Source organism: Pontibacter lucknowensis (assembly GCF_900156415.1).
Lineage (GTDB): Bacteria > Bacteroidota > Bacteroidia > Cytophagales > Hymenobacteraceae > Pontibacter > Pontibacter lucknowensis.
Genome location: NZ_FTNM01000003.1, coordinates 344,461 through 400,512 on the forward strand (window position 1 = coordinate 344,461; position 56,052 = coordinate 400,512).

The window sequence follows — 56,052 nt, forward strand, 5'->3', positions numbered from 1 at the left end:
AAAGCTATACCTTGTATTGGGATGTGCTGAAGCGCGATACCACCTTCACGCACAATTTTCTGATCGACTAAAGCACCTGCTCAGGCGGCAATACCTCTCTAAAATGCCAAGCTATATGCCTTATCCGCTATACCGTATTTTTTTCTTTCTTGCCTTTCTGTTGGGGCTTTCAACTGTGACACAGGCGCAGCTGGTGCAACGTGTAGGCTTGCATGTGGGAGCCGCTACCCCAATTGGCGATTTTAAGCACGACCGTTTCGAAGACGAGTACCCGCCCATGGCCAGGAGAGGGCTGAACGTGCAGGCAGCTTATCGGGTGGAGGTGAAGCCTTATCTGGCAGTAGGCGCAACAGCGGGCTTCCGTTTCAACAGCTTTGACTTGAACGCCTTTGCATCTCCAGACGATGTGCTGGTATTACGCCGGGAGGCAAGCGACTGGAAGAGTACCTATGCGCTGGCTGATCTATACCTGCAAAGCCCTTCCTCTTCTTTGTTTGGCTTCCTGAAAGGCTCTTTGGGTGCAGCCTATAATAAATCTCCCGAGGTACATGTTGATACCTCCTTTGGCCCGATCCGCCGTACCTCTGATTCGGCTGCAGCACTGGCTTATGGCCTGGCAAGCGGATTCGCTATACAGCAGGGCCGGTTCCTCCTCACTGTGGAGGTTGGCTTGCTCGGCACCCGGCCTACTTTCGAAGTTATGGATGCGCAAGGAGGAAAAAGCACTTTGAAGCAGCCGATGCACACGGTTACCTCTATGCTGGGCCTGAGCTATACCTTATAGTTAGCTACAAAAACAAAAGGCCTGGTTGTAAGACCAGGCCGTTGCTCAAAAAAATAGCTTCTTAAATTACCATCACCAGTTTCCCGAAAGCGTCTATCAGTTGCAGCAACCTGTTTGTGATCGCCACTCTTTGTTCTTCTACTTGCTCCGGCATCGTAGTTTCTGGAAGTGCCGCTTGCACAGGTAGGTTAGGCTGACGCAAGGCTTCTGAGGCTAGACACACGCCATCATCAACATGACTGGCTTCAGTGCATGTAGCCTGCAAGGTGGCCTTGCTGTTGCTGCCATGCGACAGGCCTATCAGCAGAAGCCCGACTATCAAGATCAATCCTGTTTTCTTCATAGCGGTCGGAAATTATTTGCGCAATACTGCCAGTGCATTACCAGAAAGCTCTACCTGTGCCTGCTCCGATAGATTATACTGTAGCTCAGGGATAGCAATGCCCTGAAGCGCCAAGTGGCTACGGTTGCGGATATCCAGGTTCGCCTGCTGTATGTTGTTGCCTTCTAAGATACGGAGCTTTGATTCACTTTCAGGGCTGGTGCCAGCCACTGCGGATAAGCGCTTTAGCGTGTTGTTATTCAGTTGCACGATCACACCGTTGTCCAGTTCTAGTCTGAGACTGTCCTGTTTAAAACCTTTGATTGTTGTATTTAAGTGATTAAATGGGGTCAGGCGCTTGGGGTTGGTTACCGATTTACCATTCAGAGCATGTGTGGCATTTGCACGCACTGTCTTTAGGCTCGGAGTTTTAATGATCAGGTGTGGGGAGCCCCAGCCTCGTACGCCTTTCTGCTTCTCATCAATTGATACATTAACCTGCAGTATCTTGTTTTCCTGACCGATTTGCACCACATCATCATTGCCTTTATAGAGGTATACCGCATGCTCGTCACCTGGCTCAATCAGCACGTTGAGCATATCCCCCGCATTCACCTCGATCTCCTCAAAACCACTAAAGTCCATAGCAATGTAGTTTCGGTAAGGGTCGCGGTACTTCTCCGTTTTGTACTCAGCCTTCAAAGCGATGTTGTAGGTAGCCAGTGCGCTCAAAAGCACCACCAGTGCAGTTAGTAAAAGTATGTTGCTGGTTTTCATGGTTTCTGCTCGATTTCTGATTCGTAATTTTCTGTTTTAAAAGCTTCGTAGCGCTGCTGGATCTCTTCCAGGTCTATTTCCAGCAAAAAGAGGTTGTGGAAAAACTCAGGCAGGTCCTGCTGCAGAAAGCGCTCCTTACGTTGTGCCTTCACTTTCCTGACAGCATCGGGCGTCACAAAAAAACCGATGCCACGCTTGTTGTAGATCACCTCCTGGTTCTGCAGTTGCTCGTAAGTGCGCATCACCGTGTTGGGGTTTACCTGAAAGCTCACCGCCAGGTCGCGCACCGAAGGTATTTTGTCTTCTGCTGCCCACTTGCCCAGCAGGATCTGGTCGCACACGTGCGCCGCGATCTGCAGGTAGATGGGTTCGTTTTCTTTAAATTCCATACATTATCCTCCCGCTATACTTGCTTCTCTTTGATTTTAAAATAAGCTACTACCCAGCCTATGCAGGCCAGCATAACAACCAGCGCTAAAATAAGCGGTTCGTTCCCTTCATAAGCCCCCACCTCGAAGCGCTGGTCATTTTCCACAAACATGGCTGCTGAAAATGGTCCTGCTGATACCAGGTCACGCCCGAGCATGAACTGGACCCATAGCTTGTTCAGATTATAAAAGAGAAGGATACCCAGCAAACCTGCAAAAGCTGTTTTGATAAAGTGATTTTTATTGAAGTAGACAGAGCCTGTCAGCATCACTGCATTAAACAAGGCATAGAAGATAAGGAGTAGCTGAAGTGAGGGTTCAGATGTCAAAACGTTGAGCATCTCCGGTTCGCCACTTACCCGCGGATCGATGCTGAGCAGGGTGTACAGAACCAGGTAAAACGACGGCACGAACAGTAGCAGGTAGATAGGAAAGGAGAACAGCCAGCCGACCAGGTACTTCTCTAACTGCGATGCCGGCAGTGTCAGAAAAGCGATTGCCTTTTTCTTGTCGCCTAGTTGCGCGAACACAGTGCTCGTAAATACCATGCCTGCCCCAATCAGGAAGAAAAAGAAGAAAATAGACTGTTCAGGCAGGCCTATGGTTCTGGCTGAAAGGTAGTTGATGGTACCCATGGTCACAAACATACCCCCGAGCAATACACCCAGCGCCATCAGGTAAGTTTTATAATGCTCCACCGTGTGTTTGCGGAACAGCAGACCGAAGCGACTCAGATTAAAGTGATTTTTCATATTGAGGTCTTTGAAGAATTTCGGTTACAGATGTGTTGCCACTGGTGATGGCGTTGAAAAGCAGCTCCATGTCTACTTTGCTGTAGTTGCCCAGCAGGTTAGGCAATATGGCTTGTTTACCACGTAGCGCATCTTCGGTATAAAGGGCATTGCTTGATTCCGATTCAGGTATGGTTGTAAAAGTGAGACGCTCACTGATCGCATCAAGCGATTCGTTCAGCACAATCTCCCGGTCATGTACGACCACCAGTGTGTCGATAAGGCTGTCGAGGTCACGTACCTGGTGCGTGGAAATGATGATACAGCGATTCTCGGTCAGCGCAGAAGCGATGATGCGGCGAAACTGCACCTTGGAGGGAATATCCAGGCCATTGGTTGGCTCGTCCATGATCAGTACACTGGCGTTGGTCGCCAGACCGAAAGCGATGATGGCTTTCTTTTGTTGCCCGAATGACAGCTTGTTAAACACAGCATGCTGTGGCACATCAAACTCGGAGAGATAGCTGTAAAAAACATCTTCATCGAAAAACGGATAGAAAGGTGCCGTGTTCGCTACAAACTGCCTGGCTGTTAGCGCCGGCATGTAAATCTCCTCCGGAATAAAATACAGATCCTGCAGCATGGCGGGGTAGCGCTTGCTGGCATCAAAGCCATTCACCTGGCAGCTACCCTCCAGCGGAAAAACGAGTCCCGCCATGTTTTTGAGTAGCGTAGACTTGCCTGCCCCATTCTTGCCCAGCAGTCCATAAATGTGGCCCTCCTGTAGCCTGAGGTTCAGGTTCCGGAACAGCAGCGACTTGCGGCTATACCCAAAGCTGAGGTTATTGATCTGTATCATATCCGTTTGTTTTAGTGTATTAGTTACATAGTACACTACAAATGTAAATATTGTTTTATCAATACCAAATTATTTTAAAAAAATATTTAGTGAAGTATATATAAGCTTAAAACCAGATGTTTGAGTAATTCGCATACCTTAGTGAGGAGGAGCTTAAGTGGGTATAAGCGAAATAGGAAGAGATGAAATTGCTTACTCTGCAGCAAAGCTGTAGGTATACCTATACCCATACCTTGAAAGAGGGATGATGGGAAAGTGCCAGGTATACCTGCTCTGCGTCCTGTTTTTCGAATATTTTCTGGGAGGCTCCAAAGTCAAGCACAAGTTTAGCGGTCTGCTGCTCAGTCTCTGGTTTGAAGTAGGCAAAGCAAATTTTGCTGACATCCACTAGAAAGACAGCACGCGTTTTGTCGCTGCCAAGCTGTATGGTCAAAAAGTCGCTGTTCACGTGCTGCATGGCTATACCTTTATCTGCTCAGGTATACGTTAGTTTCTAAACTTCTGTGTGATCATCAGGCCATGCCTCCTGCTTTGCAGTACGCCTATACCTACCCGCCCGAAGCGCACATGCAGGATGTTAGCCCGGTGACCCGGGGACTCCATCAATCCTTTGTGGGCAATGTTCAGGGTAGGAGCCAGGGCCAGGTTTTCGCCAGCAGCCCGGAATGGGATGTTGGCAGCCCGGATCCTGTCAGCAGCACTGGCTCCCTCGGGTGTTATGTGTGAAAAATAGCCACGCGTGAACATATCAGCTGCATGGCGACGGGCGACGGTTGTAAGCGCTGTGTCTGCCTGCAGGGGTTGCAAGCCCATGGCAATACGCTCCTGGTTCAAAAGCTCTAGCATGCGGGCCTCCAGGGCTGGCTTCGGCTGGTAGTCATCAGCCGTGAAAGGCAGCTCAATGTACTGCCCCGACTCCGGCGCAATGGTCAGTTTGTTGAGGGTGCGCTTCACCACCCGGTCAAACACAGGGGCCAGTTCATCTTCTGCCAGGTGGGTGTAGGTTCCGAATCTGCCTGCAATACTGCTTTCCTGCACATAGGTCTGAAAACGCTCCGGAAAGGGAAAAGACAGCAGCAGAATCGAAATGATGGCGATGGTAATGATGCCGCTCATCAGTCCTGGCATGGTGCCAAGCGCTTTGTTCACATGGTGCTCATGCAATTCGTCCGAGAACTGATCCAGTATAAGCGACCCGACAAACTGGATCAGCATACTTGATAACACGGCGATGATAAAGAAGGAGATGGGCGGGATCCAGTAGACGCTCCAATCAGTGGCGCGGCTAAGCCAGTCGGCGAGTGAGGGGTATAGCCGGAAGCTCAGAATCAGGGTGCCCACCCAGCGCACCAGGTCGAGCAGGCTGAAAGCAAAGCCACGGCGCCAGCCCATGTAGGCGCTGAACAGCACGATAAGGGTGAGAAGAAGATCAAGGGCGTTCATCCAGGTCTTTTTAGAGGTAGTACGGACAGGTGCCATGCAAAGATGACGGGGTCACCGACCCGGCCTGACCAGCGGTTGACAATAAATAAGGTATGGCGTGACTCTTTGTAAGCTTTCTGCGTAGATGAAGAAGTCCTTAAAAGGACATATCAGATACCTAAGTTACAAAATCCTTATGAATATTACCGTATACCCTGGCAATCCCTACCCGTTGGGCGCCACATGGGATGGTGAAGGCGTAAATTTCGCCCTGTACGCCGACAATGCGACTGGCGTAGAGCTATGCCTTTTTAACACGACCGAAGATGAGAGCGAATCGGTCAAGATAAAGATGACTGAGCGTACCCACCAGGTATGGCACGCCTACCTGCCCGAGATCAGGCCGGGGCAGCTGTACGGCTATCGGGTGTACGGGCCGTATGAACCATCCAACGGCCATCGTTTCAATCCGAATAAGCTCCTGATTGATCCCTATGCCAAAGCTATTTCAGGCACGATAAACTGGCACGACTCTCTGTTCGGCTACGAAATAGGCAGCCCTGAAGAAGATCTGAAGATGAGCACACTCGACAGTGCTCCTTTTATACCTTGCAGCGTGGTGGTGGATCCGAACTATGATTGGGAAGGGGTGAAGCAACCCAAGATCCCATACCACAAGTCGGTCATTTACGAAGCGCACGTCAAAGGTCTAACCAAACTGCACCCGGACATACCAGAGGAAATACGCGGAACCTATGCAGCCATCGGCCATCCGGTTACCATCAAGTACCTGCAGGAACTGGGCATTACCGCTATTGAGCTCATGCCGGTACATCACTTCATTACCGACCGGCACCTGGCCGACCAGGGCCTGACAAACTACTGGGGCTACAACTCCATCGGCTTCTTTGCGCCTGATGTGCGCTACTCGAGCAGTGGCACGCTGGGAGAGCAGGTGGTGGAGTTTAAAAACATGGTGAAGGCGCTGCATCGCGCAGGTATAGAAGTGATTCTGGATGTGGTGTATAACCATACCGGCGAAGGCAACCACATGGGCCCGACACTGTCATTCCGCGGTGTGGACAATTCGTCTTACTACCGCATGGTGGAGGAAGACAAGCGCTTTTACATGGACTATACCGGCACAGGTAACACCCTCAATGCCATGATGCCACCTGTGCTGCGCCTGATCATGGACAGCCTGCGCTACTGGATTTTGGAGATGCACGTCGACGGTTTCCGCTTCGACTTGGCGGCCACCCTTGCCCGTGAGTTGCACGAGGTGGACCGGCTTGGCTCTTTCTTCGACATCATTCACCAGGACCCCGTTATCTCGCAAGTGAAGCTAATTGCCGAACCATGGGACATTGGGGAAGGTGGTTACCTGGTAGGCAAGTTTCCGCCGGGTTGGGCAGAGTGGAACGGCAAGTACCGGGATTGCATACGCGATTACTGGCGCGGTGCCGAAAGTATGCTGGGTGAGTTTGCGGAACGCTTTACAGGTAGCTCCGATCTCTATCGCGACGATTGGCGTCGCCCTACTGCCAGTATCAATTTCATCACAGCGCACGATGGCTTCACGCTGAACGACCTGGTGTCTTATAACGAAAAGCACAACGAAGCCAATGGCGAAGACAACAACGACGGCGAAAGTCACAACCGCTCCTGGAACTGCGGGGCAGAAGGTCTCACGGAAGACAAAAAGGTAATTGAGCTGCGCGAAAGGCAGAAGCGCAACTTTCTTACCACGCTTTTTCTGTCGCAGGGAGTGCCCATGCTGGTAGCCGGCGACGAAATAAGCAGAACGCAGCAGGGCAATAACAACGCCTACTGCCAGGATAACGAAATTTCCTGGATCAACTGGATCAACGCTGACAAATCACTGCTGGCTTTTACCCAAAAACTGATTGAACTGCGTCGCAACCACCCGGTGTTCTGTCGCCGCCGCTGGTTCCAGGGGCAGCCGATCAAAGGAGTAGGCGTAGAGGATATTGCCTGGTTTCAGCCGGATGGCTCGGAGATGACGGAAGAGCATTGGAACCACGACTTTGCCAAGTCACTGGGGGTATTCCTGAACGGACGCGGCCTTCACTCCGTCGGCCCGAAAGGGGAGCAGATCATTGACGATAGTTTCTACCTGATCTTCAACGCTCACCACGAAGACATGGACTATACCTTGCCGGAGGCTAAGTACGGCACCCAGTGGACCAAAATACTGGATACTCACAATACAAAGATCAAGGATGAAGGACCTACCGTGGAGGCTGGCGAAACTATACGCATCGGAAGTCGCTCAGTTGTGCTGTTGCATCACCCGGCAGGACAAGTAGTGAGTGGATAATGTCAACTTAAACCAAAAAACAATGGAACTGAACATAAAGCACGATAAAAAATACCAGCAATTTACCGCCAACATGGGTAATGAAGATGCTGAACTGGCCTATGCCACACCTTCTGAGGAAGTAATCGATTTTACGCATACGTTTGTACCTGAGTCGGCACGGGGCAAAGGAGTGGCCAACAAACTGATAGAAGAAGGCCTTTGCTACGCAGAGGAAAACGGGAAGAAAGTGATCGCTACCTGTCCGGTCGTGAAAAAGTTTATTCACAAAAATCCGGACTATCAAAAGCTGTTGAAGTAATAGACTTCCTGCATAAAAGAAGAGAAGGTATGGCCTGCCAACACAACGGTAAGCTATACCTTTTTTTGTGTCAGGACTTGTAGCGTGCGATGTAGGTAATGGCGGAGAGGACCAGTGGGTGCTTGGCTTGCATCTGTTCTATGAGTTGCTCCATGACCAGATAGTCACTTACAGCCGTACTGATCTCATCGCACAGCAGCAGGTACTTATACCTGATGACGCTGATGTAGCACTTGTCATCGTTGTGAAGCAGAAAGTTGCAGATGTTCAGGTATAACTCCTGAGCCGCCTTGTCGCTCAGCTCAATATTTAAGGTGTCTTTTATTGCTTTTCTGGCGCTTTTCTTTTGCATAATAATAGGAGGTTCATGCAAACAGGCATGCCTGATGTCTGGAACGGCCGTACAGCCGGTTGAAGCAGAAGCAAGGTTACCGGAAAGGAAATACCGGTAGAGGCGCTTGCCCGTGGTGAGGGGGGCTAAGCGAACGGGAGTATTCTGTTAAGGAGTTAAGGGAAGTAAAATAGCTGCGCTGGCCAGGTGTCGCAGGCCAGCACAGCTACTTTATTATTGTTTCACGAGTTGTATCTCACAGTGCAGGCGTATCTCATCGCTCACAACTACACTGCCGGCCTCCGTTACTGCGTCCCACATCAATCCGAATTCTTTACGGTTGATCTTGCCTTCGACACTGAAACCTGCCTTTGTCTGTCCATAAGGGTCCACCACGGTGCCGTGATATTCCACATTGAGTGTAATGGGCCGTGTGGTGCCACGAATAGTGAGTTCTCCATTCAGCTTTTCAAAACCGGGTTTCAGCTCTTCGTAGTCTTTGCCTTCAAATCTGATTTGCTCATGGTTATCGGCATCAAAAAAGTCAGCTGACTTCAGGTGCGTGTCGCGCTGCTCGTTGTTGGTGCTGATGGAGTTAACATCGGCCGTGAACACAATGCTTTTGGTGTTGTGAAAATCTTCACCTTCTGTTTCCACTTCTACATTGAATTTTTCGAAATAGCCGGTCACGGTTGTAATCATCAGGTGGCGTACTTTGAACTGCACCTCACTGTGTGCCGGGTCTACGATCCATTTAGTTGTTGCCATAGGTATAAGTGGTTTTTAACTTGTTTAATTATATATGGTTGCCAGTGCCTTTAGCATACTGCATCACAGGTAATAGGGTTATAATCTGGTAGTTATTTGCTCAGGGATTGGGAGGCATATTGGGTTCTGCGCCTGCTCTGAATGTAGCGATGGCCCTGTTCTGGTAAAAAAGGGTGAGGATTTCGCCGGCAATGCGGTAAGAGTCTGCTTTTTCGAGTACGGCCATCAGGAGGTTCTCCTGCTCAATGATGGGGCACATGGCCCGTGTGGTGCCAAGGTTAGTCAGCTTAAGAGAGCCATTATCAACGCTATACCTGCCCATCAACCGGTTGCAGCCTGTGTACCCTTTTAGCTCATTTTCACCAGCTTCGAAGCGGATATAAGCGGTGCGGTTTTCAGGATTATCCTGGAACTGCTGATCCTGCAAAGAGAGCAGAATCCAGTAAGAGCTTTTCAGCTCTGTGTCTCCTTCAACGCCGTACTGTCTGTTCTTCTCGCTAAGGTTACAGGCGTTCAGGCACAGGAGGAGTAGTAAGAGCCAACTGGTGCGTACCATATTTTTCATAGTGTCTTTCGTTAAGGGCATAAGTTTATCGGAAGCTTTGTCCAGGTATGGAATTGCATACGCATAAGACCGGAATTAGGTAGCATGGCACCCTAAAGCAGGAAGTCCACCCGGGAGGTGGACTTCACTTTTGGCTTTATTTCTGATAACCCCGTACGCTTCGGCCGTAACTCGAAATAGGAGAGTCGGCCGAATAATCCGGACCCGATCGGTAACCATAGCCACGTGGGCTGCGACTTGGAGAGTCATCATAGTCACGGTCACGGAAGCGACGTGTTTCATAGTTGTCATTACGGCCTTCACGATCCTGATTGCGGTGATCGTAGTTGCTGCCATACTGGCGACCATAGTCATTGTCGCTGCTGCTGCGGCTGTGCTCACCACGGTCGTAGTAGCGGTCGTCCAGGCTTTCAGAATCTTCTATGCTTCGGCGTCCGTCCTGCCGGCCATGCGCATAATTATAGCGCTCGTCCTGGCCGTACTGGTCAAAGCGGCGTCCATGGCCGGTATGGCGGTAGCTGTTCTCCTGACGGTCATAGCGGCGGTTGGCATGGTCCACATCACTTTCTCTTCGCCAGCCGGTTCCACGTGTTTTCTCGTAGCCGCCCTGCCGCTCGTAGTTCATGTATGGGTTCGGGTCGCCGTAGCGGTAGTGGTCGCCCTGTGAACTGCCGCTGCCAGAGCCATAGTTATAATTGTCTCTGTCGCGATTGCTGTACTGGTTGCTGCCACTGCCACCCCATTCGTTCTGGTGCATCTGCCCCTGGGTATGGCGGTCATCCTGATCGCGGTTGCTGCGCCAGCTGCTGGCTCCATAGCCACCCACCGGGCCACTACTGCCATAGCTTGTGCTGCCCTGGCTGCTTACGTTTCGGTACTCGTGGTGCTGGTCCGGCATACCGTAGTAGTTGCCGCGGTTTTCGTAACGCGACTGGTAATTAGATAGATTGCTTGATTGGTTATACCTGTCTCCGGATCGTCTCCCTTGCTCACGGTAGCTTCTACCAAAATCTTCGTTATGTCTCATAGGTTTATGTTTTATAGATTCATGTTCAATTATGCTTTTTAAACGAGCATCAAGCCGCAGTGTTTGGTTAAGGCATCATTTGCATACGCTCCAGCAGTGATTCAACTCGGTTACAGTATGGAAAGCACGAAGTTAAAAAGTCAGGCTATACCTGAGGAGTCGCTGCTGCTGGGCTGATTTCGAAAAGAGAGTGCTCAATGCGGCCTTTGCCTGGTGCCTGTACGGACAGGCGCAGCGGCAGTGCCTGGGCGGGGTTTTGGGTAGGGAACCAAGGCCTTTGCTCCTGCACCACAATCAACATACCTTCCGGGCCTCCCGCAGCTTCAAACAGCGCATTGGCCGATTTCCAGCGAGGCAGTTGCAGCTTCTCACGCAGCTCCTGCGCAAAGGATGCCACATCACGCACAGGCAAGCCTACTTCTGCCACACCTATAAGCTGCTCGGGCCCAAAAGGTGCCAGGCTGGCTGAGGCTGTGCGGTGTGAAATAAACTCCAGCAGGTTGAGCTCCGGATCATAAAAATAAAGTGCCTGGGCTTGCCATGCTTCGTGGTATACGACAGGCGAAGTGGAACCGGGCGCATACAGAAACGCTACACGATCCTGCAACCATTCGCCTGCTTCCCCAATCCGGTTGCCTGGTAAATTAAAAGCAAGATGGTAGCCACCTACTGGCCGCTCCAGGTTTGTGCGGAAAGTCAGGGTGCTGTGTCCCACCTGCACACTGAAGGCCTGCTGCTCTTCTGACAGCAGTGGTAGCCCCAGTGTTTCGGTATAAAATGCCTTCAGCTCCTCAGGCTGGCGTGTATGCAGTTCAACAGAAATTATTTTCATCAGATTGTCACTAGGAATGGTGCTTACTTAAGAGATATACGAGAATAAATAACAGAGGACATTTAGAGGGGAGATACCTATTTAAAGGAATTTAAACCAACTCTTCATTATTGGTTTCGTTAAATACTATCTGTAAATCTATCAAAATCAGCAGGTCATGAAAGAAAAAGAAAGTATGAAAGGCAATGGACAGGATAAGTCAAAGTACTCCAAAGCCGAAAAATCCCGTAACGCCAGCAAAGGCACAACCCTCACCACCCGCCAGGGGCACCCTGTCACTGACAATCAGAACATTAGAACAGTAGGCAACCGTGGCCCGGCTACCATGGAGAACTACCACTTCATAGAAAAGATATCGCATTTTGATCGTGAGCGCGTACCGGAGCGCGTAGTGCATGCCCGTGGCGCCGGAGCACACGGTGTGTTCCAATCGTATGGTACAGTGGGCAATGATCCTATTGAAAAATTTACCCGCGCCAAGGTATTTAAGAAAGGAAAAGAAACACCAGTGTTTGTGCGCTTCTCTACCGTAGGCCATGGTACGCACTCGCCTGAGACGCTGCGTGACCCACGCGGCTTTGCCGTGAAGTTTTATACCGAAGACGGTAACTGGGACCTGGTAGGCAACAACCTCAAGATATTCTTCATTCGCGACGCCATGAAGTTTCCGGACCTGATCCACTCCCAGAAGCCAGATCCGGTAACCAATATACAAAGTGCCGAGCGCATCTTCGATTTCTTCTCCGGTACACCGGAGGCAACTCATATGGTTACCTTCCTGTATTCGCCCTGGGGTATACCTGCCAATTACCGTCAGATGCAGGGCTCGGGCGTGAACACCTACAAGTGGGTAAACGAAGATGGTGAAGCGGTGCTGGTAAAATACCACTGGGAGCCAATGAAACAGGGTATCCGCAACCTGACTCAGAAAGAAGCGCAGGAGATACAGGGCAAGAACTTCAACCACGCCACGCAGGACCTGTACGAGGCCATCGAGCGCGGGGACTTTCCGGAGTGGGAACTGAACGTGCAGATCATGAGCGACGACGATCATCCGGAGCTGGATTTCGATCCGCTGGACGATACCAAACTGTGGCCGAAGGAGCAGTTTCCATGGCACCCAGTGGGTAAGATGACCCTGAACCGCAACCCGGTGGACTACTTCAACGAAGTGGAGCTTTCGGCTTTCGGTACAGGTGTGCTGGTCGACGGGTTGGACTTCTCGGACGATAAAATGCTGCAGGGGCGTACCTTCTCTTACTCCGATACGCAGCGTTACCGGGTAGGCGCCAACTATCTGCAGCTACCGATCAATGCACCGAAGACCCATGTGGCCACGAACCAGCGCGGCGGACAAATGGCCTTTGACACGGACTTTGCAGAAGGGCAGAACATCCACGTAAACTATGAGCCGTCTATACTGGGCGGCCTGCAGCAGGCTGAAAAGCCGAAGGAGTATTCGCCGCGTTACGAAGCGAACCTGGTGCGTCAGCCAATCGACCGACCGAACCCGTTCGGTCAGGCTGGGGAGACTTACCGCAATTTCGAGGACTGGGAACGTGACGAACTGATCAACAACCTGGGCAATGACCTGGCCAAATGCGATAGCCGCATACAGGGCAAGATGCTGGAGTACTTCACCCAGGCCGACGAAGACTATGGCCGCAGAGTGCGAGAAAGCATTGACCGTGCTACGAAGGAGATGAAGAAGATGATGATGGAGCACAAGAAGATCGAAGGCATGGATGGCCCGTCAGGTAATGTAACCGGCGAAGAAGGTGTGCAGGATGCGCAAGGCAAGTCACACGAGGCCAAGCCGTATTAACAGAAGAATTGTTTAGGTATAGAGAGGCCGCTCCCAGGAAGGAGCGGCCTTTTTTTGTTCATTCCCACATCTCCCGAATTTTAGCTAATTTTGCAGTATTGTGAGAAAGCATAAGAAGAAGACTAATTTCGAAATACTCGAGAACATTCGAATCGAGGAGATGGTAGCGGAGGGCAAGTGCCTGGCGCGCCACGAGAATATGGTAGTGTTTGTGGGCGGTGTGGCTCCCGGCGACGTGGTAGACCTGCGCGTGACACGCAAGAAGAAGAGCTTCATGGAGGCGGAGGCCATTAACTTCCACAGCTACTCCGAGGTACGTGTGCAGCCATTCTGTGAGCACTTCGGTACCTGCGGCGGTTGCAAGTGGCAGCACATCGGCTACGACACGCAGCTGTTCTACAAGCAGAAGCAGGTGCAGGATAACCTGGAGCGCATCGGCAAGGTGGCGCTACCGCCTTTCGACCCGATCCTGGGTTCTGCCAAAGACAAGTTCTACCGCAACAAACTGGAGTTCACCTTTTCCAACTACGGCTGGCTGACAAACGAGCAGATCAAGTCAGGGGAGGAGCATGAGCGCCGGGCACTGGGTTTCCACATGCCGGGCCGTTTTGATAAGATACTTGACATTCAGAACTGCTATCTGCAGCCGGAGCCTTCCAACAGCATCCGACTGGCCGTGCGCGACTATGCCCGGGCTAACAATCTGGTGTTTTTTGATAAGCTGCGTATGAACGGCTGGTTGCGCAACCTGATCATCCGCACGGCTAATACCGGCGAACTGATGGTGATCGTGCAGGTATACCATGAGGACGAGGAGGCTTTGACAGGCTTACTGGATCATTTGGCTACAACTTTCCCTGAGATCACTTCGCTGCAGTATGTGGTGAATGGAAAAGGCAACGAGACTTTCCACGACCTGGAAGTAGTTTGCTACAAAGGCCTGCCTTACATTCATGAGGAGATGGAAGGTATACGCTTCCGGGTAGGACCGAAATCCTTTTACCAGACCAATGGCGATCAGGCTTACGAGCTCTATAAACTTACCCGCGAGTTTGCCGGTCTGACCGGGAATGAACTGGTGTATGACCTCTATACCGGAGCCGGTACCATTGCCAACTTTGTAGCGCGTCAGTCACGTGAGGTCATCGGTATAGAATATGTGCCAAGCGCCATTGAAGACGCCAAGATCAACTCGCAGATCAATGACATTACCAACACGACCTTCTATGCCGGCGACATGAAAGACATCCTTTCGGATGAGCTGATCGAGCGCCATGGCAGACCGGATGTGGTGATCACCGATCCACCGCGTGCAGGTATGGACGAGAAGGTGGTGGCGAAGCTTCTGCAGGTACACGCAGACCGCATCGTGTATGTGAGCTGCAACCCGGCCACGCAGGCACGTGATTTGGAGCTGCTCTCTGAGAAGTATGATGTAGCACGGGTGCAGCCGGTGGATATGTTCCCACAGACGCACCACGTAGAAAATATTGTTCTGTTAACAGCTAAATAAAAGCGAATGCAAAACGATCCTGAATTAAACGGTAAATACCTCGGTACCATCTCCAAAGACTTTGTGGTGGTGGCTGAGACCCTGCGTGAGGCATCGTACCAGGTGCGCAAACGCCATATTTCAAAGTACCCGATCTTTGTTTTTGCCCGGACGGAGGTGCCCATTGGCTCACTCTTTCTGGCCAAAGAGGAACTGGCGCTGGAGTGGAATATTAACGCTTCTTATTTAGAAGACTTCATCAAACACCGCCTGGTAGATGCAGAGAGAATAGAGGATTTCGTGGCGGCCTACAAAGACCCGGATGAGTTCTGCTGCCTCTTTGTGGTGGATGGAGAGAACTTCACCAACTTCGTGTTTATACCTTATCCAGAGGATTAATTTTTGGCAAAGGAATTTGTGACAATTGACAAAGTTCTTTTCAACTTGAGTTAAACAAAAAAGAGAAGCCTCAACAGCTTCTCTTTTTTTGTTTGTCTTAAAAATGCTGCCATCCCTGCGCCTGTAGCGGGAACGACTGACCGTGCTTGTTGGCCAGGTTAATGCCCTCGCTCTTGTCAGTGATCTTACCGATGATACTGATGTCGGGGTGGTTCTTCACTTTGTCGTAGTCCGAAATTGGCACCGTGAACAGCAGTTCATAGTCTTCGCCGCCGTTGAGGATGCAGGTGATCGGGTCGAGTTTGAATTCCATGGCTGCCTCCAGCGTCTGCTCATCTACGGGCAGGTTGTCTTTGTAGATAGTGGCACCCACACCGGACTGCGCACAGATATGGAACAACTCCGAAGCCAGTCCGTCTGACACGTCGATCATGGAAGTCGGTTTGATGTCGCGCTCCTTCATGTCGTGAATCACGTCCATGCGTGCCTCGGGACGAAGCTGGCGACCCACGATGTATTGTCTGTCTTCGAGTTGCGGCTGCATCTCCGGGTCAGCCATAAAGGCCTGCTTCTCGCGCTCCAGTATCTGGAGGCCAAGATAGGCTGCGCCCAGGTCGCCGGTCACGCAGATCAGGTCATTTTCTTTAGCACCGCTGCGTAGCACCGCATTGCCTTTGGCCACCTCACCAATAGCCGTGATGCTGATCACCAGACCGGTGCGGGAAGAGGTCGTGTCGCCACCCACAAGGTCCACACCGTAGTTCTCGCAGGCTAGGCGCATCCCTTCATAGAGTTCCTCTACGGCCTCCACTGTATACTTGGCTCCCAAAGCAATGTTTACCGTGATCTGTGTCGGCTTGGCATACATGGCCGCAATATCCGACACATTCACAGCCACTGCTTTGTAGCCCAGGTGCTTCAGCGGACAAAAGGTGAGGTCAAAATGCACACCCTCCAGCAGCATGTCGCTTGTTACCACAATCTGTTTTTCACCTGGTTCCAGAATGGCTGCATCATCACCAATTCCTTTGATGGTGGAAGGTTGTGTGAGCTCAATTTTTTCATTCAGGCGCTTGATCAGGCCAAACTCGCCTAATTCACTAAGTGGGGTATAGTTACTCATCTTGTTTCTGCTTTATACCTGCAAAGGTACGCAATTTATAAGGTATAGGAGTAATCCACCCATCACGGAATTCCTGCGCGATAATTAACCTAGAAATAGTAGTTTTGTGCCTGATCCCTGCAATGAGTGGGAAGGAATGTAATAGGTTGTCTGCTAAGCAAAGCGGACAAGGTATAAGCTGATTTGACAAAATGAAAAATAAAGTGGTACTCGTAACGGGCGGCACATCAGGTATAGGCAAGGCGCTGGTGTTTGCGTTTGGTAAGGCGGGAGCAAAGGTGGCCTACTCTGGTCGTAACCAACAGAACCTCGACCATACCGCACAAGAACTGTCGGCGGCAGGTATAGATAACCTGGCTATAAATGCCGATGTGAGTGTGGAAGCCGATTGCGAGCGCATGGTGGCTGAAACAGTAGCGAGGTATGGTAAGCTGGATGTGTTGATTAATAATGCCGGTATCTCGATGCGTGCACTTTTTGAAGACCTGGACCTGGATGTGCTGCGCAAGGTTATGGACATCAACTTCTGGGGAACGGTGTATAGCACCAAGTTTGCGCTGCCTTACATAAAAGCGGCAAAGGGTTCTATCATCGGTATTTCGTCTATTGCCGGCTACCGCGGGCTGCCAGCCCGTACCGGTTATTCGGCTTCTAAGTTTGCGATGCATGGTTTCCTGGAGACGCTCCGCACCGAGCTGCTGCATTCCGGTGTGCATGTGCTGATCGCCTGCCCGGGCTTTACGGCCTCCAACATCCGCAACACAGCGCTTGCAGCTGACGGACAACAGCAAGGCGAGACACCGCGAGACGAACAGAAAATGATGAGTGCCGAAGAAGTGGCCGATCGTATCCTGCAGGCGACCATCAAACGCAAACGCGACCTCGTGATGACCACCCAGGGCAAGATGGCGGTATGGGTAAACAAGCTCTTTCCAAGCCTGGCCGATAAGCTGGTGTACAATGTGATGGCGAAGGAAAAAGACTCACCGTTGAAGAAGTAAACTACTGTGTCATAAAATTACGGCAGCTCCAGCAGATTGTGCTTGCGCACGTAAGCCTTTTCGCCTTTCCAGCGGATCTCGTACCAAATGTCCTGCTCTCCTGTAATAGGTACTTTGTGCCCCTGCGAAACAGTAGCCAGCCAGGTAGCCCCAGCTGAGGGTGCTGACATGATTGCCACCTGATCGTTGCGGATAATGCCTTCGTCACCCAGGTCGAGGAAGTTGATGTAGTAGAGGATGAAGAGTAGGTATAGCACAAAGCCTACTTTGAAAGTCTGGCTGAAGCGGTGCCCTTTGCGCCAGCTCACAAACATCACCGTCACGGTTACCACAGCCACGAGCAGCAGCAGCTCCAGAATGCGCATGTAGTGCTTGCTGAACTGGGTTTTGAAGAACTGCAGGTCATTGTACTCATAACCGCTCAGCCGGTGCGTCTGTCCGAGCTCCTCCATCTTTTTGAGGACCGATCGGCTGGGCTGTTTCTTGTAGAAGAGATGCAGGTAATACATGGCTCCGGTATAGTCACGCACACTTTCCTTGATGTAGGCCATCTTGAGGAGCATTTGCGGGGTGTATACCTGCTGGTGCTGCAGCAACGAATCATAAAGCGTGAAAGCCTCAGTGTACTGCAGGCTGTTAAAGAGAGAATCAGCTTGGGATAGGGCTTTATTATCTGTCTGACTATAAACTGGTTCGGTGTTTAGCGCCAAAAAAAGGAGCAAAAAACCAGAGATTTTGAACCAAAGATTTTGCATTTAAACAGATAGATATTACTTTTGCAACGCAATTAAGGGAATCGCCCTTGAGAATGCAAGTTAGTAAAAAGATTCTGTAGCTCAGCTGGTAGAGCAATACACTTTTAATGTATGGGTCCTGGGTTCGAATCCCAGCGGGATCACAAATAGCGCCTCCTTTATCTAAGTAAGGAGGTGCTTCATTTCACTAACTTATTACTGATTCTGTAGCTCAGCTGGTAGAGCAATACACTTTTAATGTATGGGTCCTGGGTTCGAATCCCAGCGGGATCACTTCAAAAGCCTCAAACCTGTGTTTGGGGCTTTTTTTATTTCCCTTGTTGCCTAATCCAAACCCTTTCGGCAGTTTCGAGTTTAAAAGCCATAGTTTATCTAAAGTCTATCAATGGAAAACTTTGTCAAGATTCAGGTACCGGTAACAATCTCTTACCCCGCTTTGGAAAGCGTACTCCAAAAGCAGCTGGTGGGCGAATACATACCGAAGCCCTCCGAGGATGCGGATGCAAACCCCTACGCTCAGATTCTGGATGTTGGCCTGGCAGGCAGCAGCGCCGGTGCCGGTGACATCATCTTAAAAGTCAGGATCCGGGTTTTAAGGACCATACTCAAGCGCGATAATGTGGACCTGTACGTGCAGGCAACGCCAGGCTACGACAACGACCGGCAGCAGGTATACATCCGCCGGTTTAACATGCAAGCGCAGACCTCCAGCCGCTTTTATAATTCCTCGCTCGAAGTACTGGTCAACAAGGTGGCCTATAACCAGATCATTCAGAAGGCAAGAGTAAACCTGTCCGAAATCATCGCGGGCGAACTGACTAAGGCTAACGGGATGCTGGAAGCAGGTATGGATTTGAAGGGGCTGAAACTCACGGGTGCCGTAGAAGAGGTGCGTGTGCAAGACATCACGCCAAAGTCAAACCGTTTGTTCCTGAACCTGGAGTTGCAGGCAAAAGTGGAAGTAGATGTGTTTGACCTGAGCGAACTGCTGCCCGCCTAACCTGAGCCGAACTACCCAGAAAGAGATGAATATAGGTATAGCAGCTATATTTTTTCATTGCAAAAGATTTTTTTTTTTGATCTGTTAAAGCTTTGATGCTTAGGATGATTAAACCAAAATTGTGTTGGGTCGTTTTATACGGATACCTTTGAGATCGCGAATAGTAGTACCAGGTTTTGGCAATTAAGGAAAAAGCCCTACTTTTGCACTCCCAACACGGGAAACACATAGTACTGATTCTGTAGCTCAGCTGGTAGAGCAATACACTTTTAATGTATGGGTCCTGGGTTCGAATCCCAGCGGGATCACCGAAAAGAAAGAGGCTGTTTACGCAAGTAAGCAGCCTCTTTTGTTTTGGCCCTCTCTTTGTCCTGATCTCATGTTTTTCGCCTGCAGCATACCTTTACCGCAAAGGTATAGCATGCCACAAAAGCAGCAAGTCAACAAACAAAAATCCCTTGGCTACTGCGGTAGTCAGGGGATTTCAGGTATAGGGTATAAGCATTTTACTCAGTTTTGTAGAGCGTCTCAAACAGCTTGTATTTAAACTGCTTGTACTCCTGCAGCACCGCTACCATGGCAAACAAGGTCAGGGCAATCACGATCGGGTACACCATGTAAAGCATCGGGTGCAGGAGCGGCAAAAACAGCAGACCTAACAGCAACATGGACAAGAAACTGTACAGGTATGAAGTCTTGGCACTAAAGCTCAGGATGCCACCCTTTACCATTTTAGGACTGGTGAACGAAGCTATGATCCCGATTGGTGTCAGGACCATAACGGCTGCAGCATACATCAGCAGAATGAAAGTTGCCTGCTCGTGGTTAAAGAAGGCCACATACAGCACCACAAGGGCTGCGTCTATCAGGATAGGCATGCGCAGCGGCAACAGGCTGGCCTTCAGAAATTCCTTGTAGCTTCCTGTAGCACGCTCTGTCGTCAGCCACAGGTTTTTGTAAAAGCCCCACACGTTGTTGAACACATAGGTATAGATCACGAGCGGACCCACAAAAAACCAGAGTGTTGCGTTCTTGTCCAGCATATGGATGCCCTTGGCCGTGTACACCGTTGCGTCGATGCCCAGCATCAGCACCTTGAAACCCAGACCGAACAGAAGCAGTTGCTTGGCCATTTTGTGATTCTTGAATAGGCGCCAGCCCAGGCTACGTCGGGCATTATGACTGTAATTCACGGTACGGCGTTTTGGTTCGAAGGCTGCCTGCTCCAGCAGGAAATTCGCAAGCAGAAAAGAGGCCAGCGAAGCCAGATGCACCACCAGCATCATCACCGAATTCACAGGCTCAAACATAGGCGCGCGGGCTTCCAGGGCTATAAATGCGCCTGCCATGATCACGGCGCCCCAGAATGCGCTGCTGCGCCAGTTGATGCGGCGCTCAATAAACACCTGCAGTGATCGCCTTGTGATATGGGCTGTCAGGAATACCAGGAAACTCTGTACCAGGTGCAGCACAGTATAGTCAGACGACATCATAAAGAGCAACAGCAGGAAGTTGAGCAGCACGAAGTAGAACGGCGATACCAATTCCACTACAAGCTCAGTCCAGAAGCGCTTGAGCGGCTTAACAGGGTATATGCGGTTAATGAAATCAGCTTTCGGAATGTAGGCCGGGAAAAAACCCCGCAGGATCGTGAAGGCCAGCAACAGCAGGTTGGTATAGCCCAGCATCTGGCTGACATCCATATTCAGTCCGCCTTCACGGGCCTGCTGAAGCAGGTACGTAAACAGCCAGGCATAAAAAGCCGACAGCACAATGCCAAGCGCAAGCAGGAGCACCCGCTGCATCTTCTTGTGCCGGAAATAGCTATTCAGTCTTGCCTTGCAGGAATATAAAATCAGATCCATGTAATTGAGTTTAGGAGTTGGAGAGTCGGGGAATTTAGGAGTGCTCTACAATCTCAAACTCCTAAACTTTAAAACGCTCAAACTAATTCAACATCCAGTCGATGTCGGCGTCGGTAGTGGTGTGGTGTGGCTGGAGGAGTTGGAACAGGGCCTGGTCGATCAGGGCTTCGCCGTTCATGGTAAACTCCTGTACCGAGCCGTTGTACATCAGCTGTCCGTCATTAAGCACTCCGATGTGCGTGGCTACACGCTCCACATAATTCAGGTCATGTGACGAGATTAGTACTACCCGGTTTGGCGTGCTGTAGTTGCGGATCAGCTTTACAAGTAGCTGCGCTGCGATCGGATCAAGACCTGTGAAAGGCTCGTCCAGGATAAGCACGCGCGGCTTGTGAAGAATGGCCGCCACAATGCCGACCTTCTTTTTCATACCCGTAGAGTAGCCCGCAATATTTTTGTGAAGCGACTCCCGCTCTGAGAAAAAGTAATTGGTCAGGCTGTTGATACGCTGCTGCGCCTCATCTTCAGGTAATTTATAAAGCTTTGCCACAAAGTTGAGGTATTCCAGTCCGGTAAATTCTTCAATCAGGGGATTGTCTTCGCAGAGGGCACCTAAATCCTGCTTCACTTCAAGTGCATTGCTCAGGTAGTCCTTGCCAAAAAGCGCTATTGTGCCGCTGTCAGGCTTTATGAGATCGAGAATACTGTTGAGGAAGGTGCTTTTGCCAACGCCGTTTTTTCCAAGCAGGCAGTAGCACTGGCCCTGTTCTATTGTAATGTCAAGCGATTGCAGTACATGTTTGTTGCCATACGCTTTGGATAGTCCTTTTATCTCGATGCTCATATTCTTCCCCTGGCTAAATATAGTAATATAACTATTCTTAATACAGGTATAAATTTAGTTATACCCCCGAAATAGTCCAAACATTATGCGCGAAACTTAAGCTGAGTGCTGCCAGCATCCCTGAAATCTTATGCGCATTTGTGCTAAAGCAACATTGGTAGCTATGCATAAGGTTTCGGCGCTTCTCAAATGTTTTGCAATTTTTTGATATCAGTCACGCAAGCCTTTAAGAGCCAAAACTTTGCCACATTGCCATTGCTTTAACAAACAAATTGATTTTATGTTTTTAGGTTAGTCTAAAAATAAAAATAAGTAAATCTAAACTTTTATTTAAGTTTGTCTCGTATTAGTCTTGATAAGCTTAAACTATTGAAATGAAGTACCTATACCTGATTTATGTATTGCTCATGCTCCCTGTCGTAGTTAGTGCGCAAACCGGCAAAATAGAAGGGCAGGCACTAGCCGGGGGCGCACCAGCAGCTTTTGCCAGCATCGGCCTGGTAGGAAGCAGTGTCGGTGCTACTGCTGATGAAGAGGGGTATTTTGAATTAACGCCAGTACTGGCAGGAGAGCACAAGATCAGCGTTTCAGCCATTGGCTTCAGGACGCAGGAAGTGGCAGTGACGGTAAAAGCCGGAGAAACAAGTAATGTGAAAGTTACTTTGCAGCCCCAGGATGCCCGACTGCGTGAAGTGGTGGTGTCGGGTACCATGCGCGAAACGTATCTGCTGGAGTCACCGGTGCCGGTGGAGATCTACACCCCCAAATATTTTCAAAAGAACCCTACCCCGGCCATATTTGAGGCGCTTGAAATTGTGAACGGAGTGCAGCCACAGATCAACTGCAGTGTGTGTGGCACCGGCGACATCCACATCAACGGCATGGAAGGCGCCTATACCATGGTGCTGATCGATGGCATGCCGATCGTAAGCGCCCTGTCTACAGTCTACGGACTGAGTGGCATACCCAACAGTTTGATCGAGCGGGTGGAGGTGGTGAAAGGACCAGCCTCTACCTTGTATGGCTCCGAAGCTGTGGCAGGCCTCCTTAACATCATCACCAAAAGTCCTGCAACGGCTCCACGCCTCTCAGCTGACCTGTTCTATACCTCTCACCGCGAGCTGAATGCCGACATAGGGTATAGCAAGCGCTGGAACCGCGCTTCGACCATGCTGAGTACTAATTACTTCCGGTTTGCCGACCGGCGCGATGTGAACCAGGATAATTTTACGGACATCCCGCTGCAGCATCGCTTTTCCATCTTTAACAAATGGAGCCTGAATCGTCTGGAAAACCGGGTGGCTAACCTGGCGGCCCGCTACTACTACGAAGATCGCTTTGGTGGGGAGATGCAGTGGCAACCGGTACACAGGGGAGGCGATCATGTATACGGCGAGTCAGTGTATACGAGTCGCTACGAAGTGCTGGGAAGCTACCAGCTGCCTATACCTGAAAATCTGCTGTTCAGCTTCTCTTACAACGATCATCAGCAGAATGCTGCTTACGGGGAGACTAACTACAAAGGGCATCAGCGGGTGGGCTTCGGGCAGTTGGTATGGGATCGTGACCTGGGCGCAAAACAGAAGCTGCTGCTTGGCACCACCTACCGCTATACCTGGTACGATGACAACACGCCTGCCACCCAAGAGGGAGATGATGAGGCTACTGAAAACAGTCCGGATCAGACTTCTTTGCCAGGGGCCTTTGCACAGCACGAGTACAAAGCTTCTGATAAGTTCACGCTGCTCTCCGGTTTGCGCTACGATCACCACTCGGCACACGGAGGCATTTTTTCGCCGCGTCTGAGCATACGCTGGGCTCCGGATGAAGACAATATCTTTCGTCTGAGTATGGGCAATGGCTACCGTGTAGTCAACCTGTTCACCGAAGATCACGCCGCCCTCACCGGTGCCCGTGAAGTAGTCATCCGAAACGAACTGAAGCCAGAGCAGTCCTACAACGTCAACCTGAACTACCAGCGCTACATTCCGCTTGGTAGTGGCTTTCTGAATTTGGAGGGGTCGGCCTTCTATACCTATTTCACGAACAAGATCGTTGCTGATTTCCTGACGAACAATACGCAGATCATCTACGACAACCTGAGCGGGCATGCCATTTCCAAAGGTATAGCCTTAAATACGGAGCTGGCCTTTACCTTTCCGCTGCGCCTGCACACCGGCGTTACGCTGATGGATGTGTACCAGGTGCAGGACACAGGTGAGGGACAGCATGAGCGTGTTCCGCAATTGCACGCACCCCGGTTCTCGGGCACCTTCACCGCATCGTACCAGTTCAGGCAGCTCGGCCTCACACTGGACTACACAGGCAGTGTGAAAGGCCCGATGTACCTGCCGGTGCAGGAGAATGATTTCAGACCGGAAATGTCGCCTTGGTTCAGTCTGCAAAACCTGCAGGTCACCAAGACGATGGGAGAAGGGCTGGAGCTATACGGCGGCGTTAAGAACTTGCTGAACTTCATGCCCAAGCACCCGCTGATGCGCCCCTTCGACCCTTTTGACCGGCAGGTGGAAGTGAACAACCCGTATGGCTACAGCTTCGACACGGAGTATAATTATGCGCCTATGCAAGGCCGACGTTTTTTCCTAGGTGTTCGCTATACCTTGCCGCAGTAAGTTAAGTGTTTGACTGCGTGAACAGTTTGAGTGTACTTCGTGTTAAGTGACAGGATTTGCAGGAAAATAGCCGCAAAAAAACAGTTCTGAGCACAGATGACTGTTGCAATTCTCAATTATGCAGTATACTTTTGCAAACCTAATCAGCTGCGCACGTGGTGAAACTGGTAGACACGCCATCTTGAGGGGGTGGTGCCTTCGGGTGTGGGAGTTCGAATCTCCCCGCGCGCACTCTAAAAGCTCTGTTCTTAACTGGACGGGGCTTTTTTTATGGCTATACCTTCCGCTCGAACGGATTCTCGGGCTTCACCAGCATCACCTGTTCGCGCTCGACTACTACGGCACCGGCCGGGGCGCCTTTGGGTTTGCGCACCCATTTTTTGGGAGTATAGAGTACAGGACAAAGTGAATCGCTTTTACGCTTGCTATAGTAGGCGGCCAGTTGGGCGGCTTTTTCGAGAACGGTGGCAGGGACGGTTTTTCCTGCCTGATGCTTAATCACCACATGCGAGCCTGAGACGTCTTTGGCGTGCAGCCAGATGTCTTCCTTGTAGGTATGGCGCTGCGTGAGTAGGTCGTTGTTCTGGGCGCTTTTGCCAACCAGTATCTTATAGCCTTCGGTTTCAAATAATCGGAAAGGTGCTTCCTGCTGGGCCTGCTGTTTGGTGGTGAGCAGGTGGGCATGCTCTTTCAGGTATAGCTTGAGCGCCTTATAGGTCTTTGCTTCCTCCAGCGCATGCAAAGCATCATCCAGCACAATGGCTTCTTCTAGTTTGCGCTCCTGCCGCTCCTCCAGTTGGCTGATCTCAACATGCTGCTTCTTCGCTTTTCGGTACAGACGTTCGGCTTGCTTCTGGGGCGTTTCATTTGCCTTGAGCTTAAACTTGCGCTGGCGGTCGGTATAGAAGTCGTAAAGCTCTACTTCAGTGGCACGGGGCGGAATATTGGTCAGGTTCGCCATGATGATGTCAGCAATCTGGGAATAGGAGCGACCGTGGCGCAGTTCATGCAGCCGGGCTTCTGTCTGCTCCAGTATGGCCTGAGTGGCGCGTTGCTTCTTGCGGAGCTGTTGCTGTGTCTGTTCAAAGATGCGCTCAAAGCCGGTTTCGCTCAGGTAACTGCGGGTAAAGCCGTTCAGCGCCTCTATCGGGTTATCATATACCTGCAGCACTTCCCCCAGCTGGAGCAATGATAGCCGCAGCTTTCCGTCCAATCTGATCAGGTAATACGCCGCAGGTGCTTCGAGTAGCTCAAGCATAGTCTGCACCAGCTCCCACTTGTCTTCGGGCGTGAGCTGGCTATACCCTTGTTGTTCCAGGTACAGGGCAGGCAAATCGCCAAAGGTCGGGTATACCTTCTTGATATTACCCTCTGCTGCAGCAAAGGCCTCGAAGTTCTGGCGGATAGGCCTGTCCATCTGTAGCGGGTTCAGCTCCAAGTCGGCTCCAAATTTCTTATGAAACAGCTTAAGCGGCTCGTCGCCTTGAAACAGCACGATGTTGGAGCGGTTGCCAAAAAGCTTGAAGAGCAAGGTATAGCCATCGCTCAGCCTCAGGTAAAAGCTGCGCTCGTTCAGGTGCTGCACCACATCCTGCACGGTTTGCCCCAGCAGCTCCCCAAAAAGGTTGATCGTATTGGCCTTAGCCCGTTTAAACTCAGACGGGAAAGAAAGCGATGAAAAGTGCGCAGTGAGTGAGGCGCGGACATACAGCTCCCGCTCCCCCTCAGTAAAGCCTATCACCAGTTCGTCCTTGTTCTGACTGAAGCAAGTGACAACCTCCATCCCTACCAGCCGACTGCGCAGCTGCTCGGATAGTTGCCTTAAAAAGTAGTAATTCTGGTGCATTTATACCTCAATCTGCAGGCCGTCGTAGCCTAGTCGGATAAAGTCGGGGAGGGTCAGTTCCACCTCGCGGTGGAGGCCCAGCAGGTGACTGATGTGGGTCAGGTAGGCACGCTCGGGCTGGAGGTCCTCGAGCAGTTCGATGGCTTCCTGCAGCGAGAAGTGTGATATGTGCGGCTCCTGGCGCAGGGCGTTCAGCACGATCACTTTAGAACCGCGCACTTTTTCCTTTTCAGATTCCGAGATGTAATTGGCGTCGGTGATATAGGTGAAATCTCCCACACGGTAGCCCAGCACGGGCAGTTTGTAGTGCTTCACCCGGATAGGTATAAACGGAATACCTTCAATCTCAAAAGGCTCTTCGGTAATAGGGTGTAGCTCAACCCGCGGAATGCCGGGGTACTGTATACCTGAAAAGATATAGGCGAACTCCCTTTTGAGCTGTTCCAGCACACGTTCCTCACCGTAGAGCGGCATGTCCTTGTGCTGCGAGAAATTGTAGGCGCGGATATCGTCGAGGCCGGCAGTATGGTCTTTGTGCTCGTGGGTAAACACCAGGGCATCGAGCGTGCGGATGCGCTCGCGCAGCACTTGCTGGCGGAAATCAGGGCCGGAGTCGATGATGATGCTCTTGCCGCCTACCTGCAAATGTACCGATACACGCAGGCGTTTGTCCCTGTAATCAACAGAACGACACACTTCGCAGGAGCAACCGATAACCGGTACGCCCTGCGAAGTGCCCGTGCCTAAAAGCGTTACTTTCAATTGGTTCTTTCCTGATTGCGGATGTCCTGGTAGAGCTGTCGGTTCTTCTCGCTCAGCAGATTCTCATCCACAGTAATGGTTCTCAGAATGTCGTACAGGCAATTGATCTTTCCTTCAAGGCTGAAGTACTTATTCACGACAGCTACTTTCATGTCTTTGAGCACACAGTAGCCTGCTTTAAAATTCCCCTTCTCGTAGCGCAGTACAAAATCCGACTCCGCAAAAATATCCTCCAGCTTATTTAAAAATGGCCGCGTGTACTTCAGTTCCATTTACAACTCTCCGGTGTGCTTCTTTACGGTCTGTACCAGCATGTCGAAATCAAGCGGTTTTGGCAGGTACTCGTTGATGCCCACTTCCTTGAAGTCTTCCATGGTGTAGTTGTTGGCGTTGCCTGTTACTGCTATGATCGGAATGTTGGAGATCTGCTCGTCTTTGTGCGCACGGATTTCCTTAGAGCACTCCATCCCGTTTTTGATCGGAATGTTGAGGTCCATCAGGATGGCGTCGATCTTATTGTTCTCTACCTGCTTGATTACCTCACTACCGTTCTTGGCGGTCAGGATCTTGTAGTTCTGAAGCTCGAGAATTTTCTTCGTCAGGTTCAGGATCACAGAGCTGTCTTCTGCAATCAGGATGGTTTTGTTGTCTGCCATGGGTTTAATAAACTATAAAATGATCTCTTTATAAGTTTTGCGGTAGTTTTCGTATTGGGCCAGCAGCTTTGCGAAGTTACTTCTTACGTTATCGTACTGGTCATGTTTTATGTCATGCTCCAGGATTTTGGCTAGCTCGGCCACCTGGTTGATGCCAAGTGTAAAGCCGGTCCCCTTAAGTTGGTGCAATGTACTTAAAATACTTTTGTATTGTTGTGCCTCCAGCTCTTTTTTGGCCTCTTCGAGCAATTCACCAGCTTCCTGTTCAAATTCCACATACAACTGGCGCGCAAATTCCGCCCCTCCAATCTCTTTGAGTTGCTCTGTAATGGCCAGGTCGATCACAGGTATGGTATCGTCCTCCGAATCATCGTCAATGGCTGCAGTAAGTCCACCGGCTTTGTCGCGCTTCCAGTTCAGCTCATGCCATCTCATGATCACTTTGTACAAGTCTGAACTTTTCACCGGTTTGGAGATATAATCATCCATGCCCTGGCTCATAAACTTCTCGGCATCTTCGCGCATCGAGTAGGCAGTCATGGCTACTACCGGCGGACTGTCATTGCCCAGCTTCTCCTGGATAATTGAAGTAGCCGTTACGCCGTCCATTTCAGGCATCTGAATGTCCATGAACACCATGTCGTAGCCGTTGTTAAGCGCCCTGTCTATGGCTTCGTAGCCGTTGGAAGCAACGTCGGTGCGACATCCCAGTCGCTCCAGCAACTTGAAGGCCACTTTCTGATTGATCTGGTTGTCATCTACCAGCAGTACATAAGGTGAGAAGTCCAGCACCTCGGCTTCGGCGTTTTGCAATTGCATGCGCTGAAGCTGTGCTTCCACTTCTTCGCTGTTGGCTTTCTTCACCTTGATCGTGAACCAGAAGGTGCTACCGTCATTCGGTATCGATTCCACCCCGATGTCACCACCAAGCAGGTGGGTGAGCTGCTTCGAGATGGCCAGACCGAGGCCTGTGCCGCCAAAGGTCTTGGTGGACGAGTTATCAAGCTGGGTGAAGTCAGTGAAGAGCAGTTTCTGGTCTTCGTCGGTTATACCTATACCTGAGTCCTTCACCCGCACTTTCAGCATATACTCCTGACCTTTCTTCAGTGGTTCGGCATCTACATGTATGCTCACTTCGCCTTCGTTCGTGAACTTAATGGCATTAGAAGTCAGGTTGGAAAGCACCTGCAGGAAGCGCGTTTCGTCGGTGAGCACATAGCGTGGTGTCTCCGGCGTTATCGTGTAGGTAAAATGCAGGTCCTTTTGCTGGGCCCGGTTTGCAAAGAGCGAGTGTATCTTGTTGAGCGTGTCATGCAGGTCCATGCCGCTCTCGTGCAGCACCAGCTTACCAGCCTGCATCTTCGACAGGTCGAGGATATCGTTCAGGATCGCCAGCAGGGCATCCGAAGACTTGCGCAGCGTATCGATGTACTCTTTCTGCTCCTCGTCGTTGACGATCTGACTCAGCAGATCGATCATACCAATGATACCGTTCATAGGTGTGCGCAGTTCGTGACTCATGTTGGCCAGGAACTGTGTTTTCACCTTGAGCAGGTTCTCCGCTTCTTCTTTGGCCTTGAGCAGCGCTACCTGTGTGCGTTTTAGTTCTGATACATCGCGCAGCACACCTTCCATACCGGCAGGCTGTCCTTGCTGGTCGTAGGTGAGGCGTGCATCGAGCAGTACGGTTTTAATAGAGCCGTCTTTGCAGACCATTTCTATCTCGAAGTCACGAATGCTCTCCTGTTCCAGTACCCGCTCTTTTACCAGCACCCGATCAGCTGCATTGGCATACAGTTGCTCTGACGAAATAAGCTGGACTTCCTGTTCATTATACCCCAGCAAGTTGTAAACTGAAGGGCTGACCAGCTCAAAGGCACCACCCATGGTGGTGCGGTAATACACGTCCTGGAAGGACTCGAATATACTACGGAACTTCACCTCACTCTGTGCCAGCGCCAGCTGCGAGCGTTTCTTATCTGTGATGTCAAGGGCTATACCTGATATCTCCTCAAAGCTTCCGTCTTCCAGGTAGATCGGGTTCAGGTATACCTCTCGCCAGCTTTCCGGATTGTGTAGGTGCACTTCAAAATGCTGCGGTTGCCCATTGAAGGCGAGCACATACTTCTCTTTCCAGAACTCAAAAGAGTTCTCGTGGAAGTTCACCACATTGCTATCGTTGAGCCTGGTGTAAAGCTCCAGTTCCTGCCCGCTTCTGTTGAAGAAGGCTGTCGCAAAGTTTTGATTGAATGAGGTGAGCTCAAACTCTCGATTGAGGGACCACATGTGATGCGAGCCCGATTCAAAGATGGCGTTGAGACGGGCATTCTGATTGTTGATCTGCTCTTCGTTACGCTTACGCTCAATGGCAAGTGCCACCTGATTCGAGATAAAGTGCAGGATCTCGATGTCGGTATGCACATAGGCATTCGGGTCCTGGTAGTCCTGCAGTGTGATCACCCCGATAATGCGATCGCCGATGGCCAGCGGGGAACAAAGGATGACCTCAGGTATAGCGCCATGTATGGTGATGTCCTGCTCCCGGGCCAGGTCCAGGAGTTCCGACTTCTGCATGTAAAGCGGCTTGCCTGTCTCGATGATATACTCTGACAGACCGTGTGAGAACTGCCGGCGCATTTGCGTCTTGGACGATTTGTCCACAAACTGATCGACCAGGTAGGCAAAATGCAGGTGGCGGTGATCGTTATCGCAGAGCGCAATGTAAATGTTGCGCGTCTCAATGATCTTGCTCAGTTCGCGGTGAATAGCCGAGTAAAGTGAGTTAAGGTCCTTGCTGCTGATGGCCAGGTTAGCAATACTGTAGTATACCTTCTGCAGGCGCTCGGCCTTGATGCGGTCGGTGATATCGTGCAGGATGGCGCGCGTTGCCACCGGACGACCATCTTGCCAGCTGCAGGTAATGGAACCGATCAGGTGTACGGGCTTACCGGCCTTGGTCAGGAACACGGTTTCCATCTTGTTCACATTCTCACCCTTGTACAGATTGCGCAGTTGGTAGATCAGCTTGGCCTTGTAATAAGGGTGCACGATGTCGTTGAGCGTGAGCGACTCAATATCATGATCGGTGTAGCCCAGACGGTCTTTCCAGGCTTTGTTCACGAAGATGAACTTATTGTCTACCGAGATATTCTGGATCAGGTCGTGCGCATTGTCGAAGAGGTCCTGCAGACGGATCTTATTGTCTTTCAGAGCCTCCATGGCAATACGCTTATCGGTCATGTCCTTGCCCACGCTGGTCAGGCCAATCAGGTCACCTTCGGGGCCGTACTCAAACATGCAGTTCCAGCGCACGGTCTTCACCTGGCCTGACTTGGTGATCAGGTCACGCTCGTAATAGGAGTTGAGCTGGCGCGTTTCGATAGAGCGTCTGAAGTCGGCAAAGCGTGTCTCGCGATCAGGCTCAGGCACTAGCAGTTCGTAGAAATTCTGCCCGATCAGCTCCTCGCGTGAGTACTCCACATAGGTCAGGAAGTAATCATTGGCGTAGGCGATGTTGCCGTTTTTGTCGAGGCTATAGTAGATTAGATTTACTTTCTCCAGGAAGCTGCGGAAATGGGCCATCGACTCGCGGGCGATTTCCTCGCGGCGCTTGGAGTTCTGCACCTGCTTGCGTTGGGTAATGTCGCGCTTGAACACCAGAATGTGGTATGCGCCGTCGATCATCACGCGGTTGAGGTTGAGCTCCGTGTCCATGGTTGTGCCATCTTTGCGGATGTTCTTCCAGTCAACAGTGATCGGTTTCCCGTTCGCCATCAGCTGCTCGATCAACATGGCCGTTTTCTCTGTCGAGCGCATGCCGTCCGGCTGATACTCCGGAGAGTAGTCGGTTGGCGACTTCCCAACCAACTCGTCGCGGGTACAGCGGAAATACTCCAGTGCCTTTTCGTTGCAGTCTACCACAATGCCATCCCGGAAAAGCAGGATCGCGTCGTAAGTGGACTCAAACATGATTTTATACTTGTCCTCGGTATGGGAGAGCTTGAGCTGCAGATCGTGTTTGGCGATGTAGTTGCCAATGGCGCCCCCGATAAAGTCGAGCAGCGACATAAACGACTGGGTAATTTTGGCATCATGCCCTGGCCATACCAGCAGGAGTGCCGTTAGGCCGGCCTCTGAACTGACAGGCAGTACGGTCAGGTGCTGACCCAGCAAATCTTCCATTTGCTGAATGGTGTCGTGCAGGGCTTTGCGGCGGTCAGGTTTGGCAAGTTGCTCAGCCTGCGTCACCGGCAACGGAATAGAGGCCGGGAGGTAGCCGGATGGCGTCTCGCCTGTGTTATAGGAAAGAAGCGCTTTGCCAGAAGTAGCATCGTAGGTATAGACGGCACCACCGATAACATCGGTCTTGTCCAGCAATTCGTTCAAGGTATAGCGCAGCACATCTTCGCGGCTCTCGGAGCCCGACAGATTCGTAATCAGGTGGTTGACGAATTCGAGCTGGTGATTGCGGAAGCGCACATTGCGTTCCGCACCAACTGCCTCGTACAGGTTCTTGGCAGAACCGAAGATGACGGTCTGGCCATTGAAACTGCCCTTTTTCAGGGAGATCTCAACTGGCATCAGTTCCTGCTCTGTTTCACGAAGCCACCACTCAAAGCGCTGTGGCTCTCCTTTCAGGGTAGTCTGCAACTGGTTGCGCAGGGCTACCCGCTCAAACAGGTTGAGTTCAAACTGCTTGAACAGAGATTTTCCGATGATCTCCTCTTTTTTCAACTGCACCAGGTCCGAAGCGCTTTGGTTAATGTCGATGAAAATACCATCGTGATCGAGGACAAACAAAGGCTCTGCGCTGTCGTCGAACAGGTTATGATAACTCGCGTCATCAGCTTCTGCGGCTGCATTCTCCGGGATGTCAAAGCACAGGAAAGCCTGCCCCTGAAACTGCAGTTGCTGACAGTGGAAGGTGCTTAGGTTGCCCTGACGGTCTTTTATCTTTCCTATCGCTTTATCGTTTTGAACCAGCGAAACCTTTAAGGCCGCAAAATCATCTTCATCAGCCAGGCCAACCAGCGGACGTATAGCTACACCCTGCTCTACAGGGAGTATGGTTTCGGCTTTGGTGTTGGCAGCAAGCAGCTCCCCTGCAGCGGAAGCAACAAGCAGGGCATGGTCAGCAGGATAGAGCTGACCAAGCACCTGGAGCAGGTTCTCAGCAAGCATTGTCAGGCTTTCAGTAGTTTGTTGGCTAGGTATCAGTGGCATCTGGTGTAGTTCCGTTGTCGTTTAAACCCATAAATTAGTAAAAAAACAAAAGCAATGGCACTTTTGCTTCCTGAATAACAAGAAAGGGAGTTAATTTGTGGCATAAACACGAAGTATATTGTCTGTCCCGCCCATGTCTGCAACGCCATCCCCCCGTTTCCTGATCGTAGTTGTTGGTCCTACTGCCGTGGGCAAAACCGCCCTCTGCGTGCGCCTGGCGCAGCATTTCGGCACCGAGATCATCTCGGCTGACTCCCGCCAGTTCTACCAGGAGATGTCGATCGGCACGGCCAAACCTACCCAGGAGGAGCAGCAAGGTATACGGCATCATTTTGTGGACTCGCACCCGATCACAGAAACCTACAATGCAGGCGCTTATGAGCAGGATGTGCTGGCCCTGGCCGGACAGCTGTTTCAGCGGCACGAGGCCGTGATCCTGACAGGTGGCTCAGGGCTGTACGTGCGAGCGGTGACTGATGGGATGGACGAAATGCCTGAGGCAGATCCTGCCGTGCGCGAAAGTCTGACCGCCCGTTACCAACAGGAGGGACTACAGCCATTGCTGGAGCAGTTGCAGGAACTTGACCCCACGTATTATGAGCGGGTAGACAAGGCCAATCCGCAGCGTGTTATACGTGCGCTGGAGGTATGCCTTTCAAGCGGACAGCCTTACTCGGCTTTCCGGAAAGCAGGTACCCGGGAGCGGCCTTTTCATATCATCAAGATCGGGCTGACGCGCGACCGGCCGGAACTGTACGAGCGCATCGACCGCCGCATGGACCTGATGCTGGAGCAAGGCCTGCTGGAAGAAGCCAAAAGCCTGTACCCCTACCGTGCGCACAATGCGCTGCAAACTGTGGGCTACAAAGAGATATTTGATTACCTGGAGGGGCAGTATGACTGGGAGGAAGCGGTGCGCCTGCTCAAACGCAACAGCCGCCGATACGCCAAGCGGCAACTCACCTGGTTTCACAAACACGCCGACTATACCTGGTTTCATCCGGAGCAGTGGGATGAGATACTACGTTTTATCAGGCAGCAGATGCAGGATGCAGCACAAGGGAAGGTATAGAAACGGCGCGGCCGGCTATTGTGAAAGCCGGCCGCGCCGTTTTCAGGTATAGCCTGCTTATACCGACAGAATATCCACCATTTTGGTGAAGTTCGGGTTGATTAGTTTCTGCTTGGTAATGGTCTCGATGAAAGGTGTGTATACCAGCTCGCGGTTAATGATACCGGCCATTTCGTTGGTGCGCCCAGCCATCAGGCCTTCCACGCAGGCGATACCAAGTTGACTGGCCAGCATACGGTCGGCCGCAGTGGGCGCCCCGCCGCGCTGCACGTGGCCCAGTATCGTTACGCGGGCATCCATGTTCGGTATCTGCTGCGATACTTTCGCGGCGATCTCCGTGGCGCTGCCTTCTTCGTCGCCCTCTGCCACAATCACGATAAAGGAAGTCTTGGACCGGCTCCAGCCGGCTTTCAGCTGCTCAATCACAAAATCGATGGAAGTATCGGTCTCCGGGATCATCACGATCTCAGCGCCGCCACCAATAGCGCAAGGTATAGCAATATAGCCTGAGTCACGGCCCATCACCTCCACAAAAAACACCCGCTCGTGGCTGTCAGCTGTGTCGCGTATCTTGTCGATGGCGTCAAGGGCTGTGTTAACGGCCGTATCGTAGCCAATGGTATAGTCCGTGCCATACAGGTCGTTGTCGATGGTACCGGGTGCTCCGATGGTTGGGATGCCGTACTCCTCGTAAAATATGTTAGCCCCGGTAAAGGTGCCGTCACCGCCGATGGCCACAAGTCCTTCAATGCCATGGGCTCTGAGCTGTTCGTAAGCTGCCTGCCTGCCTTCCTTTGTCAGAAACTCTTTGCTGCGTGCCGACTTAAGTAGGGTGCCGCCTTTCTGTATAATATTACTCACAGTTATCGACTCCATCTTAAAGATGTCGCCCTTGATCATACCGTTGTATCCTCTTCTGATACCGTAAACTTCCAATCCGTAATATACGGCTGTCCGTACAATCGCCCGGATGCATGCGTTCATGCCCGGCGCGTCGCCTCCTGATGTAAATACTCCAATCCTCTTCATAAAGAGTTGCTTTTTAATGGGTTCCCTGTCGAGGCCCGGTTCCGGCCTCTTTCGATTGATCGCTACAGTACACGTGTGCGATTTTATGAATCTGCAAGGTATACATTTGTTAATTTAAGTGGAAATAAAAAAAGAATACAAAAGCATAACTAATAAGATAGTAAAAACCGTATGAAAAGCATCATCGCCTACAGACTGCAAATAAGAAAAAAGCGTTTATACTATGGGTGCTGCAAAAATAACCGGCAGGGTATAGCTATACTTATTGCATTCGTTATTAATTTGTTATGAAATAGTAAACAAGTCAAAAAGGGAATTGTATGTTTAGTTTTTTTGAAAGCGAGGCAGAGAAAAAATTAAAGAGCCACATCACCAACCTCGGTGCTCTAGCCAAGGCGGATGGTCATGTGGATCCCACCGAAATGGATTTTATAATTGCCATCGGTGAGCGCCATGGCATGAAATCAAGTGAAGTGCGTGACCTGCTTTCGAACGTGCAAGCTGTAAAACCCCAGTTGCCCTCTAATGATACGGAGCGCTTCGACCAGATCTACGACCTGGTGGAGATGATGCTGGCCGATGGCATAGTCGATGAAAGTGAAATGGAGTTCTGCGTCAACATGGCTGTGCGGCTCGGTTTCAAGAAATCCATCGTAGGGGTGCTGGTGCGCAAAATCTCCATTGGGGTAAAAGACGGGCTCTCCCGCGAGGAGATACGGCAGGATGCACAGGCCTTCCTGAATTACTAAAAAATGATCGCATGAAAAATCTGCGTGTTTGGAACGGGGCTATTTTGGCTGCTTATGCCATGGCACTGTTACTACTTGCTTACTTCTTTTTTGCCCACGAGCTACACCTCATTTCCTACGAGGCTACCTTACTTTCCGAAGATTTCATTCTGCGTTTTTTTGCCTTCTGGTTCATCAGCTTTCTGCTGACAATCATGGTATACTTGCTCAACCTGAGCCTGAACTACCTCTGGCTACCCCGTCCCGAAAAAGTCGTGGCCATGCAGGCCGGTAAATTGATTCTGGCTATGGGACTCTCTGCGGCCTTGTTTGCAGTAGTTTTCGTGACGCTCAGCGGACTGCAGGAGTAATTTTACATAGGCCAGAACACAGGCACCAGCACCAGTATCACAATCACCAGCAGTAAGGTAAGTGGAGAGCCAATCCGGATAAAATCCCAGAAGCGGTACTTGCCCGGGCTGTAAACCAGGATACAGGCCGGCTCAAAAGGCGTTACCAGCGATACCGAGGCCCCCAGCATAATGGCAATGGCAAAGGAACGTGGATCGGCGCCAAGCTCTATAGCGGCTCGTAAGGCCACCGGTATGACCACCAGCGCCGCCGCCGCATTGGACATGGGCTGTGTCAGCAGCACGGTTAGAATCACAAAGCCCGCCAGTATACCTGTTCGGCCACCAATAGGCTCCATCACCTCCACAATACCCTGTGCCAGAAATTCGGCTGCACCGGAATTTTCCATGGCCGCCCCGAAGGCCGTCATACCTCCTATCAGAATAAGCAGGCGCCAGTCTATGGCATTGTAAGCTTTCTCGGTACTGATCGCCCGCAGCAGGATACTCACGACAGCTGCAGACAGAAAAGCAATGGAGAGTGGAAGCACTTGCAGCGTACCTGCCAGTATGGCCAATGCAAAGCTGATGATCACGATAAGCCCCTTCTTCTTTTTGTAGAGCACCGGCTCAAATTCGTCGAGCACGGCAATATGGTTTGAGTTGCGGACCTGCTCGAAGCGCTCAGGTGCGCCCTGTACCAGTAGTACATCGGCCATGCGCAGCCTGATGCTGCCTATCTTGCTGCGCAGCGTTTCACCGTGGCGCGATACGGCCAGCACTACCAGGCCGAAGCGCCGTAAGAACTCCGACTCCTTAATGGTGCGGTTGATCAAGTTGGACTGCCGCGTGATCATGATCTCTGCCAGCCGGATGTTTTCCGTCTCGAGGTCTTTGGAGATGAGTGCATCGGCCATAATCTGCAGTCCCTTGGTCTCTTTTACCTTCATCAGCGTGTCCACATCTCCTTCCACCAGCAGAATGTCATTGGCACGGATACGGGTACGGAAGTCGGGCAGGAAGTTCTCCTTGGCACGGATAACATTGAGCATGCGCAGGTTCAGCGTGGTCAGGTCAGAGGCAAACACCAGCTGTCCGACGAGCGGCGAATCGGGTAGCACCACCACCTCGGTGACATACTTCTGCAGCTTGTACTCTTCGGCCAGTTCCTGGTCGACGTGGCTTGGCAGCATGCGCTGCCCCACGGTCATCATGTAGACCATGCCCACCGCGAAAATGATGAAGCCTATACCTGAGATCTCAAACAGCCCGATCGGCTCCAGGCCTGCCTTGGCAATATAGCCGCTCACTGCCACGTTGGTGGAAGTGCCGATCAGCGTGCAGGTACCTCCTAGGATGGCAGCATAGGCTAGTGGCATGAGTAGTTTGGAGGCACTCAGGTTGATCCGCTTCGAAAGACCAATAAGCGGTGTGATGAACATAGCCGTAACGGTAGTGTTGTTCATGAAAGCCGAAACCACCCCTGTCACCAGCATAATGGTCAGCAGCATCAGGTTATTGCTTTGCTGGGCCAGTCGCACGAGCCGCACCACGGCAAAATCAAGGATACCGGTTTCTTCGAGGGCCGCACTGAGTATGAAGATAGAAGCGATGATGATGATGAAATCACTGCTGAAGCCGGCGAAGGCCTCTTCGGGACTAATGATGCGCAAACCCGACAGTATGATCAGTATGAGCAGGGTGACCAGTTCAACAGACACCTTTTCGGTCGCGAACAGCACAACCGCTATCACCAGCAAGGTCAGTACAATGGCTATTTCCATAGAGGATAATTGGGAAGTCACACCGGATATAAGGTGTAGCAACGGCTTTTACGTGACAAAGCCGCTCCCGATAGTCACTCAGAGGAAAATATTTACGGCACCCTTTGCCTATACCTGATCAGGGCAGTCTGCTGGTATACCTGCCAGGTATGGAAAATTAAGCTAATGCTTCATCAATAGACCTCAGGATGATCTGGCAAGCTTCATGAATCTGCTCCTCTGTGATGGTAAGCGGCGGTGCAATGCGCATGGAGTTGTCACAGAACAGGAACCAGTCAGTCAGCACACCATTCAAAATAGCTTGGTCGATCACCGCTTTGAGTACTTCAAACGACTCAAACTCTGCGGCCATCATCAGCCCCTGGTTGCGGATCTGTTTGATGCGTGGGTGCACCAGCAGTTGCTTAATCAGTTCAGCTTTCTGTGCGACGCCTTCCAGCAGGTTTTCTTCCTGAATGACCTGTAGTGTGGCAAGGGAGGCAGCGCAGCTGACCGGGTGCCCGCCAAAGGTAGAGCAGTGGCCCAGGATGGGATCAGTTTTGAAAGCGGCCATGATTTCCTGCGGTGCGATGAAAGCACCAATCGGCATACCGCCTCCCATCCCTTTGGCGCATACCAAAATATCGGGCTCTATGCCGAACTGCTCAAAGGCCCAGAAGGTACCCGTTCTGCCGAAGCCACATTGTATCTCATCCAGAATCAGCAGCGTGCCCGTTTGATTGCAGCGCTCTCGTAGTCTCTTCAGATAATCCTGATCCGGCACACGGACACCAGCCTCGCCCTGCACAGTCTCTATCAAGACTGCAGCTGTGCGCTTCGTTATTTGCTCCAGATCAGCGATGTTATTGTAATGAATATGGCGCACGTCAGGAAGGAGCGGGCGGAAAGCATTCTTAAAACTTTCACTGCCGTTCATGGAAAGGGCACCCTGTGTAGAGCCATGGTAGGCGTTGTAGCAGGAGATCAGCTCGGTACGGCCTGTGTAGCGTTTGGCCAGTTTCAGGGCACCTTCCACAGCCTCCGCCCCGGAGTTGAGCAGGTAGGTGTTGTTGAGTCGATCAGGCAGTGTGCCGCTCAGGGCATGGGCCAGCTGTACCTGCGGCGCCTGCACAAACTCCCCGTATACCATCAGGTGCATGTAGCGGTCGAGCTGGTCGTGTATGGCCCGCAGTACCTTTGGGTGCCGGTGCCCCACGTTGCTCACGCCTATACCTGAAATAAGGTCAATGTAGCGATGGCCTTCGCTGCCATACATGTAAACCCCCTCTGCCTTCTCCACCTCGATCATCAGCGGAAAGTCGCTTGTCTGTGCCTGATGCTGCAAAAACAGCTGTCTCAATGATACCATGCCGCAAAGGTAGGCAATTTTGGAAGCTATCGCAGCATGGCACTCATACCTCCGTCTACTATCGTGGTCTGGCCGGTGATGTAACTCGCTGCGTCTGAGCAGAGCCAGAGTATGGCGGCAGCTGCCTCCTGCGGGTCTGCAATTCTTTTTTGAGGGATATATGAAAGGTACATCTGCTCAATTTCCGGTACTTTAGTTTGGTCTCCGTTTACCTGCGACTCAAATGCCTTTTGCAGCATGGGTGTGCGGTGAGCACCAGGAGCAAGCACATTGATCCGGATATTGGCAGTTGCCACCTCCTGGGCGGCTGATTTTGCAAGCGCAATGATTGCTGCCTTGGCTGCTGAGTAAAGCGAACCCATGGCAGCTCCTCCCAGTCCGTTGACACTGGCCACGTTGACAATGGCTCCTCCCGAGGGTTTCTGTTCGAGCATCAGCTTTATTTCCTGCTTCATGCAAAGCCATACGCCGCGCAAGTTGGCCCCCATGGCATCCTCATATTCATGTGGTTCAAACTCATGCAGGGGTTTGCCTATACCTGACTCCTGGGCAGCATTGTTCACGGCTATGTCCAGGCGACCGAACCTGTTTTGTATCTCATGAAAGAGCGCGAAGATCGTGTCGTTATTGCTGTTGTCGGTTTGTATGTAGACGGGTTGAAGCGTGGACGAAGGGAGGGTAGCTAGTGCAGTGTCTCCACGTTCTTTATCGCGACCTGTCACAATAACCTGTGCTCCTGACTTTGCCAGCAGTTGAGCGGTGGCCAGGCCTATACCTGATGTGCTGCCAGTCACAAGCGCCACCTTGTCCTGAAAGTTATACTGTACCTGTTCCATAGCTTATTTTTCTCTATCATAACGTGAATAAGGCTCAATCGCTGCAGTAATTTGTAGCAAGCCGGAAAAATGGGCGCTGTCGGGTTTTCCAACTTTACCCCGGATATCATTTATACTTGCCTGCCTGCCTTGCGTATAAAAATGGAAGGCTGGTAAAGGATACCGGCTTTATATGTTGAACTTTAAAAAGGAGGATCAAATGCCACAAGGAGATAAATCATCTTACACAGATAAGCAAAAACGCAAAGCAGAGCATATTGAAGAAAGCTATGAAAAGAAAGGCGTGAGCCACGACGAAGCTGAGAAGCGAGCCTGGGCTACTGTAAACAAACAGGACGGAGGCGGCAAGAAAAGCGGCTCCGGAAGAGGCAAATAAATAATTAGAATCAAAAAGGTATAGAAGAAAGGCCGGAAGCGTTTGCTCCCGGCCTTTCTCGTCTATGGGTAATTGTTGGTATGTGCATGCGGATCATCTTCCTCCAGGGTGGCTGGCACGGTAGGCGGTATACCTTGCAACGGCCTGTTGTGTGAGAAAGGCCGCTCTCTCATTGCGGGTGATGTTTTCTTTCCTTTGCTAGTTTTGTGATTGCGGCGGGAGTATGCTACCAGCGCTACACCTGCCAGAGCGACAAGACCAGTGGCGGCCAGTACTTTGGGGATGGTGTTGTCCGGAGCAGGCGGCACAGAGAGCACCCCTTGCTCATCAGCAATAGCGGGCTCGTGCACGTAGCGGCCATGCCCGGGTACAGCCACAGACCAGAAGTCCTTTACCAGGCTTTCAAGCTGCTGCATTAGCTGTGCACCCTCCATAGGCAAACCATGCCCTGTGGCAGCCACACTCGGATTCAGCTCCATGAGCTTTTCCACGGAATGATGCGCCGCGCCCCAGTCGGAGGTATAGTATTTGGGTGGCCCATGCACTTCACGTTTCTGCGTCATCACAGCCAGCATCGACTCGCCGTGCCGCGTTATGAAGGCGTCGCCCGCCAGCAACACGCGGTCACTTTCACGGAAGAAGGAAACATGTCCGGCTGTGTGCCCCGGCGTATGGATCCAGCGCCAGTCTGGCAGACCGGGCACGGAGCCGTCGGTTGGCAGCAGCTCGAGGTTCTCGTGGATGTCTATCGGCTTTTTGGGGTATAGGAATGACATGTAAGCCATACCGCCACCGCCTACACTTGGGTCTGGTGGTGGATAAGACGACTTGCCATTCAGGTAGGGCATTTCGAGGGGGTGGGCATAGACTGGCACATCCCAGTCGTGGGCCAGCTCTTTTAGAGCCCCAATGTGATCGAAGTGGCCGTGCGTGAGCAGAATGGCTTTGGGACGCTCCCCGCCAAACAGCTCATCCACCACACTCCTGATCTTGGGAGCGGCACCGTACACACCGGCATCTACCAACACCCAGGAACCATCCTGGGAGGTGATAAAGAAGAGATTGACAAAGACAGTCTTAAGTCCCCAAACTCCCGGAGCAACTGGAAAAGCCTGTTTGCTTTCGTGTGTTGAGGTACGATAAGTAGTTTCCATAGGCATGCACCATTTTTTATTTGTGAAATGATATTACGGGCGGAATACTATAGTACGGCTGCCGTCGTAATTGGCTACAGTAAACAGGCATATTAGGCCTTAGCTTGGTTAACTGCCACAATTGCCGTGTCAGCCAGCTGCTTTTGCTGACAATATGGTGCGGAAAAGAACTTAGTGCAGATGCAGGTGTCATGCCAAACAAAGGCACACTTTTTGTGTTTAATTCTATGCAGGCCTTCACTAAATTTAATGTGGGCAATGTTTCCTGATTGGCAGGAATTATTTATCTTTCTGAAAACGTTACATACACATGGTAAATTTATTTGTTCCCCCAAGCTATATGGCTGTCTACGCGAAGTGTGTGGATGCGTCGATGCCGGCTTTCGAACCGGAAGAATGGATCGAGGAAGGGAGAGTGTATCCTGTGAAGCACTTTACCGAGCCCCTCAACCAGGGTGACGGCTTTGCCGTGACAATCATGGATGAGGACGGTGTCGAGATTCATCCTTCTTCTTCGCACTGGAGTTTTGCCTCCACCAGGTTTGAGTTATACACCCTACATTTGAATTAATATCAAAACCGCTGATATTTTCGTTAACCAAAAGGCTGCCCCGGCAGCCTTTTTTCATTGCCAAAGGTATGGAGTAGATCTATGTTGAATATTACTGAGTTTAATTCGCTTTCGCCCCGGGAGCAGGCCGCATTGGTGTTGGAGCAAGGGCGATACCTGCATCACATCATCCGCGGATGGTGTAAAATTGATTTGTACTGGTTTCATAATTACTACGTGGAGGTGTGGTTCCTATACGATCTTAAAACCATTGGGCTAGTGCGCGCCCTCACCAACAAAGCCTCCCTGGATCCTTACCTAGAAACGATCAAGTTAAGAGTGAAGACCTGATAACAGGTACAGCAGCAAGAATGGGTATAGGAATGCTTTGTTTATACAACTGATCTGGACAGGTATAGCAACTGAATAAAAGCTGAAAGGAGAGGGGTTCGCCGGAATTTGATACTTTTGCAGGTATACGGGACTCGTATCTTCTAAAATACAGACAAATGAAAAAAGCCCTACCAAAGAAAGATATTCTGTTAATCAGCACATCAACCACCCACGGCACTGGCTACCTGGAGCACTGCCAGAATGAGATAAAAGAACTGCTGGGTGACCGCAAGAGCATCCTGTTTATCCCTTATGCCCGTCCGGGTGGCATTTCCCATACTGATTATTCTGCCAAAGCACGCGAAGCATTTGAAGCGATGGGCATCAGGTTAAGCGGCGTGCATGAGGCGGAGAATGCGGTTGCAGCAGTAGAGCAGGCTGAAGCAGTGTTTATAGGCGGAGGCAATACGTTTTTGTTGCTGCGTCAGCTTTATGCCAACAAAATAATCGAACCACTGCAGAAGCGGGTCGAGCAGGGGATGCCATACATGGGCACCAGCGCTGGCACCAATGTGGCAGGCAAAACAATCGGTACGACCAACGATATGCCGATCGTGTTCCCGAAATCATTTGATGCGCTGCAACTCGTGCCTTTCAACATCAACCCACACTATCTTGATCCGCTTCCTGACTCGACACACATGGGCGAGACTCGTGAAACCCGCATTCAGGAGTTTCATGTGCACAATCGTCAGCCTGTAGTTGGTTTGCGGGAAGGCAGCATGCTACGTATAAAAGGGGAGAAAATAAACCTGCTGGGCCCACACTCAGCGCGCATCTTCCTGCAGGGGAAGCTAGCAATGGAGTTTAAGCCGACCGATGATATCAGCTTTCTGCTGGAGGCTTACTAAGCACAAGCCCGGTAAAAATGCAAAGCCCCTGCTAATGGTATAGCAGGGGCTTTTTGCTGAAAAAAACAAGGCAAAATGCCAGGTCCTTTTGCTGTTCTCACTATAATTATCTATTCAAAAAAAACTACTGTGCTTTGTTGTTGGCCTCCAGCTTTTTGAGGAGGAGCTTTGTAAACTCGCGCTCACTGCGGTAGAGTTTGATGATCTGGTTAGAAGAGATCACACGCTGGTAACGTGCCACATATTCCTTCTCCAGCTCCAGTTCTCTTTCGCGGGTGCTGAACATACCGTCCAGACGGGCTTTCGCTTCCTGATCACTCAGTTGGTCCACGTCTTCGCGGTAGCCGCTGCGGTAGGAGCGTACCAGTTCGCGACGCTTGGTTTCGTACTCGTTGTAAAGCGGCCAGAACTTTTGCGATTGTTCGGCGGTCAGTTCCATCTTGTCAGTCAGAAAGGCCACTTTGGCGGCTTCTACGTTTTTGTCCTGCGGGCGGCCCGACTGAGCCATGGCTGCCGTGCTGCCAAACGTGAAAGCGCAAAAAAGAAGTAAAATAAAGGGCAATCTTTTCATGTGTGAATTAGTAGTCAATCGTATCCAATCGGTAATATTCTAGTTCCTCTTCGGCAGCTGTTGAGCTCACGTTCAAAAACTCGGCTGTCATTTCAGGGTTAGATAGTGTAGTCATATCGGCAAAATCAGAACTCTCCAGCACAGCGTAAGTGCTTAGGTAATCCATGATCGCTTCGTCGCCAACGGTGGCCAGCACAACACCCGGTTCCTCTTTTTCCTGACGCAGTTGCGAGAAGTACACGATACCTGCGACCAGTAGTAACACCAGAGGAGCCATAGCCAGTTTGAGCGGCTTCCAGGCGGCTGCATACCAGGGCGCAGGGCTATACCCGGCGCCAGCGGTGCGCTCCATGATCTGCGCAGGCAGTCTGTCGAAGTACTTATCCGGCACCTCGTAGATGTTGCGCTTGGGCAGGTCGCTTAGTTTAAAATCGTTTTTCATATTCAATGTACTTATCAGTTAGATAGCGGTAGCGCTCTATAGTTTAATCTTGTTTAATAAATTCTTCAATTTTTTTTACGGCATGATGATAAGATGCCTTCAAAGCACCGACTGATGTGCCCAGGATTTCAGAGATTTCCTCGTACTTAAGTTCGTCGTAATACTTCATGTTGAAGACCAGCCTTTGCTTGTCAGGGAGTCTCAGCAAAGCCTTTTGAAGTTTGAGCTGGATCTCGTCCCCATCAATGCTGGGAGAGGAGTCGATCTTCTCGGTGAGCTCTGCGGCCACATCGTTTATGGGTAAAAAGAATTTTTTGCGCTTACTCGAAAGGAAGGTAAGGCACTCGTTGGTGGCGATACGATAGAGCCAGGTATAAAGCTGCGCATCCTGCCGGAAATTCTCCAGATTCTTCCATACCTTGATGAAAACCTCCTGCGTGAGGTCATCGGCGTCGTCATGGTCAATCACCATCTTCCGAACGTGCCAGTAAATTTTTTGCTGGTACTTCCGGATAAGCTGGTTGAAGGCCAGATTTCGGCTATCAGGGTTAGCGAATTTTTCTAGGATCTCTTTGTCTTCCACGTGTCAGGTAGCAGGGGCAGGGCGATTGAACCTGTCTGAATATGCAATATAGTCCATAAAAATAAAAGAGGCCGCACTTTAACAGTGCAGCCTCTCTTTTTATAAAAAGCTAAGGTATAGCTTCGTATTATTTGCGGCTCATCACGCGCTCGGCGGCGGCCACAATGTTTTCGGTGCTCAGGCCATACTTCTCCATCAGCTGGTCTGGTGTGCCAGACTCGCCGAAAGAGTCGTTCACAGCTACCATTTCCAGTGGGGCAGGCAGCTGGCGGCCCAGCAGTTGCGCCACAGAGTCACCCAATCCACCGTTCATCTGGTGCTCCTCGGCGGTTACCACGCACTTGGTCTTGCCAACCGACTTCAGGATAGCCTCGTCGTCAAGCGGCTTGATGGTGTGGATGTTGATGATCTCGGCGTTGATACCTTTCTCAGCCAGCTTATGACCCGCCTCAATGGCTTTCCATACCAGGTGACCAGTGGCGATGATGGTAACATCCGTACCCTCGTTCAGCATCACCGCTTTGCCGATTTCGAACTTCTGGTCGGCAGGGGTGAAGTTAGGAACAGCAGGACGACCGAAGCGCAGGTATACCGGACCTTCGTGCTCGGCAATTGCGATGGTGGCTGCCTTGGTCTGGTTGAAGTCGCATGGGTTGATCACGGTCATGTGCGGCAGCATTTTCATCATACCCACATCTTCCAGGATCTGGTGCGTGGCACCGTCTTCGCCCAGTGTCAAACCGGCGTGCGAAGCACATATTTTCACGTTCTTGCCTGAGTAGGCGATGGACTGACGAATCTGGTCGTACACGCGGCCAGTCGAGAAGTTAGCGAATGTTCCGGTGAACGGGATTTTTCCACCAATGGTCATACCTGCTGCCAGACCCATCATGTTGGCCTCAGCTATACCTACCTGGTAGAAGCGCTCTGGGAACTCCTTTTTGAACGCGTCCATTTTAAGCGAACCGATCAGGTCAGCACAAAGGGCTACTACGTTCTCGTTAGTGCGACCCAACTCCAGCAAGCCAGCGCCAAAACCAGAACGGGTGTCTTTTTTTTCTGAATATGTATATTCTTTCATCTCTGTGTTTTCCTTAGTAATCTGAAGCTTGCTCTACTGCCAGTTGCTGAAGTGCTATTTCCAGCTGCTCGTCGTTTGGTGCTACACCATGCCATTTGTGCGAACCCATCATAAAGTCCACGCCAAAGCCCATTTCTGTGTTCATCAGAATCATGACAGGCTTACCGTTTCCAGTGGCTCTTTTGGCATCTTCCAAAGCAGGCAGCAAAGTCTCAAAGTTGTTACCGTCAGCCTCCAATACATGCCAGCCGAATGCTTCGAACTTAGCACGCAGGTCGCCCAGCGCCAGTACCTCTTCCGTACCACCATCGATCTGCTGGTAGTTGCGGTCCACGGTCGCAATCAGGTTGTCCACTTTGTTGTGGGCGGCATACATGGCTGCTTCCCATACCTGACCTTCGCCCAGTTCGCCGTCACCCATCAGCACATACACCAGGTTGTTATCCTTGTTGAGCTTTTTGGTTTGTGCGGCGCCAACTGCCACCGACAGACCCTGACCCAGTGAGCCAGACGCTACACGAATACCCGGAAGGCCTTCTTCAGTGGCTGGGTGACCTTGCAAACGAGAGTTGATCTTGCGGAAGGTAGCCAGTTCGGACACCTCAAAGAAGCCAGCGCGAGCCAACACACTGTACCATACTGGTGAGATGTGGCCGTTGGAAAGGAAAAATAGATCTTCGCCTTCACCGTCCATGTTAAATGGAGATGGCTTGTAGTTCATCACGCGGAAATAGAGCGACACGAAATAGTCCGTGCAGCCAAGCGAGCCGCCTGGGTGGCCCGAGTTTACCGCATGCACCATGCGCACGATATCACGACGTACCTGCGAGGCAATTTGCTTCAGCTCGTCGATGCTTTTGTTGTGTGGGTTCACGATATATGAATTGTTAAATTGTTGATTGTTAATTTTTTAAATTGTTGATAGTTAAATTTTTGATTCAAAATAACCACCAAAGTGTTTCTCCACAGCGATTGGGTCGGGCTATACCTGACTTGCTGTAGCCATGGTCCTGTTTCTCTTTTGATAGAGCAAATATACAACGAAAAAAGCGCAGCCGCCTTTTCGGACGACTGCGCTTTGCGTTACTTTTTCAAAATCTGGGCGGCGTGGTCGGCCGTTTTCACTTTTGTGATGATGTCGGTGATGGTGCCCTCCTCGTCGATGACGAAGGTATAGCGCATCGTGCCCATGTACTTGCGGCCATACATCGATTTCTCTTGCCACACACCGTACTGCTCTACTATCTTTTTATCGGTGTCGGCCAGCAGTGTAAAAGGCAGTTCGTATTTGCTGATAAAATTCTGGTGCGACTTCTCACTGTCGATGCTCACGCCAATCACCTCGTAGCCTTGGGCCCGCAGGGCACTGTAGTTGTCGCGCAGGTTACAGCTTTGGGCGGTGCAGCCAGGGGTATTGTCTTTCGGGTAGAAATAGAGCACCACTTTTTTGCCGCGGTAGTCGCTCAGCTTTACGGTATTGCCGCTTTGGTCTTGCGCCTCAAACTCAGGCGCCTTGTCTCCGATTTTCAGTTCCATGGGTTTCTGTATTTTGCTGATGACGCAGGTATACGCTATACCTTGCACCTTCAGCCTTTTTCAGTATCATCCAGTAGGTAATGTCCTTTACAGGTTGTCTTTCGCAAGTAAAACCATTGCGTAGAGTAACCTGGTTTTAGATGGTGGTCGTAAACTCAGCTTCGTTTCCGGCGTTGTCTTTTACCTTCAAAACCACTTTACCTGACAAAGGTATGCTTTTATCTAATTTTTCGGAGTATATGGTGGCAGTTTTATGCTCGTATTTCATTAGCAACCACTTGCCGTTTACCTCGCAGCGGAAAGAGTTGATGCCTGACAGGTCATCGCCAATCCTGAACCTGATCTGTGTCGGACTTTTGCTAAGCAGCTTGATCGTTGGGGCCTTTACGTCCTCGAGCACCTTGAACTTACCCATTGCCCTAGCTGAGAAGGTAATGCTGTTGCCGTCCCAGGCGCCGCCCAGCATACCGCGTCCTTTGCCCAGGCCCAGATAATAAACAGCGGCTTTGCTCTTGTCTACTACCGGCGTACTAGGTGTAATGGTCACTTTGATAGGCTTATGCAATGGCGTAAAATAATCGCCGATGGTATAGACATCGCCTTCTTTTTTGGCTTGCAGGTATAGCGTGTCGTACAGGCTCTCCTTTGCGAAGCGGATGGTCATGTCGCGGTTGCTGAAGCTGTGCTCCTGCCCCGCAGGTATAGTAGCCTGCAGGTCGAGTGGGGTGGAAGTGCCGCAGTACTCCAGCGACTCAGGCAAACCGCCGCGCAGGTCATATAAACTCACCGAGGCAGCGCCTTTGGTATAGCTTGGTACCAGCGTTAGTCGCTGGTTATTGACCACCATCTCCACGTTGCGTGGGGTGGCGGAGGTATCGGAGGCATTCACTTTTAAGATGTTGCCGACGATCTCGTAGCTTAGCTGTGGCTTGGTTACCTTGCCGTTTGTCGCCTGTGTGAAGCTCGGTTTCTGTCCCTTTACTACAAAGGTCAGGGTAGAGGCATTGTTGTAAGTGTCTTTCGCTACCAGTCGCACATGATAGATCGAGTCAGCCTGCACATTTAACCTGCCCCTGTTTTGAGGCGCGGTATAGAGTGGCAGGTCATTGCCGTAGTCCACATAGGCTTTCTGGAAGGTGCGCCCTGTGCGACGGTACACACCATAGTTCACGTGCTGCGATACCTGCTTCGAGAGCTCAAAGGGTACGCGGTCAATGTGGTGGTTGTATACCTGCTTGTCGTTTACATACACGGTCACGTCCTGGGTGCCATTGCGGTTCTGGGTATCGTCGTAGCGGTCGATGGTCTGCAACTCAAAACCGATCAGGCCGTGGGCGAACACCGTGTCCGGCAAGGTATGGACGCCATTGGTTTTCTTCGGAGTATACTCGCGACGGGCAAACTCCTGGTTGATGCGGGCATAGATGTTCAGGGGCTGTATACCCAGGCCCAGCAAGTCAGGTGGTGTGGTGTCGATGATCTCTTTGAAGCCCCAGCGCAGCGGGTTGTACAGGCGGTCTTCGGAGTCGCGAATCTCAAAGTGCAGGTGCGGACCACCGGAGCCCCCTGTGTTACCGGACAAAGCGATGATCTGCCCTTTCTTCACCGGAAACAGGTTCTTCTCGGGAAACAGCTCTATTTCAAAGGTTTCTTTCTCGTACTGTTTCTGCAGGATATAGTCTGCCAGGGGATCATAAAAGGCCAGCAAATGCGAGTAGGTGGTGGTGAGGCCGTTGGGGTGCGTGACATAAATGATGTTGCCATATCCGTAGGTAGACATCTTTACACGCGAAATATATCCGTCTGCGGCAGCGTATACCGACAGGCCTTCCCGTTGGTCGGTCTTGATGTCAAGTCCGCCATGGAAGTGAGTGGAGCGTATCTCACCCATGGAGCCCGACAAGTAGTTGCGCACTCCCGGCTTAATGGGAAACATAAAGTAGCCTTGTTCCGGTGCTGGTTGAGCAGCTGCTGCAAGGGTGGTAAAAACGTAAGCGAAAAGGAGCGCCAGGCGCTTATTTAATTTCAAAATCAAGTAGTTTATTATCTTCAACATAGCCTTCCAATCTGTCGCCGATCTGCACCGGACCCACTCCCTCAGGCGTACCTGTAAAGATAATATCGCCTTTCTTCAGGGTGATGAAGCGGGAGATATAGGCGATGATGTCGTCAAAGGTGTTCAACATCATCTTCGAGTTGCCCTGCTGCTTCGTCTCACCGTTTACATCGAGGCGGAACTTAATATCCTGCAGGTCCTCAAACTGCTCAAGCGGCACAAACTCCGACACCGGGGCAGAACCGTTAAAGCCTTTTGCCAGCGTCCAGGGCAGACCCTTAGCTTTGGCCTTGGCCTGCAGGTCGCGGGCCGTGAAGTCTATGCCTAAGCCGATGGCGTCGTAATACTTGTGGGCAAACTTTTTGTCGATGTTCTTGCCTTCGCGGCTGATGCGCAGAATCAGTTCTACCTCGTGGTGGATATCCTGGCTGTACTCCGGATAGTAAAAAGGATCGTTATTGCGCAGAATGGCCGTGTCAGGCTTGAAGAAGATCACCGGCTCGTCTGGTACTTCGTTTTTGAGTTCGGCAATATGGTCGGCATAATTGCGGCCGATGGCTATAATTTTCATAAAAGATTAAGGGCGTTTTCTTTATCGATTCTCAAAAATAGGCTATCTGTAGTTTTAGTACAGCATAATTCCGCAAAAAGAATCAGTTTCAGGACAATTTTTTCTGTGAGCCCACGGCCGAATTTATTGCAGGCCTTTTTTATACTTTAACAAGAGAAGGTCCGCTTTATTGTGTTCATGGCGCTTACAACATTTTATAATATAGCGTTCGTATACCTAATCTAGACCGGACAAGGTGGCAGGCTGCGGTTTTGTGACAGGTTGCACTTTGTTTTATCGGTTAAAGTATAGTAATTTTATCATATTAAATGATCCACACTATCTTGATTCCTAAAAATTGGTTCAAAATTTGAAAAGCCTTTTTAAGAGTCATTAAATTTTAAAACTATGTACAAGAAGTTAATTGCCTTTTCGATAGCGGCAGTGATGATGGTCGCCTGTACGACGGTGCCAATCACAGGCCGCAGACAGCTGAGTCTCGTGTCAGACGCGCAGATGATGCAAATGAGTTACGACGCCTACGACCAGTTCCTGAAAGAGAACAAGCTCTCACGCGACGCACAGGCCACAGCCATGGTGAAGCGTACCGGTCAGCGCATTCAGCGTGCCGTGGAGCAGTATATGGCTGCAAACGGTATGTCAGACCAGTTGCAGGGCTTCGCTTGGGAGCACAACCTGATCGAGGATGAACAAGTGAACGCCTGGGCCATGGCCGGTGGTAAGACGGTGACTTACACAGGTATACTACCGATTGCTCAGAACGAAACTGGTTTGGCCGTGGTGATGGGACACGAGATCGCCCACGCCATAGCCAAGCACAGCAACGAGCGCATGAGCCAGCAATTGGCCCAGCAGTTTGGCGGCCAGACGCTTTCTGCCCTGGCTGGTACGCAGCCAGGTGTAGCACAGCAATTGATCATGACAGCCTATGGCGCCGGATCAACACTGGGTCTGCTTAAGTATGGCCGTAACCAGGAGAGCGAAGCCGACCGTTTGGGATTGATCTTTATGGCGATGGCCGGCTACGATCCACAGGCAGCTATACCTTTCTGGGAGCGTATGGAAGCGAAATCAGGTGGTCAGGCACCACCGGAGTTCCTGAGCACGCACCCGAGTGCCGGTACGCGTCGCGCTAACCTGCAGAGCTATATGCCGGAAGCGCTGAAGTACTACAAGAAATAATCACTAACCCGATAAACCTACATGACTGCATCACCCTTAGCCAATGGCCGGCACCTGCTGCTGACCTGCCTGCGCTGGTCGCTGGCCTTGTCCCTGATCCTACTTGTAGCCGCTGGCTGTACCCGCCGCGAAGCTTTCCCCGAAGAAAGTGAGGAGGAGCCGCTTGACGAGGAGGCCGGACCAAAGTATGACGGGCAATTGTTGGCGCAGGTGGTGTTTGACGAGATTGACTTTGTGGTGCCGCAGCAGGAGTTGATACAGCCTTTTATAAAGGAGTTTGGAAACGGAACGGTGGTGAATAAAGTGACGATCCATAAGGTGCAGGACAACAAAAAGCTGCCTGCTACCTACTATCTGGTAGGTTTGGGGATACACAACGGCTCTTTCCGCTCTATGGCACTGGAGTTGGATGTGTCTTCAGACAATAGCCTATACCTGAGCAGCAAGTCGATGAAGCACATTTGCGAAGCCACAGCCGGTTGCGACTTCTGTTACTTTACCTTCGAGGACAACCGGATCACCGGCTGTCAGTGCTCGATCCGTGCCGCTGGCTACGACTGCCGCCACAAGGTGCAGGAAGGCAATAATCTACTGCAAGGTGTCAGGCTGAAGAACTCAGGACAGAATTAGTCTGGGAGACAGCTACCCTAAAAAGAGCGGGCTGCCAGATTTCTGGCAGCCCGCTCTTTTTTATAATTGATAGGATCTAAGTCATCTGAAATCCTGAAAATCTTTTAAGCCTGTAAATCCTTGGGGTAGGGGCCTATATAAAGATTTAAGACACACTGCTCTGCATATTCCGTAGTCGGATGCGGGTGAGGATCTTTTTGGTGTACAGCGGGAAGTCGCCTTTCATCATCCAGTCGTAGTAGCTTGGCTCTTTGCTGAGCACTTCCTCTACGGGCACATTGCGATGCTTGCCAAAGTTAAATACTTCCTGCCCGGCGTTGTTGTATACAATGCGGCCGGCCAGGTCGGCTGACTTCTCAAAGGTGAACTTGTGCAGTTGCGCCATGTCATTCTGAATAGGCGTTTCCTCTATACCTTCGGCTACTTCCACCACTGTGTTCTCGTAACGCTCCAGCTGTGCTTTCAGAATGTGGTAAGTCGCCACGGTGTCAGCCTCAGCACTGTGTGCATTCTCCAGCGTTTTGTCGCAGTAGTACTTATAGGCGGCTGATAGCGTGCGTTTCTCCATCATATGGAAAATGCGGCATGCGTCCACTACGTGGCGGTTGTCAATGTCGAAGTCTATACCTGCCCGCAGAAACTCCTCAGCCAGCAAAGGAATGTCGAAGCGCACCAGGTTGTAGCCACCCAGGTCACAGCCCTCCAGGAACTGGTACAGGTTGCGCGCTACCTGCTGGAAAGTAGGGCAGTCCTTTACGTCCTCGTCGTAAATTTTGTGGATCAAGCTCGACTCCAGCGGAATCGGCACGGTCGGGTTGATGCGACGTGTCTTGAGTATCTCTTCGCCGTCAGGTTTTACTTTCAATACACTGATCTCGACGATGCGGTCTTTGCAAATGTCGGTGCCGGTGGTCTCGAGGTCAAAAAATACGATAGGGCGCTTCAGGTTCAGTTTCATAATGGGATGGTTTACAGAACCGCTTTTTTGAGCGCCTCCAGGTCAAGGTTTTGATAAGTGCCGGAGCTCATAAGCAGCAGATTGGCATTTTGCCAGTCCATTCCTTTCAGGTGCTCCAGTAATGCGTTAGAATCGGTGTATACCTGCAGCCGCGGATTACCGAAAGCATTGCGCAGATCCTCTTCCGATAGCATTTCCATGCGCTTATGCTCCACCGTTTTGGGGCTGAAGAACACAATCGGCACATCGGCTTTGTCGAGGGCGCCGGCGTACTGCGGCAGGAAGTTTTTATTCAGGCTGCTGAAGGTATGCAGCTCCACGCAGGCCACCAGCTTGCGCTGCGGGTACTGCGTTTTCACGGCCTCAGTTGTTGCTTTTACTTTGGAAGGAGCATGCGCAAAATCACGGAAAATCACCGAGTTGTTATTCTCGCCGAGTTTCTCCAGGCGCTTGGCAGCTCCCTTGAAAGTCTTAAGTGCCTCGTAGAAATCATGCGCTTTGATGCCGATCTTTTTGCAGACCTCTTTGGCCGCACTGATGTTGCGCAGGTTGTGCTCCCCGAACAGCGGAATCTCCACATCGCCCTCTTTCTTGGTGTGCAGAATGGTTTTGCCGTTGCGGATGCTATGCGGATGCACGGTATAGCCGATGTAGGCAATGTCGGCTGGGTTGCGCGGCACGGCCACCAGCTGCACCTGCTCGTCGTCCTGGTTGTAGATAAGAGTACCGGCCTTCGGCGTCATTTCAGCGAAAATGCGGAATTGGTCGCGGTATACCTCCGGCGTCGGGAAAACGTTGATATGGTCCCAGCTAATGCCGCTGATCACCCCGATGTGGTGGTGGTAGAGGTGGAACTTCGGCACACGCTTGATCGGATCGGAGAGGTATTCGTCACCTTCGATGATGATGATCGGAGCCTCCTCTGTGAGCTTCACCATGCGGTCGAAGCCTTGCAACTGGGCACCCACAGCGTAATCGAACAGGCGGCCGCAATGCTGCAGCACGTGCATGATGATGGAGGTGATGGACGTCTTGCCGTGGCTGCCGCCGATCACGATACGCTGCTTGTTTTTGCTCAGCTCGTAAATGAAGTTGGGGAAGGAGTAGACAGGTATACCCAGTTCCTGCGCCCGAAGCAGCTCCGGGTTGTCAGCGCGGGCGTGCATCCCCAGAATCACGGCATCAGGTTTACTATCCAGTTTTTCCGGGAACCAACCCTCCTCGGCCGGCAGTATACCTGCAGCAGCCAGGCGGCTTTTAGCCGGCTCGTAGATCTCGTCGTCCGAACCCGTCACTTTTATACCTTGGTCATGCAGCGCCAGCGCCAGGTTGTGCATGATGCTACCGCCCGTGGCGATCAGGTGAATATGTTTAAAATCCGTTCTCTCCATAATCCATGCTATCCATTTAGCGAACCGACAAAATTATAATTCCTAAGTTAAATGTAAATAGCTATACGCTAATATGTGGATATCTTCCGTAATTTGTGGATTACTTGGACGGCTTACTTTTTAAATTTGTGCTTATGGAGGAGATGAAAATGAACGTGCGGCCAACTGGCAACCGAGGCAACTGGGCTAAAAAGGCACCTGCCGTGGCAGAGTTGGGTAAAAAACCGCCGCAGGCACTAGATTTGGAGGAGGCCGTGCTAGGCGCTCTGATGTTGGAGAAGGATGCGCTGACCACGGTGATCGACATTCTGCGCCCCAGTTCTTTTTACAAAGAGGCGCACCAACGCATATTTAAAGCCATTCTGGCCCTGTTCGATAAGTCAGAGCCAATCGATATTCTAACCGTAACGCATGAGCTGCGCGAAAACGGTGAACTGGAGCTGGCAGGTGGTGCTTATTATGTGACGCAGCTGACCACCCGCGTAAACTCGGCGGCGAACATCGAGTACCACGCCCGTATCATCACGGAAAACTCGATCAAGCGTGATTTGATCTCTATTTCCTCTGAAGTACTTTCGAGTGCTTTTGAAGACACCACCGACGTATTCGAACTCCTCGACAAGACAGAGGCGAAACTCTACGAGGTATCCGAGTCGAACATCCGCAAGAACTTTGACGATATGCGCTCTTTGATGCACCAGGCCATCAAGGAACTGGAGGAGAAGCGCAAGCAGACTGATGGTCTGACCGGTGTGCCAAGCGGCATGACCGCCCTGGACCGCGTAACGTCAGGCTGGCAAAAATCGGATTTGATTATTCTCGCAGCACGTCCTGCGATGGGTAAGACGGCATTCGTGCTTTCCTGCCTGCGCAACGCAGCAGTTGACTTCAAAAAAGGTGTGGCGATCTTCTCACTCGAGATGTCCTCGCTGCAGCTGGTGAATCGTCTGATCTCTTCAGAAGCTGAACTCGATTCAGAGAAGATCAAAAAAGGCAGTCTGGAAGATTACGAATGGGCACAGCTCAACCATAAGATTTCGAAACTGACCGAAGCGCCGATCTTTATTGACGATACGCCGGGTCTATCCATCCGTGAGCTTCGCACCAAGTGCCGCCGACTCAAGGCGCAGTACGATATCCAGATGGTAATCATTGACTACCTGCAGCTGATGAGTGGCAACGCCGAAGGCAAAGGTGGGGGTAACCGTGAACAGGAGATCGCTTCCATTTCGCGGGCCATGAAGATGCTGGCCAAGGAATTGAACGTGCCGGTGATTGCGCTCTCGCAGCTAAGCCGTGCCGTGGAAACCCGTGGTGGCGACAAGCGTCCGCAGCTATCTGACTTGCGTGAATCCGGCTCCATTGAGCAGGACGCCGACATGGTGCTCTTCCTGTACCGTCCGGAATACTACGGCATCACCGAAGACGAAATGGGCAACCCAACCGCCGGGGTAGGCGAGGTAATCATTGCCAAGCACCGTAACGGTTCACTGGAGAACGTACAGCTTAAGTTCATTGGCAAGTATACAAAGTTTACCAACCTCGACTCTGACTTCGGGGGCGATGGTGGTTTCAATGCGCTACCAAACAGTAGCTTTGATACCGAGACGCCGGGCGCCATCCGACTGGGTAGCCGCATGAATGACGGTAGCAACGGTGGAGGAGGAT

The 56,052-nt window shown here is 51.2% G+C and carries 56 protein-coding genes and 4 tRNA genes (2 of these 60 cut by a window edge); 24 read left to right on the forward strand and 36 right to left on the reverse strand.

Annotated features, from left to right (window positions below; genetic code table 11):
- On the forward strand, positions 1-71 hold the 3' portion of the coding sequence (locus BW972_RS12260) for a carboxypeptidase-like regulatory domain-containing protein (RefSeq protein ID WP_076422351.1). 358 nt of this gene lie to the left of the window's left edge; only the last 71 of its 429 coding nucleotides appear in the window; its start codon lies beyond the left edge, outside the window; the stop codon is at positions 69-71.
- A 32-nt stretch (positions 72-103) separates the two neighbouring features.
- Positions 104-784, forward strand: a complete 681-nt coding sequence (locus BW972_RS12265) for a hypothetical protein (protein ID WP_076422352.1) — start codon at positions 104-106, stop codon at positions 782-784.
- Positions 785-845: 61 nt separating this feature from the next.
- Here the strand turns inward: BW972_RS12265 and BW972_RS12270 are convergent, their stop codons facing one another.
- The 7 genes from BW972_RS12270 to BW972_RS12300 all read right to left on the reverse strand — a co-directional run bounded on the left by BW972_RS12270 (position 846) and on the right by BW972_RS12300 (position 5,380).
- A complete protein-coding gene (locus tag BW972_RS12270) occupies positions 846-1,127 on the reverse strand; it encodes a hypothetical protein (protein WP_076422353.1) in 282 nt (93 codons plus the stop codon).
- 12 nt (positions 1,128-1,139) lie between these two features.
- On the reverse strand, positions 1,140-1,883 hold the full coding sequence (locus BW972_RS12275) for a hypothetical protein (protein ID WP_076422354.1): 744 nt from the start codon (positions 1,881-1,883) through the stop codon (positions 1,140-1,142).
- Positions 1,880-2,272 (reverse strand): GntR family transcriptional regulator, encoded by a 393-nt coding sequence (locus BW972_RS12280; RefSeq protein ID WP_076422355.1) that lies wholly within the window; start codon positions 2,270-2,272, stop codon positions 1,880-1,882. Before BW972_RS12280 ends, BW972_RS12275 begins: the two co-directional genes overlap by 4 nt.
- 14 nt (positions 2,273-2,286) lie before the next feature.
- Positions 2,287-3,063: a hypothetical protein gene (locus BW972_RS12285; RefSeq protein ID WP_076422356.1), complete on the reverse strand. Its 777-nt coding sequence runs from the start codon at positions 3,061-3,063 to the stop codon at positions 2,287-2,289.
- Positions 3,047-3,901 (reverse strand): ABC transporter ATP-binding protein, encoded by an 855-nt coding sequence (locus BW972_RS12290; protein WP_076422357.1) that lies wholly within the window; start codon positions 3,899-3,901, stop codon positions 3,047-3,049. Before BW972_RS12290 ends, BW972_RS12285 begins: the two co-directional genes overlap by 17 nt.
- 220 nt (positions 3,902-4,121) lie before the next feature.
- Entirely contained in the window at positions 4,122-4,358 is a 237-nt protein-coding gene (locus tag BW972_RS12295) for a hypothetical protein (protein WP_076422358.1), read from the reverse strand.
- A gap of 29 nt (positions 4,359-4,387) precedes the next feature.
- Positions 4,388-5,380 (reverse strand): CvpA family protein, encoded by a 993-nt coding sequence (locus BW972_RS12300; RefSeq protein WP_143732053.1) that lies wholly within the window; start codon positions 5,378-5,380, stop codon positions 4,388-4,390.
- Positions 5,381-5,519: 139 nt separating this feature from the next.
- Between BW972_RS12300 and glgX the strand changes: the two genes are divergently transcribed.
- On the forward strand, positions 5,520-7,664 hold the full coding sequence (glgX, locus tag BW972_RS12305) for a glycogen debranching protein GlgX (protein ID WP_076422359.1): 2,145 nt from the start codon (positions 5,520-5,522) through the stop codon (positions 7,662-7,664).
- A gap of 22 nt (positions 7,665-7,686) precedes the next feature.
- Positions 7,687-7,965, forward strand: coding sequence for a GNAT family N-acetyltransferase (locus BW972_RS12310; protein WP_007655287.1), 279 nt, complete (start codon positions 7,687-7,689; stop codon positions 7,963-7,965).
- A 70-nt stretch (positions 7,966-8,035) separates the two neighbouring features.
- Here the strand turns inward: BW972_RS12310 and BW972_RS12315 are convergent, their stop codons facing one another.
- From BW972_RS12315 to BW972_RS12335, 5 genes are all read right to left on the reverse strand, one after another.
- Positions 8,036-8,317 carry a hypothetical protein gene (locus tag BW972_RS12315; RefSeq protein WP_007655286.1) on the reverse strand — a complete coding sequence of 94 codons (282 nt, stop codon included), beginning with the start codon at positions 8,315-8,317 and terminating at the stop codon, positions 8,036-8,038.
- 213 nt (positions 8,318-8,530) lie between these two features.
- Positions 8,531-9,064 carry a YceI family protein gene (locus BW972_RS12320; protein WP_076422360.1) on the reverse strand — a complete coding sequence of 178 codons (534 nt, stop codon included), beginning with the start codon at positions 9,062-9,064 and terminating at the stop codon, positions 8,531-8,533.
- A gap of 100 nt (positions 9,065-9,164) precedes the next feature.
- Positions 9,165-9,629: an META domain-containing protein gene (locus tag BW972_RS12325; RefSeq protein ID WP_076422361.1), complete on the reverse strand. Its 465-nt coding sequence runs from the start codon at positions 9,627-9,629 to the stop codon at positions 9,165-9,167.
- A 136-nt stretch (positions 9,630-9,765) separates the two neighbouring features.
- Positions 9,766-10,656: a hypothetical protein gene (locus BW972_RS12330; RefSeq protein WP_234986370.1), complete on the reverse strand. Its 891-nt coding sequence runs from the start codon at positions 10,654-10,656 to the stop codon at positions 9,766-9,768.
- Positions 10,657-10,801: 145 nt separating this feature from the next.
- Positions 10,802-11,488: a VOC family protein gene (locus tag BW972_RS12335; protein ID WP_007653800.1), complete on the reverse strand. Its 687-nt coding sequence runs from the start codon at positions 11,486-11,488 to the stop codon at positions 10,802-10,804.
- A 157-nt stretch (positions 11,489-11,645) separates the two neighbouring features.
- Between BW972_RS12335 and BW972_RS12340 the strand changes: the two genes are divergently transcribed.
- From BW972_RS12340 to BW972_RS12350, 3 genes are all read left to right on the forward strand, one after another.
- Positions 11,646-13,313 carry a catalase gene (locus tag BW972_RS12340; protein WP_083674166.1) on the forward strand — a complete coding sequence of 556 codons (1,668 nt, stop codon included), beginning with the start codon at positions 11,646-11,648 and terminating at the stop codon, positions 13,311-13,313.
- Positions 13,314-13,413: 100 nt separating this feature from the next.
- Entirely contained in the window at positions 13,414-14,826 is a 1,413-nt protein-coding gene (gene rlmD, locus BW972_RS12345) for a 23S rRNA (uracil(1939)-C(5))-methyltransferase RlmD (RefSeq protein ID WP_076422362.1), read from the forward strand.
- A 6-nt stretch (positions 14,827-14,832) separates the two neighbouring features.
- The gene (locus BW972_RS12350; protein ID WP_076422363.1) at positions 14,833-15,204 is read left to right on the forward strand and encodes a hypothetical protein; all 372 of its coding nucleotides are present in this window, start codon (positions 14,833-14,835) and stop codon (positions 15,202-15,204) included.
- Between the two features lie 97 nt (positions 15,205-15,301).
- On the opposite strand, the gene thiL is transcribed toward BW972_RS12350, so the two are convergent.
- Positions 15,302-16,327 carry a thiamine-phosphate kinase gene (thiL, locus tag BW972_RS12355; protein ID WP_076422364.1) on the reverse strand — a complete coding sequence of 342 codons (1,026 nt, stop codon included), beginning with the start codon at positions 16,325-16,327 and terminating at the stop codon, positions 15,302-15,304.
- Between the two features lie 191 nt (positions 16,328-16,518).
- On the opposite strand from thiL, the gene BW972_RS12360 reads away from it, so the two are divergent.
- Positions 16,519-17,328 (forward strand): SDR family oxidoreductase, encoded by an 810-nt coding sequence (locus BW972_RS12360; protein ID WP_076422365.1) that lies wholly within the window; start codon positions 16,519-16,521, stop codon positions 17,326-17,328.
- 17 nt (positions 17,329-17,345) lie between these two features.
- On the opposite strand, the gene BW972_RS12365 is transcribed toward BW972_RS12360, so the two are convergent.
- Positions 17,346-18,038 (reverse strand): SH3 domain-containing protein, encoded by a 693-nt coding sequence (locus BW972_RS12365; RefSeq protein WP_234986371.1) that lies wholly within the window; start codon positions 18,036-18,038, stop codon positions 17,346-17,348.
- A gap of 115 nt (positions 18,039-18,153) precedes the next feature.
- Between BW972_RS12365 and BW972_RS12370 the strand changes: the two genes are divergently transcribed.
- From BW972_RS12370 to BW972_RS12385, 4 genes are all read left to right on the forward strand, one after another.
- A tRNA-Lys gene (locus BW972_RS12370) sits at positions 18,154-18,226 on the forward strand.
- 57 nt (positions 18,227-18,283) lie between these two features.
- A tRNA-Lys gene (locus tag BW972_RS12375) sits at positions 18,284-18,356 on the forward strand.
- Between the two features lie 112 nt (positions 18,357-18,468).
- Positions 18,469-19,083, forward strand: coding sequence for a DUF4403 family protein (locus BW972_RS12380; protein WP_007653789.1), 615 nt, complete (start codon positions 18,469-18,471; stop codon positions 19,081-19,083).
- A gap of 235 nt (positions 19,084-19,318) precedes the next feature.
- A tRNA-Lys gene (locus tag BW972_RS12385) sits at positions 19,319-19,391 on the forward strand.
- Positions 19,392-19,589: 198 nt separating this feature from the next.
- Here BW972_RS12385 and BW972_RS12390 read toward each other — a convergent pair.
- On the reverse strand, positions 19,590-20,948 hold the full coding sequence (locus BW972_RS12390; protein WP_076422366.1) for a hypothetical protein: 1,359 nt from the start codon (positions 20,946-20,948) through the stop codon (positions 19,590-19,592).
- A gap of 82 nt (positions 20,949-21,030) precedes the next feature.
- Positions 21,031-21,792: an ABC transporter ATP-binding protein gene (locus tag BW972_RS12395; RefSeq protein WP_076422367.1), complete on the reverse strand. Its 762-nt coding sequence runs from the start codon at positions 21,790-21,792 to the stop codon at positions 21,031-21,033.
- Between the two features lie 374 nt (positions 21,793-22,166).
- On the opposite strand from BW972_RS12395, the gene BW972_RS12400 reads away from it, so the two are divergent.
- The gene (locus BW972_RS12400; RefSeq protein ID WP_076422368.1) at positions 22,167-24,425 is read left to right on the forward strand and encodes a TonB-dependent receptor; all 2,259 of its coding nucleotides are present in this window, start codon (positions 22,167-22,169) and stop codon (positions 24,423-24,425) included.
- Positions 24,426-24,574: 149 nt separating this feature from the next.
- Positions 24,575-24,656, forward strand: a tRNA-Leu gene (locus tag BW972_RS12405).
- Positions 24,657-24,699: 43 nt separating this feature from the next.
- Here the strand turns inward: BW972_RS12405 and BW972_RS12410 are convergent.
- Genes BW972_RS12410 through BW972_RS12430 form a run of 5 tightly spaced genes read right to left on the reverse strand, consistent with a single transcriptional unit; the run spans position 24,700 to position 32,912 of the window.
- Complete coding sequence (locus BW972_RS12410) at positions 24,700-26,271, reverse strand: NFACT RNA binding domain-containing protein (RefSeq protein WP_076422369.1); 1,572 nt, start codon at positions 26,269-26,271, stop codon at positions 24,700-24,702.
- The gene (locus tag BW972_RS12415; protein WP_076422370.1) at positions 26,272-27,033 is read right to left on the reverse strand and encodes an MBL fold metallo-hydrolase; all 762 of its coding nucleotides are present in this window, start codon (positions 27,031-27,033) and stop codon (positions 26,272-26,274) included. It lies immediately after the preceding gene.
- A complete protein-coding gene (locus BW972_RS12420) occupies positions 27,030-27,305 on the reverse strand; it encodes a hypothetical protein (protein WP_007653775.1) in 276 nt (91 codons plus the stop codon). The genes BW972_RS12415 and BW972_RS12420 overlap by 4 nt, the downstream gene beginning before the upstream one ends.
- Positions 27,306-27,689, reverse strand: coding sequence for a response regulator (locus BW972_RS12425; protein WP_007653774.1), 384 nt, complete (start codon positions 27,687-27,689; stop codon positions 27,306-27,308).
- A gap of 12 nt (positions 27,690-27,701) precedes the next feature.
- On the reverse strand, positions 27,702-32,912 hold the full coding sequence (locus tag BW972_RS12430) for a PAS domain S-box protein (protein ID WP_076422371.1): 5,211 nt from the start codon (positions 32,910-32,912) through the stop codon (positions 27,702-27,704).
- A 133-nt stretch (positions 32,913-33,045) separates the two neighbouring features.
- Between BW972_RS12430 and miaA the strand changes: the two genes are divergently transcribed.
- Positions 33,046-33,984: a tRNA (adenosine(37)-N6)-dimethylallyltransferase MiaA gene (gene miaA / locus BW972_RS12435; protein ID WP_076422372.1), complete on the forward strand. Its 939-nt coding sequence runs from the start codon at positions 33,046-33,048 to the stop codon at positions 33,982-33,984.
- 57 nt (positions 33,985-34,041) lie between these two features.
- On the opposite strand, the gene pfkA is transcribed toward miaA, so the two are convergent.
- Entirely contained in the window at positions 34,042-35,013 is a 972-nt protein-coding gene (pfkA, locus tag BW972_RS12440) for a 6-phosphofructokinase (protein ID WP_007653772.1), read from the reverse strand.
- A gap of 320 nt (positions 35,014-35,333) precedes the next feature.
- Between pfkA and BW972_RS12445 the strand changes: the two genes are divergently transcribed.
- Positions 35,334-35,762, forward strand: a complete 429-nt coding sequence (locus BW972_RS12445) for a tellurite resistance TerB family protein (RefSeq protein WP_007653771.1) — start codon at positions 35,334-35,336, stop codon at positions 35,760-35,762.
- 11 nt (positions 35,763-35,773) lie between these two features.
- Positions 35,774-36,112, forward strand: coding sequence for a hypothetical protein (locus BW972_RS12450; RefSeq protein WP_076422373.1), 339 nt, complete (start codon positions 35,774-35,776; stop codon positions 36,110-36,112).
- Between the two features lie 2 nt (positions 36,113-36,114).
- On the opposite strand, the gene BW972_RS12455 is transcribed toward BW972_RS12450, so the two are convergent.
- The 3 genes from BW972_RS12455 to BW972_RS12465 form a co-directional block, all read right to left on the reverse strand.
- Positions 36,115-37,875: an SLC13 family permease gene (locus BW972_RS12455; protein ID WP_007653769.1), complete on the reverse strand. Its 1,761-nt coding sequence runs from the start codon at positions 37,873-37,875 to the stop codon at positions 36,115-36,117.
- Between the two features lie 157 nt (positions 37,876-38,032).
- On the reverse strand, positions 38,033-39,223 hold the full coding sequence (locus BW972_RS12460) for an aspartate aminotransferase family protein (RefSeq protein WP_076422374.1): 1,191 nt from the start codon (positions 39,221-39,223) through the stop codon (positions 38,033-38,035).
- A gap of 26 nt (positions 39,224-39,249) precedes the next feature.
- Positions 39,250-40,059, reverse strand: a complete 810-nt coding sequence (locus BW972_RS12465; protein ID WP_076422375.1) for an SDR family NAD(P)-dependent oxidoreductase — start codon at positions 40,057-40,059, stop codon at positions 39,250-39,252.
- 199 nt (positions 40,060-40,258) lie between these two features.
- On the opposite strand from BW972_RS12465, the gene BW972_RS19965 reads away from it, so the two are divergent.
- Positions 40,259-40,435 (forward strand): hypothetical protein, encoded by a 177-nt coding sequence (locus BW972_RS19965; RefSeq protein WP_040574356.1) that lies wholly within the window; start codon positions 40,259-40,261, stop codon positions 40,433-40,435.
- A gap of 62 nt (positions 40,436-40,497) precedes the next feature.
- Here BW972_RS19965 and BW972_RS12475 read toward each other — a convergent pair whose 3' ends face one another.
- The gene (locus tag BW972_RS12475) at positions 40,498-41,589 is read right to left on the reverse strand and encodes an MBL fold metallo-hydrolase (RefSeq protein ID WP_076422376.1); all 1,092 of its coding nucleotides are present in this window, start codon (positions 41,587-41,589) and stop codon (positions 40,498-40,500) included.
- Between the two features lie 340 nt (positions 41,590-41,929).
- On the opposite strand from BW972_RS12475, the gene BW972_RS12480 reads away from it, so the two are divergent.
- The 3 genes from BW972_RS12480 (at position 41,930) to pepE (ending at position 43,383) form a co-directional block, all read left to right on the forward strand.
- Positions 41,930-42,160 (forward strand): hypothetical protein, encoded by a 231-nt coding sequence (locus tag BW972_RS12480; RefSeq protein ID WP_101445357.1) that lies wholly within the window; start codon positions 41,930-41,932, stop codon positions 42,158-42,160.
- An 81-nt stretch (positions 42,161-42,241) separates the two neighbouring features.
- Complete coding sequence (locus tag BW972_RS12485; protein ID WP_007658202.1) at positions 42,242-42,490, forward strand: hypothetical protein; 249 nt, start codon at positions 42,242-42,244, stop codon at positions 42,488-42,490.
- Positions 42,491-42,648: 158 nt separating this feature from the next.
- Positions 42,649-43,383, forward strand: a complete 735-nt coding sequence (gene pepE / locus BW972_RS12490) for a dipeptidase PepE (protein WP_076422377.1) — start codon at positions 42,649-42,651, stop codon at positions 43,381-43,383.
- Between the two features lie 124 nt (positions 43,384-43,507).
- Here pepE and BW972_RS12495 read toward each other — a convergent pair whose 3' ends face one another.
- From BW972_RS12495 to BW972_RS12530, 8 genes are all read right to left on the reverse strand, one after another.
- Complete coding sequence (locus BW972_RS12495) at positions 43,508-43,954, reverse strand: hypothetical protein (protein WP_076422378.1); 447 nt, start codon at positions 43,952-43,954, stop codon at positions 43,508-43,510.
- 7 nt (positions 43,955-43,961) lie between these two features.
- Positions 43,962-44,396, reverse strand: a complete 435-nt coding sequence (locus tag BW972_RS12500) for a hypothetical protein (protein ID WP_007658196.1) — start codon at positions 44,394-44,396, stop codon at positions 43,962-43,964.
- 43 nt (positions 44,397-44,439) lie between these two features.
- Positions 44,440-44,979, reverse strand: coding sequence for an RNA polymerase sigma factor (locus BW972_RS12505; RefSeq protein WP_007658194.1), 540 nt, complete (start codon positions 44,977-44,979; stop codon positions 44,440-44,442).
- A 127-nt stretch (positions 44,980-45,106) separates the two neighbouring features.
- Entirely contained in the window at positions 45,107-46,060 is a 954-nt protein-coding gene (locus BW972_RS12510; protein WP_007658192.1) for a transketolase family protein, read from the reverse strand.
- A 13-nt stretch (positions 46,061-46,073) separates the two neighbouring features.
- Complete coding sequence (locus BW972_RS12515; RefSeq protein ID WP_007658190.1) at positions 46,074-46,934, reverse strand: transketolase; 861 nt, start codon at positions 46,932-46,934, stop codon at positions 46,074-46,076.
- Between the two features lie 209 nt (positions 46,935-47,143).
- Positions 47,144-47,596, reverse strand: a complete 453-nt coding sequence (gene bcp / locus BW972_RS12520; RefSeq protein WP_007658188.1) for a thioredoxin-dependent thiol peroxidase — start codon at positions 47,594-47,596, stop codon at positions 47,144-47,146.
- 136 nt (positions 47,597-47,732) lie between these two features.
- Entirely contained in the window at positions 47,733-49,625 is a 1,893-nt protein-coding gene (locus BW972_RS20180) for a M23 family metallopeptidase (RefSeq protein WP_076422379.1), read from the reverse strand.
- A complete protein-coding gene (locus tag BW972_RS12530; RefSeq protein WP_007658184.1) occupies positions 49,612-50,223 on the reverse strand; it encodes a fumarylacetoacetate hydrolase family protein in 612 nt (203 codons plus the stop codon). The genes BW972_RS20180 and BW972_RS12530 overlap by 14 nt, the downstream gene beginning before the upstream one ends.
- Before the next feature lie 387 nt (positions 50,224-50,610).
- Between BW972_RS12530 and BW972_RS12535 the strand changes: the two genes are divergently transcribed.
- Positions 50,611-51,405: a M48 family metallopeptidase gene (locus BW972_RS12535; RefSeq protein WP_076422380.1), complete on the forward strand. Its 795-nt coding sequence runs from the start codon at positions 50,611-50,613 to the stop codon at positions 51,403-51,405.
- A 21-nt stretch (positions 51,406-51,426) separates the two neighbouring features.
- On the forward strand, positions 51,427-52,035 hold the full coding sequence (locus BW972_RS12540; RefSeq protein WP_007658181.1) for a hypothetical protein: 609 nt from the start codon (positions 51,427-51,429) through the stop codon (positions 52,033-52,035).
- Positions 52,036-52,180: 145 nt separating this feature from the next.
- Here the strand turns inward: BW972_RS12540 and BW972_RS12545 are convergent, their stop codons facing one another.
- Complete coding sequence (locus BW972_RS12545; RefSeq protein ID WP_007658179.1) at positions 52,181-52,993, reverse strand: 3'-5' exonuclease; 813 nt, start codon at positions 52,991-52,993, stop codon at positions 52,181-52,183.
- Between the two features lie 11 nt (positions 52,994-53,004).
- Positions 53,005-54,384 carry a UDP-N-acetylmuramate--L-alanine ligase gene (locus BW972_RS12550; protein ID WP_076422381.1) on the reverse strand — a complete coding sequence of 460 codons (1,380 nt, stop codon included), beginning with the start codon at positions 54,382-54,384 and terminating at the stop codon, positions 53,005-53,007.
- Between the two features lie 134 nt (positions 54,385-54,518).
- On the opposite strand from BW972_RS12550, the gene dnaB reads away from it, so the two are divergent.
- Positions 54,519-56,052, forward strand: the 5' portion of a protein-coding gene (dnaB, locus tag BW972_RS12555) for a replicative DNA helicase (RefSeq protein ID WP_076422470.1). The gene runs 38 nt beyond the window's last position; the window shows 1,534 of its 1,572 coding nt (coding positions 1-1,534); it begins with the start codon at positions 54,519-54,521; its stop codon lies beyond the right edge, outside the window.

Bases quoted from the DNA above. Each gene is read 5' to 3' on its own strand.
- BW972_RS12265 (WP_076422352.1), top strand. From the start codon at position 104: ATGCCAAGCTATATGCCTTATCCGCTATACCGTATTTTTTTCTTTCTT.
- BW972_RS12270 (WP_076422353.1), bottom strand. From the start codon at position 1,127: ATGAAGAAAACAGGATTGATCTTGATAGTCGGGCTTCTGCTGATAGGC.
- BW972_RS12275 (WP_076422354.1), bottom strand. From the start codon at position 1,883: ATGAAAACCAGCAACATACTTTTACTAACTGCACTGGTGGTGCTTTTG.
- BW972_RS12280 (WP_076422355.1), bottom strand. From the start codon at position 2,272: ATGGAATTTAAAGAAAACGAACCCATCTACCTGCAGATCGCGGCGCAC.
- BW972_RS12285 (WP_076422356.1), bottom strand. From the start codon at position 3,063: ATGAAAAATCACTTTAATCTGAGTCGCTTCGGTCTGCTGTTCCGCAAA.
- BW972_RS12290 (WP_076422357.1), bottom strand. From the start codon at position 3,901: ATGATACAGATCAATAACCTCAGCTTTGGGTATAGCCGCAAGTCGCTG.
- BW972_RS12295 (WP_076422358.1), bottom strand. From the start codon at position 4,358: ATGCAGCACGTGAACAGCGACTTTTTGACCATACAGCTTGGCAGCGAC.
- BW972_RS12300 (WP_143732053.1), bottom strand. From the start codon at position 5,380: ATGGCACCTGTCCGTACTACCTCTAAAAAGACCTGGATGAACGCCCTT.
- glgX (WP_076422359.1), top strand. From the start codon at position 5,520: ATGAATATTACCGTATACCCTGGCAATCCCTACCCGTTGGGCGCCACA.
- BW972_RS12310 (WP_007655287.1), top strand. From the start codon at position 7,687: ATGGAACTGAACATAAAGCACGATAAAAAATACCAGCAATTTACCGCC.
- BW972_RS12315 (WP_007655286.1), bottom strand. From the start codon at position 8,317: ATGCAAAAGAAAAGCGCCAGAAAAGCAATAAAAGACACCTTAAATATT.
- BW972_RS12320 (WP_076422360.1), bottom strand. From the start codon at position 9,064: ATGGCAACAACTAAATGGATCGTAGACCCGGCACACAGTGAGGTGCAG.
- BW972_RS12325 (WP_076422361.1), bottom strand. From the start codon at position 9,629: ATGAAAAATATGGTACGCACCAGTTGGCTCTTACTACTCCTCCTGTGC.
- BW972_RS12330 (WP_234986370.1), bottom strand. From the start codon at position 10,656: ATGAGACATAACGAAGATTTTGGTAGAAGCTACCGTGAGCAAGGGAGA.
- BW972_RS12335 (WP_007653800.1), bottom strand. From the start codon at position 11,488: ATGAAAATAATTTCTGTTGAACTGCATACACGCCAGCCTGAGGAGCTG.
- BW972_RS12340 (WP_083674166.1), top strand. From the start codon at position 11,646: ATGAAAGAAAAAGAAAGTATGAAAGGCAATGGACAGGATAAGTCAAAG.
- BW972_RS12350 (WP_076422363.1), top strand. From the start codon at position 14,833: ATGCAAAACGATCCTGAATTAAACGGTAAATACCTCGGTACCATCTCC.
- thiL (WP_076422364.1), bottom strand. From the start codon at position 16,327: ATGAGTAACTATACCCCACTTAGTGAATTAGGCGAGTTTGGCCTGATC.
- BW972_RS12360 (WP_076422365.1), top strand. From the start codon at position 16,519: ATGAAAAATAAAGTGGTACTCGTAACGGGCGGCACATCAGGTATAGGC.
- BW972_RS12380 (WP_007653789.1), top strand. From the start codon at position 18,469: ATGGAAAACTTTGTCAAGATTCAGGTACCGGTAACAATCTCTTACCCC.
- BW972_RS12390 (WP_076422366.1), bottom strand. From the start codon at position 20,948: ATGGATCTGATTTTATATTCCTGCAAGGCAAGACTGAATAGCTATTTC.
- BW972_RS12395 (WP_076422367.1), bottom strand. From the start codon at position 21,792: ATGAGCATCGAGATAAAAGGACTATCCAAAGCGTATGGCAACAAACAT.
- BW972_RS12400 (WP_076422368.1), top strand. From the start codon at position 22,167: ATGAAGTACCTATACCTGATTTATGTATTGCTCATGCTCCCTGTCGTA.
- BW972_RS12410 (WP_076422369.1), bottom strand. From the start codon at position 26,271: ATGCACCAGAATTACTACTTTTTAAGGCAACTATCCGAGCAGCTGCGC.
- BW972_RS12420 (WP_007653775.1), bottom strand. From the start codon at position 27,305: ATGGAACTGAAGTACACGCGGCCATTTTTAAATAAGCTGGAGGATATT.
- BW972_RS12425 (WP_007653774.1), bottom strand. From the start codon at position 27,689: ATGGCAGACAACAAAACCATCCTGATTGCAGAAGACAGCTCTGTGATC.
- BW972_RS12430 (WP_076422371.1), bottom strand. From the start codon at position 32,912: ATGCCACTGATACCTAGCCAACAAACTACTGAAAGCCTGACAATGCTT.
- miaA (WP_076422372.1), top strand. From the start codon at position 33,046: ATGTCTGCAACGCCATCCCCCCGTTTCCTGATCGTAGTTGTTGGTCCT.
- pfkA (WP_007653772.1), bottom strand. From the start codon at position 35,013: ATGAAGAGGATTGGAGTATTTACATCAGGAGGCGACGCGCCGGGCATG.
- BW972_RS12445 (WP_007653771.1), top strand. From the start codon at position 35,334: ATGTTTAGTTTTTTTGAAAGCGAGGCAGAGAAAAAATTAAAGAGCCAC.
- BW972_RS12450 (WP_076422373.1), top strand. From the start codon at position 35,774: ATGAAAAATCTGCGTGTTTGGAACGGGGCTATTTTGGCTGCTTATGCC.
- BW972_RS12455 (WP_007653769.1), bottom strand. From the start codon at position 37,875: ATGGAAATAGCCATTGTACTGACCTTGCTGGTGATAGCGGTTGTGCTG.
- BW972_RS12460 (WP_076422374.1), bottom strand. From the start codon at position 39,223: ATGGTATCATTGAGACAGCTGTTTTTGCAGCATCAGGCACAGACAAGC.
- BW972_RS12465 (WP_076422375.1), bottom strand. From the start codon at position 40,059: ATGGAACAGGTACAGTATAACTTTCAGGACAAGGTGGCGCTTGTGACT.
- BW972_RS19965 (WP_040574356.1), top strand. From the start codon at position 40,259: ATGCCACAAGGAGATAAATCATCTTACACAGATAAGCAAAAACGCAAA.
- BW972_RS12475 (WP_076422376.1), bottom strand. From the start codon at position 41,589: ATGGAAACTACTTATCGTACCTCAACACACGAAAGCAAACAGGCTTTT.
- BW972_RS12480 (WP_101445357.1), top strand. From the start codon at position 41,930: ATGGCTGTCTACGCGAAGTGTGTGGATGCGTCGATGCCGGCTTTCGAA.
- BW972_RS12485 (WP_007658202.1), top strand. From the start codon at position 42,242: ATGTTGAATATTACTGAGTTTAATTCGCTTTCGCCCCGGGAGCAGGCC.
- pepE (WP_076422377.1), top strand. From the start codon at position 42,649: ATGAAAAAAGCCCTACCAAAGAAAGATATTCTGTTAATCAGCACATCA.
- BW972_RS12495 (WP_076422378.1), bottom strand. From the start codon at position 43,954: ATGAAAAGATTGCCCTTTATTTTACTTCTTTTTTGCGCTTTCACGTTT.
- BW972_RS12500 (WP_007658196.1), bottom strand. From the start codon at position 44,396: ATGAAAAACGATTTTAAACTAAGCGACCTGCCCAAGCGCAACATCTAC.
- BW972_RS12510 (WP_007658192.1), bottom strand. From the start codon at position 46,060: ATGAAAGAATATACATATTCAGAAAAAAAAGACACCCGTTCTGGTTTT.
- bcp (WP_007658188.1), bottom strand. From the start codon at position 47,596: ATGGAACTGAAAATCGGAGACAAGGCGCCTGAGTTTGAGGCGCAAGAC.
- BW972_RS12530 (WP_007658184.1), bottom strand. From the start codon at position 50,223: ATGAAAATTATAGCCATCGGCCGCAATTATGCCGACCATATTGCCGAA.
- BW972_RS12535 (WP_076422380.1), top strand. From the start codon at position 50,611: ATGTACAAGAAGTTAATTGCCTTTTCGATAGCGGCAGTGATGATGGTC.
- BW972_RS12540 (WP_007658181.1), top strand. From the start codon at position 51,427: ATGACTGCATCACCCTTAGCCAATGGCCGGCACCTGCTGCTGACCTGC.
- BW972_RS12545 (WP_007658179.1), bottom strand. From the start codon at position 52,993: ATGAAACTGAACCTGAAGCGCCCTATCGTATTTTTTGACCTCGAGACC.
- BW972_RS12550 (WP_076422381.1), bottom strand. From the start codon at position 54,384: ATGGAGAGAACGGATTTTAAACATATTCACCTGATCGCCACGGGCGGT.